The sequence below is a fragment of the Pseudomonas phytophila genome, assembly GCF_025643095.1.
Taxonomy (GTDB): Bacteria; Pseudomonadota; Gammaproteobacteria; order Pseudomonadales; family Pseudomonadaceae; genus Aquipseudomonas; species Aquipseudomonas quasicaspiana.
Genome location: NZ_CP081201.1, coordinates 227,045 through 284,715 on the forward strand (window position 1 = coordinate 227,045; position 57,671 = coordinate 284,715).

At 55.5% G+C, this 57,671-nt stretch carries 52 protein-coding genes, 1 tRNA gene and 1 pseudogene (2 of these 54 running past the window's edge); 30 read left to right on the forward strand and 24 right to left on the reverse strand.

Annotated elements, in window-relative coordinates:
* The 6 genes from tssG to K3169_RS01075 all read left to right on the forward strand — a co-directional run.
* Positions 1-718: the 3' portion of a type VI secretion system baseplate subunit TssG gene (gene tssG / locus K3169_RS01050; protein WP_263269559.1), read on the forward strand. It extends 335 nt beyond the left edge of the window; 718 of the gene's 1,053 nt are visible here — the last part of the coding sequence; its start codon lies off the left edge, out of view; it ends in the stop codon at positions 716-718.
* Positions 711-3,401, forward strand: coding sequence for a type VI secretion system ATPase TssH (tssH, locus tag K3169_RS01055; RefSeq protein WP_263269561.1), 2,691 nt, complete (start codon positions 711-713; stop codon positions 3,399-3,401). The genes tssG and tssH overlap by 8 nt, the downstream gene beginning before the upstream one ends.
* 47 nt (positions 3,402-3,448) lie before the next feature.
* A complete protein-coding gene (gene tssI / locus K3169_RS01060; protein WP_231676966.1) occupies positions 3,449-5,518 on the forward strand; it encodes a type VI secretion system tip protein TssI/VgrG in 2,070 nt (689 codons plus the stop codon).
* A 78-nt stretch (positions 5,519-5,596) separates the two neighbouring features.
* A complete protein-coding gene (locus K3169_RS01065) occupies positions 5,597-9,538 on the forward strand; it encodes an RHS repeat-associated core domain-containing protein (RefSeq protein ID WP_263269563.1) in 3,942 nt (1,313 codons plus the stop codon).
* Positions 9,539-9,789: 251 nt separating this feature from the next.
* Entirely contained in the window at positions 9,790-10,056 is a 267-nt protein-coding gene (locus K3169_RS01070; RefSeq protein ID WP_231676964.1) for a hypothetical protein, read from the forward strand.
* A 132-nt stretch (positions 10,057-10,188) separates the two neighbouring features.
* Positions 10,189-10,521, forward strand: a complete 333-nt coding sequence (locus K3169_RS01075; RefSeq protein ID WP_231676963.1) for a hypothetical protein — start codon at positions 10,189-10,191, stop codon at positions 10,519-10,521.
* A 414-nt stretch (positions 10,522-10,935) separates the two neighbouring features.
* Here K3169_RS01075 and K3169_RS01080 read toward each other — a convergent pair whose 3' ends face one another.
* From K3169_RS01080 to K3169_RS01090, 3 genes are all read right to left on the reverse strand, one after another.
* A complete protein-coding gene (locus K3169_RS01080; RefSeq protein ID WP_263269567.1) occupies positions 10,936-12,195 on the reverse strand; it encodes a metal-dependent hydrolase family protein in 1,260 nt (419 codons plus the stop codon).
* Positions 12,192-13,499, reverse strand: coding sequence for an MFS transporter (locus tag K3169_RS01085; RefSeq protein WP_371856675.1), 1,308 nt, complete (start codon positions 13,497-13,499; stop codon positions 12,192-12,194). Before K3169_RS01085 ends, K3169_RS01080 begins: the two co-directional genes overlap by 4 nt.
* A gap of 288 nt (positions 13,500-13,787) precedes the next feature.
* Entirely contained in the window at positions 13,788-14,684 is an 897-nt protein-coding gene (locus K3169_RS01090; RefSeq protein ID WP_263269570.1) for a LysR substrate-binding domain-containing protein, read from the reverse strand.
* A gap of 126 nt (positions 14,685-14,810) precedes the next feature.
* Between K3169_RS01090 and K3169_RS01095 the strand changes: the two genes are divergently transcribed.
* Together K3169_RS01095 and dmeF are read left to right on the forward strand one after the other, a co-directional pair.
* Complete coding sequence (locus K3169_RS01095) at positions 14,811-15,086, forward strand: metal/formaldehyde-sensitive transcriptional repressor (protein ID WP_027899987.1); 276 nt, start codon at positions 14,811-14,813, stop codon at positions 15,084-15,086.
* A 12-nt stretch (positions 15,087-15,098) separates the two neighbouring features.
* Positions 15,099-16,025, forward strand: coding sequence for a CDF family Co(II)/Ni(II) efflux transporter DmeF (dmeF, locus tag K3169_RS01100; RefSeq protein ID WP_263269572.1), 927 nt, complete (start codon positions 15,099-15,101; stop codon positions 16,023-16,025).
* A gap of 43 nt (positions 16,026-16,068) precedes the next feature.
* On the opposite strand, the gene K3169_RS01105 is transcribed toward dmeF, so the two are convergent.
* The 3 genes from K3169_RS01105 to K3169_RS01115 form a co-directional block, all read right to left on the reverse strand.
* Positions 16,069-16,359, reverse strand: coding sequence for a DUF3077 domain-containing protein (locus tag K3169_RS01105; RefSeq protein WP_263269574.1), 291 nt, complete (start codon positions 16,357-16,359; stop codon positions 16,069-16,071).
* Positions 16,360-16,857: 498 nt separating this feature from the next.
* Positions 16,858-17,649: a hypothetical protein gene (locus K3169_RS01110; protein WP_263269575.1), complete on the reverse strand. Its 792-nt coding sequence runs from the start codon at positions 17,647-17,649 to the stop codon at positions 16,858-16,860.
* Positions 17,650-18,212: 563 nt separating this feature from the next.
* Complete coding sequence (locus K3169_RS01115) at positions 18,213-19,745, reverse strand: hypothetical protein (protein ID WP_122808212.1); 1,533 nt, start codon at positions 19,743-19,745, stop codon at positions 18,213-18,215.
* A gap of 326 nt (positions 19,746-20,071) precedes the next feature.
* On the opposite strand from K3169_RS01115, the pseudogene K3169_RS01120 reads away from it, so the two are divergent.
* A pseudogene (locus K3169_RS01120) lies at positions 20,072-20,494 on the forward strand (hypothetical protein); the annotation flags it as partial.
* A 44-nt stretch (positions 20,495-20,538) separates the two neighbouring features.
* Here K3169_RS01120 and K3169_RS01125 read toward each other — a convergent pair.
* The 6 genes from K3169_RS01125 to K3169_RS01150 form a co-directional block, all read right to left on the reverse strand.
* Positions 20,539-20,826, reverse strand: a complete 288-nt coding sequence (locus K3169_RS01125) for a DUF3077 domain-containing protein (protein ID WP_263269578.1) — start codon at positions 20,824-20,826, stop codon at positions 20,539-20,541.
* Positions 20,827-21,149: 323 nt separating this feature from the next.
* Positions 21,150-21,383 (reverse strand): hypothetical protein, encoded by a 234-nt coding sequence (locus K3169_RS01130; protein WP_231665396.1) that lies wholly within the window; start codon positions 21,381-21,383, stop codon positions 21,150-21,152.
* 24 nt (positions 21,384-21,407) lie between these two features.
* Entirely contained in the window at positions 21,408-21,770 is a 363-nt protein-coding gene (locus K3169_RS01135) for a pyocin S6 family toxin immunity protein (RefSeq protein WP_317633748.1), read from the reverse strand.
* The gene (locus K3169_RS01140) at positions 21,767-22,006 is read right to left on the reverse strand and encodes a pyocin S6 family toxin immunity protein (RefSeq protein WP_263269580.1); all 240 of its coding nucleotides are present in this window, start codon (positions 22,004-22,006) and stop codon (positions 21,767-21,769) included. The genes K3169_RS01135 and K3169_RS01140 overlap by 4 nt, the downstream gene beginning before the upstream one ends.
* Before the next feature lie 8 nt (positions 22,007-22,014).
* Positions 22,015-22,677, reverse strand: a complete 663-nt coding sequence (locus K3169_RS01145; RefSeq protein WP_263269582.1) for a colicin E3/pyocin S6 family cytotoxin — start codon at positions 22,675-22,677, stop codon at positions 22,015-22,017.
* A gap of 9 nt (positions 22,678-22,686) precedes the next feature.
* Positions 22,687-23,109 (reverse strand): hypothetical protein, encoded by a 423-nt coding sequence (locus K3169_RS01150; RefSeq protein WP_263269583.1) that lies wholly within the window; start codon positions 23,107-23,109, stop codon positions 22,687-22,689.
* A gap of 301 nt (positions 23,110-23,410) precedes the next feature.
* Here K3169_RS01150 and K3169_RS01155 point away from each other — a divergent pair, with 301 nt between their 5' ends.
* Positions 23,411-23,893 (forward strand): hypothetical protein, encoded by a 483-nt coding sequence (locus tag K3169_RS01155; protein ID WP_263269585.1) that lies wholly within the window; start codon positions 23,411-23,413, stop codon positions 23,891-23,893.
* A gap of 465 nt (positions 23,894-24,358) precedes the next feature.
* Positions 24,359-26,557: a putative bifunctional diguanylate cyclase/phosphodiesterase gene (locus K3169_RS01160; RefSeq protein ID WP_263269587.1), complete on the forward strand. Its 2,199-nt coding sequence runs from the start codon at positions 24,359-24,361 to the stop codon at positions 26,555-26,557.
* 682 nt (positions 26,558-27,239) lie between these two features.
* On the opposite strand, the gene K3169_RS01165 is transcribed toward K3169_RS01160, so the two are convergent.
* From K3169_RS01165 to K3169_RS01180, 4 genes are all read right to left on the reverse strand, one after another.
* Positions 27,240-27,674 carry a hypothetical protein gene (locus tag K3169_RS01165; protein WP_263269589.1) on the reverse strand — a complete coding sequence of 145 codons (435 nt, stop codon included), beginning with the start codon at positions 27,672-27,674 and terminating at the stop codon, positions 27,240-27,242.
* Between the two features lie 153 nt (positions 27,675-27,827).
* Positions 27,828-28,709: a hypothetical protein gene (locus K3169_RS01170; RefSeq protein ID WP_263269591.1), complete on the reverse strand. Its 882-nt coding sequence runs from the start codon at positions 28,707-28,709 to the stop codon at positions 27,828-27,830.
* Between the two features lie 200 nt (positions 28,710-28,909).
* Positions 28,910-29,338, reverse strand: a complete 429-nt coding sequence (locus tag K3169_RS01175) for a hypothetical protein (protein WP_263269592.1) — start codon at positions 29,336-29,338, stop codon at positions 28,910-28,912.
* Positions 29,335-31,194: a DEAD/DEAH box helicase gene (locus tag K3169_RS01180; RefSeq protein ID WP_263269593.1), complete on the reverse strand. Its 1,860-nt coding sequence runs from the start codon at positions 31,192-31,194 to the stop codon at positions 29,335-29,337. Before K3169_RS01180 ends, K3169_RS01175 begins: the two co-directional genes overlap by 4 nt.
* A 251-nt stretch (positions 31,195-31,445) precedes the next feature.
* Between K3169_RS01180 and K3169_RS01185 the strand changes: the two genes are divergently transcribed.
* Positions 31,446-31,610: a hypothetical protein gene (locus tag K3169_RS01185; RefSeq protein ID WP_263269594.1), complete on the forward strand. Its 165-nt coding sequence runs from the start codon at positions 31,446-31,448 to the stop codon at positions 31,608-31,610.
* Positions 31,597-32,064: a hypothetical protein gene (locus K3169_RS01190; protein WP_263269595.1), complete on the forward strand. Its 468-nt coding sequence runs from the start codon at positions 31,597-31,599 to the stop codon at positions 32,062-32,064. Before K3169_RS01185 ends, K3169_RS01190 begins: the two co-directional genes overlap by 14 nt.
* A gap of 68 nt (positions 32,065-32,132) precedes the next feature.
* Here the strand turns inward: K3169_RS01190 and yidD are convergent, their stop codons facing one another.
* The gene (gene yidD / locus K3169_RS01195; RefSeq protein ID WP_263269597.1) at positions 32,133-32,339 is read right to left on the reverse strand and encodes a membrane protein insertion efficiency factor YidD; all 207 of its coding nucleotides are present in this window, start codon (positions 32,337-32,339) and stop codon (positions 32,133-32,135) included.
* Entirely contained in the window at positions 32,336-32,617 is a 282-nt protein-coding gene (locus K3169_RS01200) for a DUF4177 domain-containing protein (RefSeq protein WP_263269599.1), read from the reverse strand. The genes yidD and K3169_RS01200 overlap by 4 nt, the downstream gene beginning before the upstream one ends.
* A gap of 223 nt (positions 32,618-32,840) precedes the next feature.
* Between K3169_RS01200 and K3169_RS01205 the strand changes: the two genes are divergently transcribed.
* The gene (locus K3169_RS01205) at positions 32,841-33,734 is read left to right on the forward strand and encodes a hypothetical protein (protein WP_263269601.1); all 894 of its coding nucleotides are present in this window, start codon (positions 32,841-32,843) and stop codon (positions 33,732-33,734) included.
* A gap of 123 nt (positions 33,735-33,857) precedes the next feature.
* Here K3169_RS01205 and K3169_RS01210 read toward each other — a convergent pair whose 3' ends face one another.
* The 3 genes from K3169_RS01210 to K3169_RS01220 all read right to left on the reverse strand — a co-directional run bounded on the left by K3169_RS01210 (position 33,858) and on the right by K3169_RS01220 (position 35,121).
* The gene (locus tag K3169_RS01210; protein WP_263269603.1) at positions 33,858-34,535 is read right to left on the reverse strand and encodes a site-specific integrase; all 678 of its coding nucleotides are present in this window, start codon (positions 34,533-34,535) and stop codon (positions 33,858-33,860) included.
* A complete protein-coding gene (locus tag K3169_RS01215) occupies positions 34,532-34,939 on the reverse strand; it encodes a hypothetical protein (protein WP_263269605.1) in 408 nt (135 codons plus the stop codon). Before K3169_RS01215 ends, K3169_RS01210 begins: the two co-directional genes overlap by 4 nt.
* Before the next feature lie 105 nt (positions 34,940-35,044).
* Positions 35,045-35,121, reverse strand: a tRNA-Arg gene (locus K3169_RS01220).
* A 352-nt stretch (positions 35,122-35,473) separates the two neighbouring features.
* Between K3169_RS01220 and gabD the strand changes: the two genes are divergently transcribed.
* From gabD to K3169_RS01235, 3 genes are all read left to right on the forward strand, one after another.
* The gene (gabD, locus tag K3169_RS01225; protein ID WP_263269607.1) at positions 35,474-36,916 is read left to right on the forward strand and encodes an NADP-dependent succinate-semialdehyde dehydrogenase; all 1,443 of its coding nucleotides are present in this window, start codon (positions 35,474-35,476) and stop codon (positions 36,914-36,916) included.
* Positions 36,917-37,090: 174 nt separating this feature from the next.
* Positions 37,091-38,371 carry a 4-aminobutyrate--2-oxoglutarate transaminase gene (gabT, locus tag K3169_RS01230; RefSeq protein WP_027901286.1) on the forward strand — a complete coding sequence of 427 codons (1,281 nt, stop codon included), beginning with the start codon at positions 37,091-37,093 and terminating at the stop codon, positions 38,369-38,371.
* Positions 38,372-38,694: 323 nt separating this feature from the next.
* Entirely contained in the window at positions 38,695-40,038 is a 1,344-nt protein-coding gene (locus tag K3169_RS01235) for a response regulator (RefSeq protein ID WP_263269609.1), read from the forward strand.
* An 869-nt stretch (positions 40,039-40,907) separates the two neighbouring features.
* On the opposite strand, the gene K3169_RS01240 is transcribed toward K3169_RS01235, so the two are convergent.
* Together K3169_RS01240 and desA are read right to left on the reverse strand one after the other, a co-directional pair.
* Positions 40,908-41,894: a GGDEF domain-containing protein gene (locus K3169_RS01240; RefSeq protein ID WP_027901284.1), complete on the reverse strand. Its 987-nt coding sequence runs from the start codon at positions 41,892-41,894 to the stop codon at positions 40,908-40,910.
* 138 nt (positions 41,895-42,032) lie between these two features.
* Complete coding sequence (gene desA, locus K3169_RS01245) at positions 42,033-43,217, reverse strand: delta-9 fatty acid desaturase DesA (RefSeq protein WP_231676544.1); 1,185 nt, start codon at positions 43,215-43,217, stop codon at positions 42,033-42,035.
* A gap of 154 nt (positions 43,218-43,371) precedes the next feature.
* On the opposite strand from desA, the gene dibA reads away from it, so the two are divergent.
* The 7 genes from dibA (at position 43,372) to K3169_RS01280 (ending at position 51,353) form a co-directional block, all read left to right on the forward strand.
* A complete protein-coding gene (gene dibA, locus K3169_RS01250; protein ID WP_231676540.1) occupies positions 43,372-45,288 on the forward strand; it encodes a phosphodiesterase DibA in 1,917 nt (638 codons plus the stop codon).
* Between the two features lie 341 nt (positions 45,289-45,629).
* Entirely contained in the window at positions 45,630-45,812 is a 183-nt protein-coding gene (gene oscA, locus K3169_RS01255; RefSeq protein ID WP_003170956.1) for a sulfur starvation response protein OscA, read from the forward strand.
* A gap of 144 nt (positions 45,813-45,956) precedes the next feature.
* A complete protein-coding gene (locus K3169_RS01260; RefSeq protein WP_263269637.1) occupies positions 45,957-46,964 on the forward strand; it encodes a sulfate ABC transporter substrate-binding protein in 1,008 nt (335 codons plus the stop codon).
* A 172-nt stretch (positions 46,965-47,136) separates the two neighbouring features.
* Complete coding sequence (gene cysT, locus K3169_RS01265; protein WP_027898478.1) at positions 47,137-47,958, forward strand: sulfate ABC transporter permease subunit CysT; 822 nt, start codon at positions 47,137-47,139, stop codon at positions 47,956-47,958.
* 13 nt (positions 47,959-47,971) lie between these two features.
* Positions 47,972-48,844, forward strand: a complete 873-nt coding sequence (gene cysW / locus K3169_RS01270; RefSeq protein ID WP_027898479.1) for a sulfate ABC transporter permease subunit CysW — start codon at positions 47,972-47,974, stop codon at positions 48,842-48,844.
* A 3-nt stretch (positions 48,845-48,847) separates the two neighbouring features.
* Positions 48,848-49,834: a sulfate/molybdate ABC transporter ATP-binding protein gene (locus K3169_RS01275; RefSeq protein WP_099269885.1), complete on the forward strand. Its 987-nt coding sequence runs from the start codon at positions 48,848-48,850 to the stop codon at positions 49,832-49,834.
* A 371-nt stretch (positions 49,835-50,205) separates the two neighbouring features.
* Positions 50,206-51,353 (forward strand): IS3 family transposase gene (locus K3169_RS01280; protein ID WP_263269641.1). Its coding sequence is split into 2 segments (ribosomal slippage): positions 50,206-50,461 and positions 50,461-51,353, totalling 1,149 coding nucleotides; the frame shifts between segments, so codons are not numbered across the junction.
* 520 nt (positions 51,354-51,873) lie between these two features.
* On the opposite strand, the gene K3169_RS01285 is transcribed toward K3169_RS01280, so the two are convergent.
* Positions 51,874-52,398 carry a DUF962 domain-containing protein gene (locus tag K3169_RS01285; protein ID WP_027901112.1) on the reverse strand — a complete coding sequence of 175 codons (525 nt, stop codon included), beginning with the start codon at positions 52,396-52,398 and terminating at the stop codon, positions 51,874-51,876.
* 83 nt (positions 52,399-52,481) lie between these two features.
* Here K3169_RS01285 and K3169_RS01290 point away from each other — a divergent pair, with 83 nt between their 5' ends.
* The 6 genes from K3169_RS01290 to K3169_RS01315 all read left to right on the forward strand — a co-directional run.
* Positions 52,482-53,192: a Crp/Fnr family transcriptional regulator gene (locus K3169_RS01290; RefSeq protein ID WP_263269642.1), complete on the forward strand. Its 711-nt coding sequence runs from the start codon at positions 52,482-52,484 to the stop codon at positions 53,190-53,192.
* Between the two features lie 24 nt (positions 53,193-53,216).
* The gene (locus K3169_RS01295; protein ID WP_231676528.1) at positions 53,217-53,897 is read left to right on the forward strand and encodes a response regulator; all 681 of its coding nucleotides are present in this window, start codon (positions 53,217-53,219) and stop codon (positions 53,895-53,897) included.
* Between the two features lie 469 nt (positions 53,898-54,366).
* A complete protein-coding gene (locus tag K3169_RS01300) occupies positions 54,367-54,948 on the forward strand; it encodes an alpha/beta hydrolase (protein WP_027901115.1) in 582 nt (193 codons plus the stop codon).
* Positions 54,949-55,041: 93 nt separating this feature from the next.
* Positions 55,042-55,992: a sigma 54-interacting transcriptional regulator gene (locus K3169_RS01305; RefSeq protein ID WP_231676526.1), complete on the forward strand. Its 951-nt coding sequence runs from the start codon at positions 55,042-55,044 to the stop codon at positions 55,990-55,992.
* A 376-nt stretch (positions 55,993-56,368) separates the two neighbouring features.
* Positions 56,369-57,310: a hypothetical protein gene (locus K3169_RS01310; protein ID WP_263269646.1), complete on the forward strand. Its 942-nt coding sequence runs from the start codon at positions 56,369-56,371 to the stop codon at positions 57,308-57,310.
* A 267-nt stretch (positions 57,311-57,577) separates the two neighbouring features.
* Positions 57,578-57,671, forward strand: the beginning of a protein-coding gene (locus K3169_RS01315) for a hypothetical protein (protein WP_263269648.1). Its footprint extends 3,245 nt past the window's final position; the window shows 94 of its 3,339 coding nt (coding positions 1-94); its start codon is at positions 57,578-57,580; its stop codon lies off the right edge, out of view.

Genomic DNA, 57,671 nt, shown 5'->3' on the forward strand with positions numbered 1-57,671 from the left:
TAACGGCGACAGTGCCAGCAAACGCTTTCTGGACGTGTTCCACCATCGCTTGCTAAGCCTGTTCTACCGCGCCTGGGCAGAAGCCAGCCCGACTGTCAGCCATGATCGCCCTGACGACGATTACTGGGCCGCACGCCTGGCTGCCTTGAGTGGGCGCGGTATGCCGAGCCTGCTGGAGCAGGGGCTGATTCCCGATACGGCAAAGCTGCATTACAGCGGTCATCTTTCGGCTCAGACCCGTTACCCCGATGGGTTGCGGGCGATCCTCTCCCACTATTTCGGTTTGCCGGTGGAGATCGAGGAGTACGTCGGCCAATGGCTGGAGTTGCCGGAGCGCAGTCGCGTTGGCGTGAGCGGTCATCAACTGGGCGTCGATTTTTGCCTGGGCAGTCACGTCTGGGACCGTCAGCACAAATTCCGCATTCGCCTCGGGCCGCTCAAGCTCGACGATTACATGGGCATGTTGCCCGACGGTGAACCCTTTAAGGAGCTGGTGGTCTGGGTCGCCGAATACCTCGGGCATGAGCTGGACTGGGATCTGAACCTGGTGCTTCAGCAGCCCGAGGTTCCGAAATTTCAACTCAACGGGCGCCAGCGGCTGGGGTTCAACACCTGGCTCGGTCAGCCACAAACAGACGCCAAGGACTTGATTCTGGCCCGGCACTACGCCGAGCAGGCCACGTCAGCACAACTTTCAAGGAGTAATGAACATGGGTGAAATCAGTCGCGCCGCGCTGTTTGGCAAACTCAACAGCGTCGGCTACAAGGCCATCGAAGCCGCCACGGTCTTCTGCAAGCTGCGGGGCAACCCGTATGTGGAGCTTGCCCACTGGTTTCACCAACTGCTGCAACTTCAGGACTCGGACCTGCATCGCATCATTCGCCAGTTCAATGTCGAGCCTGCGCGCCTTGCCCGTGACCTCACCGAAGCGCTGGACCGCCTGCCGCGCGGCTCGACGTCTATCACGGACCTGTCTTCGCAAGTCGAAGAGTCCGTCGAGCGTGGCTGGGTTTACGGCAGCCTGATGTTCGGTGAAAACCAGGTGCGCACCGGCTATTTGCTGCTCGGCATTCTCAAGACTCCCAGCCTGCGTAATGCCTTGCTGGGGTTGTCGTCCGAGTTCAACAAAGTCAAAGCCGAAACCTTGAGTGAGCGCTTTGACGAATACGTCGGCGATTCGCCGGAAAACGCCTTGAGCGCCAGTGACGGTTTCAATGCCGGTGCCGTGCCGGGCGAGGCGAGCGGTGCCATGGCCCCGAGCGCCATGGGTAAGCAGGAAGCGCTCAAGCGTTTTACGGTCGACCTCACCGAGCAAGCCCGCAGCGGCAAACTGGACCCCATCGTGGGGCGCGATGAGGAGATCCGCCAACTGGTCGACATCCTCATGCGCCGTCGCCAGAACAACCCGATCCTCACCGGTGAGGCGGGCGTGGGTAAAACCGCCGTGGTCGAAGGTTTCGCCTTGCGCATCGTCGCCGGGGACGTGCCACCGTCCCTCAAGGACGTCGAATTACGTAGCCTGGACGTCGGCCTGCTGCAGGCCGGGGCGAGCATGAAGGGTGAGTTCGAACAACGTTTGCGTCAGGTGATCGAGGACGTTCAGGCGTCGCCCAAGCCAATCATTCTGTTTATCGACGAGGCCCACACCCTGGTGGGTGCTGGTGGTGCGGCGGGCACTGGCGATGCCGCCAACCTGCTCAAACCGGCGCTTGCCCGTGGCTCCTTGCGAACCGTCGCGGCGACGACGTGGGCCGAGTATAAAAAACACATCGAGAAAGACCCTGCACTGACCCGTCGCTTTCAGGTCGTGCAAGTCGCCGAGCCTTCGGAAGACAAGGCCCTGCTGATGATGCGTGGCGTGGCGTCGACCATGGAAAAACACCATCAGGTGCAGATTCTCGACGAGGCCCTGGAGGCTTCGGTCAAGCTGTCTCACCGGTACATTCCGGCCCGTCAGTTGCCGGACAAGTCAGTCAGCCTGCTGGACACCGCTTGCGCCCGCGTTGCGATCAGCCTGCATGCGGTACCGGCTGAAGTCGATGACAGCCGTCGCCGTATCGAAGCGCTGGAAACCGAATTGCAAATCATCGCCCGCGAGCATGCGATTGGCGTGGATATTGGTGCGCGGCAGAGCAACACTTCTGAGTTGCTGAGCAGCGAGCGCGAACGTTTGCTGGCGCTTGAAGGTCGCTGGGCGGAAGAAAAAGCACTGGTGGATGAGTTGCTCGCGACCCGCGCCCAATTGCGTGAAAGCGCGGGCGTTGTCGACAGCGATGCAGGCCGCGAAGCCCAACCCGAAGCCCACGCCGGATTGCGTGAGCAACTGGTTGATCTGCAAAAGCGCCTGAGCGCATTGCAGGGCGAGACGCCGTTGATTCTGCCCACTGTCGATTATCAGGCGGTGGCTTCAGTGGTTGCCGACTGGACCGGCATTCCAGTCGGTCGTATGGCGCGCAACGAACTTGAGACCGTGCTCAACCTTGATAAGCACCTGAAGAAGCGCATCATTGGTCAGGATCACGCCCTGCAGATGATCGCCCGACGCATTCAGACCTCCCGTGCAGGGCTCGATAACCCCAGCAAGCCGGTAGGCGTGTTCATGCTGGCCGGTACATCGGGCGTCGGTAAAACAGAAACCGCGCTGGCGCTGGCTGAGGCCATGTACGGCGGCGAACAGAACGTCATCACCATCAACATGAGCGAGTTCCAGGAAGCGCACACCGTTTCGACCCTCAAGGGTGCTCCTCCCGGCTATGTCGGTTATGGCGAAGGCGGCGTGTTGACTGAGGCCGTGCGCCGCAAGCCTTACAGCGTGGTGCTGCTTGATGAAGTGGAAAAAGCCCACCCTGACGTCCATGAAATCTTCTTCCAGGTCTTCGACAAGGGCGTGATGGAGGACGGCGAGGGCCGGGTCATCGACTTCAAGAACACCCTGATTCTGCTGACCACCAATGCCGGTACCGAGCTGATTTCACACCTGTGCAAAGACGTGCAGAATCTGCCCGACCCCGAGGATATCGCCAAGGCTCTGCGTCAGCCGTTGCTGGAGATTTTCCCGCCTGCGCTGCTCGGTCGTCTGGTAACGATTCCGTACTATCCGCTTAGCGACACCATGCTCAAGTCGATTACCCGCCTGCAACTCGACCGGGTCAAAAAACGCGTTGAAAGCACCCACAAAGTCGCGTTCGATTACGATGACGCGGTGGTCGACCTGATCGTTTCGCGCTGCACCGAAACCGAAAGCGGCGGCCGGATGATTGACGCGATTCTGACCAACACCCTGCTGCCCGACATGAGCCGAGAATTCCTCACCCGCATGCTCGACGGCAAGCCCATGGCGAGCGTGAGCATCAGGGCGCTGGACGGCGAATTCGATTATCAGTTTGGCGATGCCAACTGAGCGTGCGAGCGCTAGCTAACTACTCTGGCTATTTAACGGAATAAACCATGCTGTTCACCCAACTCACACGTCTGGCACAGATCAACAGCCCGCTCGGGCCGGATGTGCTGCTGCTCAAGAACATGGGCGGCGGCGATGAGCTGGGGCGGATGTTTGATTACACCCTGCAGCTCACGTCCACAGATGGCGCCATCGACCTCAATCAGTTGCTGGGCAAACCCATGAGCCTGTCGCTGCGCCTGGACGACGGCAGCCAGCGCTACTTTCACGGGATTGTCGCGCGTTGCAGTCAGGAGGTTGGCCAAGGCCAGTTCGCCAGCTATCAGGTTACGTTGCGCCCTTGGCTGTGGCTGCTGACGCGGACGTCCGATTGCCGGATATTCCAGAACCAGACCATCCCGCAGATCATCAAGCAGGTCTTTCGCGACCTGGGCTTCTCGGATTTCGAAGACGCGCTGAGCCGCCCCTATCGGGAGTGGGAGTACTGCGTCCAGTACCGCGAAAGCAGCTTCGACTTCGTCAGTCGCCTGATGGAACAGGAAGGTATTTATTACTTCTTCCGCCATGAAAAAGACCGCCACGTGCTGGTGCTTGCCGATGCTTATGGCGCACATCAAAACGCACCGGGTTATGCCTCGGTGCCGTATTTCCCGCCTGATGGTCAGCACCGCGAACGCGACCACATTAACGACTGGCGTCTGGCCCAGGAAGTCCAGCCGGGCTCGCTGGAGCTTAACGACTACGACTTCCAGCGTCCGTCCGCCAGCATTAACGTGCGCTCGGCCATGCCCCGGCCCCACACGGCAGGCGATTACCCGCTGTACGACTACCCCGGTACTTACGTGCAAAGTCAGGACGGCGAGCATTACGCCCGCACGCGCATTGAAGCGCTGCAAAGCTTGCATGAGCGCGTCGAACTGAGCGGCAACGCCCGAGGCCTTGGCACAGGGCACCTGTTCAGCATGACCGGCTTTGGTCGCGACGATCAGAACCGCGAATACCTGATCGTCGGCGCGCGCTATTACGTCGCTCAGGAAAGCCACGAATCCGGCGCAGGCTCCGCCGGTCCACAATTCGAAAGCGCCCTGACCTGCATCGATGCCCAACAAAGCTTTCGGCCGCTGGCCAGCACCTCAAGGCCCATCGTCAAAGGCCCGCAAACCGCCATCGTCGTGGGCCCCAGCGGCGAGGAAATCTGGACTGACCAGTTTGGCCGGGTCAAGGTGCATTTCTACTGGGACCGGCACGACCAGTCCAACGAAAACAGCTCCTGCTGGATCCGCGTATCTCAAGCATGGGCGGGCAAGAACTGGGGCTCGATGCAGATTCCACGGATCGGTCAGGAAGTGATTGTGAGCTTTCTGGAAGGCGATCCGGACCGCCCGATCATCACCGGTCGCGTGTACAACGCGGAACAGACCGTGCCCTACGATTTGCCCGCCAATGCGACCCAAAGCGGCATGAAAAGCCGCTCCAGCAAGGGGGGTACGCCTGCTAACTTCAATGAAATCCGGATGGAGGACAGGAAGGGCGAGGAGCAGCTGTTTATTCACGCGGAAAAGAATCAGGACATCGAGGTCGAGAACGACGAGACCCACTGGGTGGGCCATGACCGAAGTAAAACCATTGATAACGATGAAACTGTTCACGTCAGGCATGACCGCACCGAGACGGTAGATAACAACGAAACAATCACGGTGCATGCCAATCGGAGCAAAACGGTTGATCGCAACGAGACAGTAAAAATAGGCATGAACAAGTCTGAAACCATCCTGATGGCTTCTTTGCAGAACGTCGGCCTGGGGCGCATGGAGAACGTGGGACTGGGCTATAGCCTCAATGTCGGCATGATGATGAATACGTTTGTCGGCCTTAACCAGACGACTCAAGTGGTCAAGAAAAAAACGCTATCGGTGGGTGATAGCTACAAGCTGAGCGTCGGCGGCAGCGATGATGGCTCGACTATTACGATGGATGGCAAGAGCATCAAGCTGGGCAGTAAAACCATCGAGATCACCGCTGACCAGGAAATCCGACTGACATGCGGTCAGAGCACGATCCGCATTACTCCCTCCGAAATAGAGATACTTTCACCGAATGTCGACATCAACTGCTAGCTCAATCACCACCGTGTATTCAGGCAATGCGTCGAGGCTTGACGGTGTCAGCCTGCTTTTCCAGACAAGGACATCGGCATGAGCGGTCTTCCTGTTTCTCACGTGGGCGAAAAGGTATCCGGAAATGTAATCGCTACCGGATCTCCGACGGTTCACGTCGGTAGCTCCGGCGTCGGGATGGCCGACCGGGTCTCTGCATGTGTGCCAAATGTCGGCCAGCCGGTCAACCCGATGCTGGGCTGCAAGCTGCTGCCAGAGGAGGTGGATTTTGCGTTGACCGCCCCCGACACGTTCAGCTTCGGGCGTGGCTACCTGTCCAGCAATCCTCGAGTGAGCAAGCTGGGGCAGGGGTGGTCGCTCCCAGGTGAAAGTGTCACGCTGGAGCTGGATGCCAATACCTGTGTGTTGATCGACGTCCAAGGCCGCCGCATTACTTTCCCTGCGCTGGAGCCCGGCAAAATACACTATTCGGGTAGCGAGCAACTCTGGTTGCGCCGAGGTGGCGTTTCATCGGAGCAGCCATTGTTTTCGCCCTGGAAGGGGCGTTGGTCGCCCGTCCCACCGGCGATACAGGCCAGTGAAGCTGCTGTTCTGCTGCTGGCGGGCAACAGTTATCTCTGTTTTATGCGTCAGCCTGATGGAGTATGGCGTCTGCATTCAGCATTTGGCCGCAGCGGTTACCTCACTGAGTTTGGCTGGAGTCGCAGAGGTTTTCTCGCCAGCATCCGTGACAGCGCTGGACGTAGCTATGGCCTGGTGTATCAGCAGGTATGCGCGCCACAGGCCGGTGACGACGGAGTGCGTCTTTGCGGTGTGATTCTGGCTAATACAGACGGCCCTATTCCGGAAAGCTTCGATCCTCAGGCGCTGGGTAATGATTGGCTGGTGCGCTACGAATTCAATGAAGTGGGCGACCTGATAGCCGTGCGTGACCGTTCGGGCGAACGGGTGAGGGTGTTCGCGTGGAACAACCACATCATGACTGCACATGGCGAGCCGGGCGGTCAGGAAGTGCGTTATGAATGGGACACGCATCTGCCCTCGGGGCGAGTGGTCAAGCAAAGTGAGGCCGAGGGACTGGTTCGCGAATTCCGTTACTACGCGGATGCCACCGATGTTACCGATAGCATGGGGCGTGTTGAACGTTACGAGTTCAGCGGCAGCGATGGTGAAAGGCGCTGGACTGCACTGGTACGCGCCGATGGCAGTCGTACGGAGTTCGAATACGACCTGTTCGGTCGGCTGGTTGTTATCCGTGACCCGCTGGGCCGAGAGTCCCGTCGTCGGCTTGATGGTCAGGGGCGAGTCCTTGAAGAGGAATCGCCCGGCAAAAGTCGATACCGCAAGACGCTGGATGAAGAGACCGGTTTACTCAACGAGCTTGTTAATTCCATGGGGCGCAGCTGGCGTTTTGAACGGGATACGCGCAGTAATCTGACACGCGCGACCGGTCCGGGTGGCACGACTCTCTACCGCTACGATGATTCGTCTCTGCCTGATCGCCCCACGCAAGTGATCGACAGCAAGGGGGGCGTGAAAACCTTTCAGTGGAGTCGCCTTGGCCTGCCTGTCAGTGTCACGGACTGCTCTGGCCAGACATATCGTTATGAGTACGATCTGGAGGGACGTCTCATCGCTGAAATCGATCCGGCAGGTCAGATCTCGCGCCGTAGCTACGACCTTCTCGGCCAGGTCACTGGGCTTTCCTTTCCCGATGGCGCGAGTCTTGTTTACCGCTATGACAAGCAGGGACGGCAAACCCATATGGCCGATGCCCAGGGGCATTGCACGCAATTCTTCTGGGACAGATACGGACGACTGTTGCGCGCTGTGGACTCAGCAGGGCAAGAGCTGAATTACCTTTACGATGCTGCTGGTCGGCTGTGCATGCTCACCAATCAGAATGGTGCCAAAGCGCGTTTTGCCTGGGATGAGCTGGACCGGTTGGTCGAAGAGAACGGTTTCGACGGGCGTCGTCAGCAATATCGCTACAACCTTGCTGATGAGTTGGTGGTGCGCATTGATGGCGAGCAGCGTGAGACCCATTATCAGTACAACCTCGATGGACGTGTGGTCAGCACGAACTTCCCGGCCACTGCAAACGCTGCGGCTTTCAGTGAACACTACAGCTGGTTGGCGGATGGTCGTCTGGCAAGTGTAAGAGGGCCTGACTGCGAAGTGCGTTTTGCCTATGACGATGCTGGCAATCTATGCCTTGAGAGTCAGATCCATGCCGATGGCTGGGTCTACAGCGTTCAACACCAGCACGACGAATTGGGTAAGCGTGAAAGCAGCCAGTATGGCGACGCGCCTCTGGTTAAATGGCTTACCTACGGGTCAGGTCATTTGCATGGCGTGATGGTTGAGCAGGTTGAGCTCAGCTTTGAGCGCGATGCTTTGCACCGCGAAAAACACCGGGACGCCCGACTCAAGGGCAAGCCGCAAACCTTATTTGATCAGCAGCGCGATTACGACGCGTCAGGGCGGCTTGCTCAAAGCAAGCTGACCCGGTCCGGTGCAGATGGCTGGCAGCGCAGCTATCGCTATGACTTGCTCGGACAATTAACGCAGATTGACGACAACGTCAGTTCTGCTTTGAAGTACCAGTACGACCTGAGTGGCAGGCTGGTTTCCAGTCGCCGTGGCAATACCGTAGAGCAGCTTTACCGTTTCGATCCGGCCGGCAACAGGCTAGATACTGCTGGATTGCAGGGTGCCGAAAAGCTCTTGCAGCATGAGCATAACGAGCTCTATCGCTCGGGTTATACCGATTCCCAACGCTCGGCGCTGGCTCAAGGCGTAGATTCGTCCTGCTTGGGGAACCGTGTTGAGGTCTTCCAGGGCAGCACTTATCGTTACGATTCGTCGGGGCATCTGATTGAGCGCAAGGACTCTGACGGTCAGCGACTCCTGCTGGCCTATGATGGTGCCAACCGTTTGATCCATATGCTTCGCCAGCGCCCCGATGGGGAACATGTCGAAGCGCGCTACCGTTACGACGCGCTATCCAGACGTATCGCAAAAACTGTACGCGAAGGTGCTGAACAGCAGCGGGTTCGCTACGGCTGGGACGGCGAGCGGCAGTGTGCAGAAGCCTTCGAAAGGCTGTTGCGCACCACCGTGCATGAACCTGAAAGTTTTGTCCCCATGCTGCGCATTGAACAATCGTGCGAGCCTGACACGCCAGAGCTGCTGGAAATTCGTCGCGCCATGGCGGCAGAAGATCAGCCTTTGCCTGCGCAGTGTCATCCTGTATTGGGTGCGCCCAGCATCAGCTTTTTCCACACCGACCACATTGGTACGCCGCTGCAGCTAAGCGATCAGGATGGTCTGGTGACGTGGCAAGCTCATCCTGATACATGGCGAGGGGTGACGGAGGAAACAGGCTCTACCGACCAACCCATCCGTTTTCAGGGACAGCATCACGACGATGAAAGTGGTCTTTATTACAACCGCCATCGTTATTACTTACCTGAAATAGGACGTTACGCCAGCCAGGATCCCATCGGTTTCAGGGGTGGCCCCAATGCCTATGTCTATGCATTGAATGCTCCCTCCGTCGCCTATGACCCAAGCGGGCTTTTCGTGCCTCTGATAGTAATCGGTGCTTTCCTTGGCCGCGCAGCACTGGGCGCGACCATCGAAGTGGGGATGCAGGCGGGTAAGCAGTTGCTGGGTCAGGTAAAAGATAATTGGGATAATGATCGCGACCTGATGGACTTTAAGTGGGGGTGTATCGATATTAATTGGAAACATGTGGGGGCGGCAGGCGCCTTTGGTGCAGTTGCACCAGGTTTGTTCGGTTCTGCCAAAACGGTCCTCACATCGTCAAAGGCGCTCAAAACTCTGTCCGGCCAAGCTGCAAATACTGCCAATCGTGCTGCAAAACTGGCCGCCCGTAAGGCCGCGCACACCAACACTCTTAAAACCACAGTTGCTACCCAGGCGGCTTGGCAAACCGGCAAAGTGATCGTCAATTGTCCTTTGAAGGATGAAGACGAGGAGTGTCAAAACCAGTGATCAAATACTTTCTGATAATGACGGCAGTCGCCATTCCCGTTGCCTACTTTTATAACCTTCTGGAAAAGTATCTAGGCGACACATGGTTAACGGTTGGGGTGTTTGCCCTGGTACTGATTTCTTTACGAATCGGTCTCTATCTGTACCGTAGGTCCAAAGGCATTAAGGATAATTATCTGGACGAGTGACTTTCCTGGGACTTTTTCTGATGGCGTCTGACTGGAGGCGTCAAACCGGGCTCGCGTAGCTTAATGACCAGGATTTCCATGGTGAGTAACCCCCCTGAATTGCTGGCCGCGCTGGACAAGCTAATCCTGGCATTGAAAAGCACAGGCAAAATGGGGCCTGCGGACTTCTTCTCGAAGAAGTCCGTCGAGCTGCAGGCAGCAGTTACCGCCGATGCTGCGATTCAAGAACTTTCGACCTGTAGTGCAATTGCACAGTATGGTGATTTCACTTTCAGCGAAGAGCGGCTGCTGGAAGAGGTTGTGGATGCAGCGATCAGAAGTCGCAATTAGATTTGCTGAGGCTTCGCTGCTGTAGAACGTTGGCTGAGAAAATTACCGCGGCGGGCCTGAAAGGGAATGGGGCTGCTGTTGAATCACTTGCCCCGCAGATATAGATGGGGTTGCCTAAACGGAGTTTTTTGATTGATCAGCGGAGAATTGAAGGCCTTTGTTGAAAAGGCAGATGGCGATGTCATTCGTGTGAAGGTCAACGACCGCGATCTCTCTGCAGAGCTAGCTGCTGTCGGGTTCTTAGGGGCGCTTGAAGAGGGTGTCTTTGAGCGTTACGTCGCTGATGATGTAGAAAAAGCCAAGGTATTTGACTCACTTCGTTTGCTCCACATCGCTTTCTCCAACGGCAAGGAATGGTGCCCCGCAGAGGTGTTTGAATATCTGCGTGATAAGGCGTTGCTCAGTGGAGAATTTGTCAGGGTTTCGTGGACGCAACCGGGGCAGTATCGGCTTGAGTTTGTTTGATGCACGTCCTGTGAAGAGCCGATTCATCGGGCCGCAAGATCACTGAATTGAAACCCATCCTGTAGGAGCGCACGAGCACCGCGAGGCCGCGATGGCGGAGTGTCAGACCCACCGCTATCGCGGCCTCGCGTTGCTCGTGCGCTCCTACAGGTCCGGGGTTTGCTGCGTTACAGCGAGGCGTCTGGACGAAGGGGGCGCTCTATCAATCAACATGCATTTTTGTGAGTTGACCCCAAATCCTGTAGGAGCTCACCGAGGTTACGAGGCCAGCGATAGCGTTTTGTCAGACCCACCGCCATCGCGGCCTCGCGGTGCTCGTGCGCTGCTACAGGTCTACCGGTTGGCGCGAGACAGCGCGGTGAGCCTGCAAAACAAAAAAGCCCGCACAAGGCGGGCTCTGCAGCACTTCAGCATTTACACCAAGGTGTTCTTCTTGATGCTGCCTTCCTGAATGATCATCGCCAGGTTTTCACCTTGGCCCACCAGACACTCGATGGATTCCAGCGGGTTGCCGTCGACCACCAGCAGGTCGGCGATGGCGCCTTCGGCGATGCAGCCCAACTGGCCTTCGCGTTGCAGGATTTTGGCTGCGACGGTGGTGGCGCTGCGCAGGGCGGCGAGGTTACCCAGTACTTCGGCGCGGATCTGCAGCTCATGGCTTTGGTATTGATGCATGTCGCCCAGCAGGTCTGAGCCGTAGCCCATTTCCACGCCCGCTTCTGCGAACAGCTTCAGTGCGTTACGACCGGCCAAGCGCACGTCTTCAATCTTGGCCACAGAGTCAGGCGGCAAGCCTGCTTCGGCGCCGTGTTTGGCAAGCATCTCGTAGGTGACCTGCGTCGGCACGGCGAACGCGCCTTTTTCGGCCATGAGTTTTGCGGTTTCGGCGTCAACGAGATTGCCGTGCTCAATAGTGCGCACGCCGCATTCGATAGCGCGACGAATCGCCCGCGCGGTGTAAGCGTGAGCCATCACATAGGTGTTAGCGGCTTCTGCTTCATCGACGATGGCGCGGATTTCCGCTTCGCTGTACTGAGTGTTGGCAATCGGGTCTGTCGGGGACGACACGCCGCCCGAGGCCATGATCTTGATCTGGTTGGCGCCTTGTTGAAGTTCTTCACGCACGGCCAGGCGCACGTTATCAACGCCGTCCACGACGCGGGCGATAGCGCCAGCGCGGAAGCAGCACGAACACGGCTCGCTCAGCAGCAGCTCACCGCGAGCGCGCATGTCCCCGTGACCACCGGTTTGCGACAGCGCTTTACCGGCTGCAAAAATACGCGGCCCCGGCACGAGGCCCAGTGCGATAGAGCGAGCCAGCGCCCAGTCGGCACCGCCCGCGTCACGCACGGTAGTGAAACCGCGATTGAGCATCGCCTCAAGAATCGGCAAGGCGCGGTACATGATGATCGCGTTGGGTTGCAGCGCATTCATGCCCAGGTTGGCGTTGGAAGCCAGCACATGTACGTGGCAGTCGATCAGGCCGGGCATCAGCGTGCGGCCGTTCAGATCGATGACTTGGGCGTCGGCCTCGACAGCGTCATTTTGTGGGCGAACAGCGCTGATGCGCCCACCCTCGATCACAACTTCCAGACCGCCCAGCAACTCGCCCTTGTTCAGGTCGAGCAACTGGCCGTTGCGCAGGATCAGGCGTGCAGCGTTTTGAGTACTCATTGCAGAGCGGCTCCCTTGAAGGTGGCATTGGCGGTGGTCTTGCGGTCGCGGTACAGAAACGCGCCGCAACCGCTGACCACGGCCGCGAACATGATGTAGAAGGCCGGCGCGACGTTGCTGCCGGTGTTGGCGATCAGCCAGGTAATGGTGAACGTGGCGAAACCGCCGAAGATCGTGACCGCAAAGTTGTAAGCCACGGACAGGCCGGTGGACAGCACGTGAGTCGGCAGCAGTTCGCTGAACGCGGCCAGAATCGAGCCGATGTAACCGGCGATCAGCAGGCCCATCACCACTTCAAAAATCAGCAGCGAGGCCAGCCCTGGCATCTGGTTGATGAACAGGAACATCGGATAAGCCGCGACGAAAATCGCTGCCGCCGAACCCAGCAGCCAAGGCCTGCGACCGGTTTTGTCAGCCAGCATGCCAACAATTGGCGTCGCCACGATCAACACCGCGCCGCCCATCATCCCGGCGCTGAAACCGATGCCACTTGGCAGCCCCAGAACGCGGGTGGAATAGGACGGGATGTAGAACAGAATCGCGTAGGTGCAGACCGTCCACAGCACAACCAGCGAGAAGCTGATCAGGGTTTCCCGTGGATAGGTGCGGAAGACTTCGCGCAGTGGCGATTCGGTGGTTTTTGACTCTTTGTAGACCGGCGTCTCGTCAATGCGGCTACGGATGTAGAAACCGACCGGACCGATCAGCGTGCCGATGATGAACGGGATCCGCCAGCCCCAGCTTTCCAGCTGCGCCTGAGTCAGGTAGTTCGAGAGGATAGCGCCCAGCGTGGAACCCAGCAGCACGGCGACGCCGATACTGGCCTGAATCCAGCTGGAGTAAAACGCTTTCTTGCCGTCTGGGGCGTGCTCGGTCAGGAAGGCCGTCGCGCTGCCCATTTCACCGCCCGCAGAGAAGCCTTGCAGTAGCCGTGCGAGCACAATCAACACCGGCGCAATCATGCCGATCTGTGCATAACTTGGGGTGATCGCAATGATCAGCGTACCCAGCGCCATCAACAGGATGGTCAGCGAAAGAGCTGCTTTACGCCCGTGCTTGTCCCCATAAACGCCCAGCACAATGCCGCCGACCGGACGCATGAAAAAGCCTACGCCGAAAGTCGCCAATGCCAGTAGATAAGAAGTGAGTTCGCTGTCGGTGGGGAAAAACACCTTGGCGATGATGACCGAGAAGAAGCTGTAGACCGTGAAGTCGAACCATTCAAGACCGTTGCCGATCACTGTCGCGATCACGGCTTTTCGTGCTTTCTGGTTGTGGGTTGGCGTGTTTTTTATAGCGTTCACGTTGAACTCCTGCATGCAAATTACGCAGGGAGTGGTCCCGCGCACGAGTGGGGCAGAGAAGCAATCGGGTGAAACATCGTCAGGGTCTTGTGCCCTTGTAGGCCCGAGAATAACTCGCGAAATTGAATGCGGGAAAACGCTCATTGGGAAGATATGCATGCGCTGGATGCATGCAAGAGGACGTGGATCTGTAGGAGCTGTCGAGCACCGCGAGGCTGCGATATCGGTGCGTCCGACAAATCGCTATCGCAGCCTCGCGGTGCTCGACAGCTCCTACAGAAACGTAATTCAGTCCCCGCTCTGCACCGCCAACCACTGCTCAAACGACCGCGCCGCACGACTCGGAAACTGCCCCGACGGATTGAGCAAATAATAACCACCAATCTCGCCCACATGGACATCACAAGCAGGCACCAATGCCCCGGACTTCACATGCCCATCAATCATCGGTTTCCAGCCCAGCACAATGCCGCGTCCACCGATGGCCAGGTCCACCATCACCGGATAGTTATTAACGGTCAGGCGCTTGGAAATCGCCGAAGCATCGATACCCTGTCGCGCAAACCAGTCTGTCCAGGAAAGCCACTGGCGCTGACCATCCTCAAGCATCAACAACCGATGTTCGAACAACGCGTGCGGCTTGAGCACCCGGCCTTGCAGATAGCTCGGCGCGCAATACGCCCCTACCGACTCTGCAAACAGCAACCGGCTGTCCAGCCCCGGCGGCGAACCCGAGCGCAGGAAATACACCGCCAGATCAAACTCCGCACGCACCAGCGAATCCAGCCCGTCGACCACCCGCAGACGCACGTCCACATTGGGAAACTCATCGGCATACCGCCCCATCAGCGGCCCCAGCCACAACGCCGCGACGCCACTGGAACACGCCAGCGTCAGTTCCTGCTCGCCACTGTGGGTCATGACCTGCGCCGTCGCTTCAGCGCATTGGGCAAGCACCCGATGCACCTGCTCGGCATACACCTGCCCGGCCACCGTGAGATGAATGCGCTTGTGCTCACGCCGAAATAACGCCCGCCCCAGAAACTCCTCAAGCTGCTGCACCTGACGACTGATCGCACTCTGCGTCAAATGCAGCTCAGTGGCCGCGCGAGTGAAACTGCCATGACGCACCGTCGCCTCGAAAGCAATCAGGGTTTGCAGCGGCGGCAGGGGTTCGATGCGCATGGGGAATCCGGAGTGGTCGTGGTTGCCGCCATCAGAACAAAAATGCGCGGGAGTTTCATCTGCTGGTTGCGTTCCGGACCGACATCACAGAGCATGCATAACACGTATAGGTAGGGGGGGTATGGTATGTCGCACATCAAAACGGGCAAAGATGACTTGCTCAAGCGCGTAAAACGCATCGCCGGGCAAATCCAGGCGGTGGAACGGGCGCTTGAGGCCGAAGACGACTGCGCCAAAACCCTGCATCTGGTGGCGGCAACGCGGGGGGCTATCAACGGCCTGATGGACGAAATCATCGAGGCCCACGCCCGCGAGCACGTCGCCAAGCCGGGTTTGAGTGATGAAGAGCGGGCTGAAGGGGTTGAGGAACTGATCGAAGCCATCCGCCGATACACCAAATAGGAGCGCACCGACATGAGCAACCTGCACGCGGACTACTCCCACGATCACGTATTTTTGGGCTCATCCCATGATGAAAACGCCAAGCGCACCCTGTGGGTGGTCGCGCTGACGGTTGTCATGATGGTTGCCGAAATTGCTGCCGGTTACATCACCGGCTCCATGGCCTTGCTGGCGGATGGTTTCCATATGGCGACCCACGCCGGCGCCTTGGGTATCGCCGCCGCTGCCTACAGCTACGCCAAACGCCACGCCGCCAGCGCCCAATACAGTTTTGGTACCGGCAAAGTCGGCGACCTGGGCGGCTTCGCCTCTGCGTTGATACTGGGCCTGGTTGCCATCGGCATCGGTGTCGAGTCAGTGGTGCGTCTTTTCGAGCCTACCCAGGTCGCGTTCGGCACGGCCACGTGGATTGCCGTTGTCGGCCTGATCGTCAATATCGTCAGCGCACTGCTGCTGTCCGGCGGCCACAATCACCACCATGGACACGACCACGGGCATGACCATACCCACCACGCACACGGTCAGGACAACAACCTGCGCTCGGCCTACGTGCATGTGCTCGCCGACGCACTGACCTCCGTCCTCGCCATCGCTGCATTGCTCGCTGGCCGCTACCTGGGATGGGTCTGGCTCGACCCGGTCATGGGCATCGTCGGCGCACTGGTTATCGCCCGTTGGTCCTGGTCCCTGATACGCACCACTTCAGGTGTTCTGCTCGACCGCACAGACGAGCATGTCGCCCAGGAAATCCGCGAAATAATCGAGCAGTCGGGTGATACAAAAATCACCGACCTGCACGTCTGGCAGGTCGGCCCCGAAGCCCGCGCAGCCATTGTCAGCGTGGTCGGCAACGCGTCCGTAACCGCCGATATGATCCGCGCGCTCCTGGCGCCGGTGCACGAAGTGACGCACCTGACCGTGGAGCTTCGCAGCGCGTAATTCATGACCGGCAAAACGGCCCGGGGCATTAGCCAAGGGCCGTTCAGTCCAGCTGATTGTTTGCTGCACCCGCTGACAACGCATCCTCCAGAATCGCCTTCGCCATATCACTCAAATGATGAACCGCCCAGACACTCTGCTTGCCCGCATCACCCAATGCGGCGTCGAGGCTCAATTCATGGATACACGCCAATAAGCTGGAAGCGTGCTCCAGTGCAGATTCGATGGGGATGTCGGGATTGATGCGGAACAGCGGCTGACGGGATGGGCCGCAGGTGGAGAAGGTGGTGGTGCCGAGGGTTTTGTTTGGGTGTAAGTCGTCAAAGGTAGTCATGGTTCGCCTTCCTATATCTTGATGAACCGTCATCTCTGCCGCCAAGCAAAGAAGGGTGACGGATTGCACAAGGTTGGCGGACCGGAGATATAGGAACCCGGCACTCCCGAAAGAGTCCCTGCGCAACCCGTCATAAAGCCTGGCCACACGCGAAAAAACAGCGCCTGCCATCTTAAATCGGGGCGCTGTTTTCGCCTATATCTGTCGGGCCGCCAAGCCCGGTCGCTGCGTTTGCGGCGACGGGGTGGACTTTAGGGTTGTGGGGGTGGAGGGGCAAGGATGTGGAGTGGACTGAGGGTGTAGGGGGATTCCGCTAATTCCGCCGCCAAAGACAACAAGGCCCGCACAATGCGGCTTTGGGGGATTTCAGGCCATCAGTCCGGCTCTGAAATTGAATATCCAGGCGTCGTTTGAACTGGGCAAGAAAAGCACCGTATCTACTGGGGCTTGTTGGGTGTGATTAGGTTAGGAATACGTATACATACAAGGGGCCGTTTTCTAGGCGTGTTTAGAAGCACTCGGATCAGCATCCCCATTAGACTTTTTAGACGGTGTTTTATGTTCAGGCTCTAGCAACGTTTTTCTCACCACGCGGTTTGAGGCATTGTCGATTTTATAGACAGTGTCTTTGATTTGGAGGTAGGTTGATTTTGTATCGGCCACGATCAGCCGACCGGTGAGCGTCTCTTTCTGATCTGTGACAATGGTGTGTTTTCTAGATAGTCCGTAGCTAGCTTGCACCCCGGCTTCTTCTTCGTAATTTTTTCCTGCTCGTTCGATGCCGTTCCGAACTGCTGCCGTCGGAGCGATAAATATCAGCATAAGCACGAACCCTACCAATACGCTTCTCTGGATCAAGCCCCCAAATGATCTGGCGTCGTGCATCGCAAAGAAGAGAAATGTGACAGCCGCACCCATGCTAATAAATACAGCACCTGGAATGTACGCACCGAGTACAGGCACCTTATCTACAGTGCCCATTAGCTCGGAGAACGTGTAGCTGTAGCCGTACACCAGCAGCGTAGGAGTGCCAAGCTCCAGCTCGCTCGTTCCTATACCAAATTGCTCGTAGTACGCCGCAAGCTCTAGGTAACCCCAGACGATCAGAATTGCCTGGGACACCACGATTAGGAGCGTCCCGAATTTAAACACCAGATCGGCATCAACTCTTTTTGCCTGGTTAGGCATGGTGCTGACCTTGTCGAGGGGCGGTGGTCCCGCTAGTGGCTGCACTATGCTGATCGGGGTGGTGAGCTCTACCCGAACTGTTCTATCGCGCTTCCAGAACATGCTTCTCATCCTTGAACCTATAGAGGGCCAAGACAATAACTAAACCGGTGCTGGGATGCTAGAAGTCGCCGGGGACCTTTAGGTTTTAGCTCAGGTAACGGGCATGAAACCTGCGGGGTCGTATTAGTCGGAGGCTCGCCAGCTTACTGGGATTTCAACGTAGAAATTGAAAGGATCTTGAAGAAAAAAGGGCATCGTTACCGTGGTAAAGGTGCCCTTTTGTTTTGCTGATGCCAACCCATGGTGTTCTTAAACCTGCCAACCAACTTCAAAAATCCAGCCGCTAAACCGAATGTTCCACACCCTGTGTGAAGAGGTATCTTGCAAGGGCCCTGTGATGCACCACAAGCCCTAGCGTTATCCAATTCTTCGCAAGTCGTTGGAATCAAGGCGGTGCTCTTTTCGCTGGCGGCGGCTATCATCAATTGGGTGCGGGGCTCAAGGGGCTTTTTTTGCGTGACTAAGTCCCTTAATGCCGATCCCATCGATGCTTTTCGCGTGCCGGTTCCTTGATGTCTTAACCTTACGAAACGTACGTGGCAAGGTAGTATTTAGGTGGTTTATTATTCTTGGTCGGAGAGCAATTCTTGCTCCGCATTTTCAGGTATCAATCGCATTATCGCGGTTAGCTTCGTTTGATCAAGAATCGGAGCAGAACGCATTTTTTCCTTAGCATTCGCATCTGAGACATCAATTTCGTTAAACCTGCCCTCCAGTTTGCGGAAATGGGCGTAGCAGCCTATATCCACAGCAAACGCCTGGTAAGTCCCGTCTGACGATTTATGTGTTAAGGCTGTAGCGCAACTGTGAATGATTCGATAATCCAGCAACCGATATATCAATGTTCGCCAAGGATCATTTTGCTGAAGCAGTTTTTCTTCGATCAAAAAGATATTTGTCTTTTTCTCCATGCAAAAGCTTTTTATAATATAAATGCCCTTGATCAGCTCGCCCTGCTCGTCATCTTTGGAGTCTTGTTTAAGTTCTTCGATCTTCCGCTCAAAGTTGATCCTAGACAAAAGTCGCACCTCGTCTTTGCCGATTTTGCCGCCAGATGATGGATCTGTATCACTCAAGAGTTGTAAGAATAGCGACAGTACATCGCGCGGTACGCCTCCTCCAGCCATTACCAATCGGTCGAAGCCCTCCCCTTTAAATAGGCTCATGATCGCTGGCTCATCTAAACTTGCTTGCTCACCAAACTGTAGCAAAATCGCTCGATTCTGCGTAAGTGTTCGAGGGAAATTACTAAACGTATAGTCTATATCGATTGGCTGATAGTCATGTCGTTCTTGTGCACCAATAGGCTGACCATCCCGGTCGGCGTACAAAGTCGAGGAGTGCCTAAGAGTTGCGATCTTGAAATAAAGTGGAATGTCCTTGCACAGCCTATGCACGTAATCAACCACGAATGCTTGATCTGTCCTCTTAAGGTGGTACAGGTCGTCAATCTGTAGTATTAGCCCTTTAACAGTTTTTGACGAGTCTAAAAGCTCTCTAAGGCTTTCTTTCAGCCTAGGTAACCACCGGTCCAACTCTTGTAGCTTTTCTCTATGAACTTTGAAGGATCGTTCAATTTCTTGATTTTCTTTGTTTGAAAGCTTTGCAGTAGCGTTTATGGCGTCTAGCTTGAATCCCGCATCAAACCCAGTTAAATCCTCCGAGACTGCCTTTGTCTTGATGTCTTCGCTTTGAGCGTCCGCTTCGATGTGAAGCGTGGCTAGTTTTTCAAGAATTTGTCTGATGATTTGCTTTTGCTTAAGACGCTTGCCAAACCAACCTGTAATGTTTTTTTCAAGCTCGCGAAAGATTGAGGACAATATTTCAATTAACACGTTAGGAAAAGAATGTCTTTTGAAGTCTTCGCAGTTTAAATAAACGCTTCTTAGGTCTGACCGAAGTGTCCGAGCTGAATGGTGCAGCAGAAGTGTTTTACCGCAGCCTCGCCGGGCAAAAATAGCGTGGTTTTGCTTAGTCTTCGCGTCCTGCAAGGCGGTACCGACGTTGATATACGTCACGGGGTCATTATCACGTTGTACACGCAGGTTCTCAGAGATGACCTCTCTGAGATTTTCAAGCTCTTCTATAGTAACCATCAAGACTTCCCTATGTGATGATGGCGAAAGAGTAGCACATGGAGTCTCGAAAGCTGTGACAGATTTCACCGCGTAGTGCCTGCCCTTCGGGAGGGATACTTGGTACACGTTAATCGTCTCGTGAGGAAGGTAGCGTAACGCCACTCATAACGGAACATTCGTAAATCATCTCCTAACAGAAAAGCCCACTCCGATGGGCTTTTTTGCGCGTTCTGGGAACCAGTCCCCGTAGGACTGTCGTACCGTTCTGTATCACAGCGGCCTTGGCGTATAAAAATCGGGGCAGACCACATCTAAAATACTGGTGGTGATACCTAATTTCCCTTATCACGGACTCTATGGCTCTGTTGGCGCACGGTTTTCATATGGCAACCCACACGCCGGAGCCTTGGGTATCGGCGCGCCAATTACAGCTACGTCAACCGCCACACGGCCAGTACCCGATAAAGTTTTTGCACCGGCAAGGTAGGCGACCTCGGCGGTTTTGCGTAGGCGCTTATCCTCGGGTTGGTGGCTTCCGGTATTGGTATCGAGTCAGTGGTGCGTTTCGCTCAGAAAATCCGCGAAATAACCGAGCAGGCGGGTGACATAACAATCACCGACCTGCACGTCTGGCAGGTCGCCCCGAAGCCCGTGCGGCCATTGTCAGCGTGGTCGGCAACGCGTCCGTAACCGCCGATATGATTCGCGAGCGCCTGGTGCCGGTGCACGAGGTGACGCACCTGACCGTGGAGCTTCGCAGCGCATAGTTCATGACCGGCCCAAACGGCCCTAGGTACTAGCCAAGGGCCGTTCAGCCCAGCTGATTGTTTGCCGCGCCCGCTGACAACGCATCCTCCAGAATCGCTTTCGCCATATCACTCAAATGATGAACCGCCCAGACACTCTGCTTGCCCGCATCACCCAACGCGGCGTCGAGACTTAATTCATGGATACACGCCAATAAGCTGGACGCGTGCTCCAGTGCGGATTCGATGGGGATGTCGGGATTGATGCGGAACAGCGGCTGACGGGATGGGCCGCAGGTGGAGAAGGTGGTGGTGCCGAGGGTTTTGGTTGAAGAGTTATGCGTTTGCTTCATTGACTGCTCCTGGAGTTGGAAGCTGCCACCGTTTGCGGCCAAGCAAATCGGGGTGGCAACTGTACGCGGGTTGGCCGACCGGAACTCCAGGCACCCGGCACACCCGAAGGTGTCCCACGCACAGCTGCCATAACTCGATATCGCAGACGGAATACATCCCCGAGATCTAATGGTGAGCGCCTGTGCGCCTGGAGTTTAGTCGAGCGGCCAAGCCCGGTCGCCACGTTTGCGGCGACGGGGTGGACTCTAGGTTTGTTGGGTTGGAGCGGCAAGGATGTGATGTGGACGGAGGGTGTAGGGGGATTCTGTAAATGCCGGTCTATTCACGCAATGTTGCAAGTGATCTGAAAAATATGTCTGTCATCGTAAAACGGGCTGCCGATGAGAGCTTCAATAGCTGCCGCCTGTTCGGCACTTATGTCATAGCCTTCATCGCCTCGTTGAGGTTCTGACCACCTCATGATTCGCGCAAGTCGTGCATCGCAATCTTTCGGAACGACGACTTCAAAAGCCAAGAACCTGGTCTCTTTGTCGAACGCTTCGATTTTGTAGTTCACCACACAGATTCCCGGCATTCCTCGCTATGGCCTTACACCGATGAAAAGGTCTAGATCAACCGGTAGCGGCTTTTTGATCACCGCAGCAATCGCTTCGACCTGCGTGGCTGTCAAAGGAAGTTCACCATCGGCTTCTGCTTCCAGGGTTTCCCAGCCCAATACCTTCATGACTCCTTGCTCAAACTCGGGGTCCACATCGAGTGCAAATTTGAGTGAGTCGTCTTCGCTGGCGTCCATTAGAAAGCCTGTCACTTCCAAAGGCATGAGTTTTGCCCCTCCCCCGACGGCCCGTTTACGCGAGGCCCCTACCTCCACCGTCCGATGCTGATAAACCCACTCAAAGATTCGATCCTTGCTTTTCCAACGTTGCGATTCGTGGCTTTTCACGCAACAACGCCGATAACTAGTTTCAAATCAGTCGGAAGTGGCTGGCCGATTATTGAGGCGAGCTGCAGTACTTGGTCGCCTTCTAGCAAAAGATCGCCTTCCGCCATCGCATCAAGGCTTGGCTGGCCGAGGTGCTGCAGAATGATTTCATCGAATGAACTGTCTATCTTTAGCTGGAACTTGAGTGAATCATCTTCGGAGCTATTTCTCAAAAAACCAAATATATGCAAGTGCATAAAGCCTCCTATTTTTCTACTCTGCGGCCTGCTTTGGCTGGTTTCGTTTCACGGCCTGTGTCAGGGTCAAACTCGCCTAAGTGCCTGCCTTGTTTGTCATATATTTCAACTGTTCCGTGTCGGCTATCCCACTCAAAAATACGGCCCTTGGAGTCTTTCCAGCGTCGTCGAAGTTTGCCGCCACCTTGAACTTTTGTTTTTGAGTCGACCAACACCGCATCTGGATAATGCTTCAGCTTCAATGGCGCTGGATGATAGCTATGATCCCCACCCACCGCCCGAGCAAACACCACATACATCGACTTCAACCCAGTATCCGCCGGGAACACTACGATGCAGTCATCGGTGGTGATGTCTTCGCCGGGGAAGCCTTCGATCTGGCTGTCGGTGTTTTCCGGGATCGGGTGGACGAGGATGGTGCCCAGTTGCTCGCCGCTGTTGTCGGGGTAGATCAGGGGCGGCATTTCGCCCAGCGGGCCGCGCTTGGGAGTCGAGAGAATCGTAATGCCGTTGAGCTTGGCTTCCAGTGCAGTCTGGTCGGCGTTCCAGGCTGCTTGCACCGTGCGGACTGAATCATCGCCCGTCGGTCCAGTGTGAATGCCGTAAACCTGCAAAACGCCTTCTGCATCCTGACGAAACTGGAAGCGCACGCGACTGGGCGCGCGAGTCATATTGCGCAGTTATTCGTCGGTGTACAGCGTGCCGTCGCCCATCTTGGTCGGGAGCATGCCGAGGATGAATACACTGGCAGGCAAACTCGCGCCGCGGATTGCCCAGGTCAGACCCTGTTGCATGATCCCGCCGCCAGCCACTCGGCCCAGCGCCAGCTCTGCCCCTACTTTTGTTGCAACAGCGGCATTGGCAACCGGTATGGCCATAGACCCGGCCACCATCACGGCTCCGAAGTTGGACACAGGTTCGGTGCTGGTGCCTGCTTCGGTCTGGCACCAGTTTGCACCGGTACACGACTTGGCGAAGATCAAATCTGTGCGGGGTTTCGGCGCTGGCCAGGAGTCTTTTTCGATGTAAACCGGTTCAGGAGGCTGAGCAGGCCTTACCCGTCCACCCCATGAGCTGCCGCCCCCAAATACTGGGCATACCATGGCTCCTCGAATGGGTCTTTTTTCAGATCGTCCTCTCTCATAACGCGACCGAGACTGTCCTTAACGTCGGGGCGCGCAGGGTGCCGATTAGCCTTATGAGGGTCAATAAACGCTCGGTAACTGGAGGTTTCAGGTGTGCTTGCCCGGTCTGCAATATCCGGCTGGATGCTGACCGAGTTCAGCCAAAGGTCGATTATCGAGTGAAGTATTAGAGAGTCTTTACCAGCGCATGCCATCTACGGATGCCGCAGCGCGCTTTCGTTTCGGTGTTAAATTTACTGTTTTACAGAAGGGATACGTAATGAAGTACGCCGCCATACTGTTGTCGATTCCCGCTATAGCGCTTGCGATCGCGATTCCTGTGGCGGCCGATGAATCATCCCAGCGTATGCAACGCGCCTCAGGCTTGTGGAAAGTGACACCGGCCACCTCGCCGTTTTCCTGGGAAATTTGCGTCGACCAGGCAAAGGACCGTCTGATTGACGACGACTTGTGGGCCAACTTCGAACAGGAATGCAAGATCGAGTCAAAAAGCGGTAACGGCGACGGCTACAGCTTTATATCAAGCTGCCCAGACGCGAAGCTGGCCGCCTCGTTCAAGGGCGATCTGACGAAATCGTACATATTGACGGCCGACACTTCGTTCGAATTGAACGGAAAAACCGAGACGCAGCGCACCATCGTCAATGGCAGCTTTCAAGGCGCATGTCCGGCCGACATGGAGCCGGGCGTCAAGAAAATGCGCGGCGGCATGAAGATGAAAAGCCTGTACATCAACCGCTGAGCGGTCAGAGAGAGTCCATCTGCCGCGGGATACTGACCGGCAGGACGAGTCAAGCCAGCGGTGTCTCCATAGAGATAATGTCCGCCATCTACGACGCGCTACGGCGAATTCGCGCTTCCCACGGATACTCACCGGGAATCCTGATTGTTGCCATGTCGGCATAAGCTCCAGTGCGAAACCCTCTGACCAAAAACAAAGCCCGCACAAGGCGTTTGCGCTTCATGCCTGGCATGCTGATCGCTGAGGGAGTTTTCTACAGATATCCGTTTTTTTGACGATACAGTTTATGAGCTGCTCGACATAGCTGCCAATACGCTGCTGACAGGTGATGAGATGTACAGATTTTCCTTTTTTTCATGATATGAAAATATTTCTGCAGTTTATTTTCATCAATGCTGAAGTGGCAGCGATCCCTGTCAATCGCTTCGCACTCCATGTGCGGTCAGCTTCTAGCGATAACCTCAAATGATTACTTACCCAGTAAGTGATAATGATGAAGAGCGCATTCAGGCTTTGAATGCTTTCGCGCTGATGGATACGCCACCAGAGCACGAATATGATCAAATCGTCCAAATGGCATCTCGGATTTTTGATGTCCCCATTGTTCTGATTTCTTTAGTGCATCGCGACCGACAATTCTTCAAAGCACGTGTTGGCCTCGATGTGTGCGAAACGGGTCGTGACGTTTCATTTTGTAATTTTGCGCTCATGGGCCGTAACGTTTTTTTGGTACTTGATGCGTCGCAGGATGCGAGATTTAGCTCAAACGCCTTGGTTGTTGGCGCTCCTCATATTCGCTTCTACGCGGGGGCGCCATTGATAACAACCAAAGGCCATGTGCTGGGTAGCTTATGCCTGATCGACAATAAGCCCCGAGAGATGTTCTCAGACCGTGACCAGCTTGTTCTTCAGGACCTGGCCGTCATCGTTATTGAAAAAATGGAGTTGCGTCGGCTCGAACTCGAGAATGCGGATAGCCATACCCGTTTCATCAATATGACGTCGACTTCACCCGATGCCATTATTTGCTCAAACAGCAAAAATCAAATCACCTCGTGGAATAACTCAGCCGAGCTTATTTTCGGACATAAGTCTGAAGACGTCATAGGAAAGGCTCTCGACATCATTATTCCGCAAGAGATGCGGTCCAGGCATCATGCCGGTTTCTCAAGGGTCGTCTCAGGCGGCCCAGTCAGTATTATCGGAAAATCCGTAAACCTGACGGCCATACATCGCGACGGCCATAAAATACCCGTTGAGCTCTCGCTCTCACAATGGACTGATTTAGGCGAGCCACAATTTGGGGCGATCATTCGTGACGTCACCCAACGTGTAGCGGCGGACAAACTACTCAAGCACGCGGCTGAATACGATCATCTGACAGGCCTCGCTAATCGCTCAACACTTAAGCATCGGATCAAGGAGGCTTGTGACGCACAGATATCAGCGGCAATTCTTCTGATCGACCTGGATGGTTTCAAGGATGTTAACGACACGCTCGGCCACGCTGCAGGCGATTTTGTCCTAAGAGTGACGTCAAATCGCCTTCGCGAACGCGTACCGATGTGTCATATGGTCGCCCGTCTGGGTGGGGACGAATTTGTAGTCTTCATATCAGACACAGCAGATCAGGCCAAAGCGATTGAGCTTGGTTTGGCGCTCATCGCAGTCATTGAAGAACCTATAGAGTTTGAAGACAATTCTATTTTTATCGGAGCCAGCATCGGTGTGTCCATGAGGTCAGGCTCCGATTACGATGGCGAGCAAATGCTAGGCAACGCGGATTTGGCGCTTTATCAAGCCAAGTCTGACGGGCGATCCCTTGTTCGCGTGTTCACCAGCGAGCATCGACAGACGGCCTCAAAGAGAGGGGCTCTCAGCTCATCAATGCGTCAGGCATGGGCGAACAAAGAGTTTGAGCTGTACTACCAACCTCAGGTACGGCTTGCAGATGGCGCTATTACCGGGGCCGAAGCACTTATCCGATGGAACCATCCCACACTGGGCGTCGTGTCCCCAGCGGTTTTTTTACCTGTGCTAGAAGCAGGTCTTTTAGCGGTACCGGTGGGTGAATGGATATTGCGCTCAGCTTGTGAACAGGCAGCTCATTGGCGAAAGACCGGTAGAGATGGCTTCAGGATCGGCGTTAATTTGTTTGCCGCTCAGTTTCGTACGCGCGACTTTGCTGAAATGGTCGAAAGTGCACTTAACGACTTTTCTTTACCGGCGAGCGCACTCGAACTGGAGATTACAGAAAATATAATTTTGCGAAACGAACAGCGAATTATGGAGCCCCTGCACCACCTTCGCTCATTGGGCGTAGGCATTGCGTTCGATGATTTTGGTACAGGCTATGCGTCTTTGAGCCTTCTGAAAGACTACCCGGTCACACGCCTGAAGATTGACCGATCGTTTGTAAGCGGCGTCGAACGTAGCAAAAAAGACGAAGTAATCATCGAAGCCGTTATCAGGCTGGCGGCCGGCTTTGATCTTCAAGTCACTGCCGAAGGCATAGAGACCCGAGAACAGGAAAATTTGATGCGGCATTATTTATGCGAAGAGGGGCAAGGCTATCTATACGGTCGCCCTATGACGGCTCATGATTTCACTGAGCGTTATATCTCAACGCCTGATCGACCCTCTGACGTGTTAAGTCATAAATAATCCAGCACCCGCCTGAGCAGGCCCTTTTCAACCCAGACAGCCTCGGACTGAAGTTAAACAGTCAGGTGCATCGTCGTCCGACAACGTGCACTCGCTGCGAAACTACTGTCGCAATTCTAGACGACGGGTAAGAAGACTAAGCGCGATTAATCGGTGATCTAGAAGCTGGCGCACGAGATCGCCCAAGTCTACTAGGTGGTGTCCGGTTTGCAGTCACTAAATTGCCCCTTGTAGCCCTTTGTCTGAGCTTTCTCACTTTGATCATAAAATCGTGGTCAGACCACATTCAAAACAATGGTGGTCTGACCACGTTTTCCCCGTTTTCCCTCGGCTCTTACAAACTCTCCAAGCAGTTGCCGTATTGGGGGGCACCGAGCGGGGACGGTAGGCAAAGCAAATATAAAATCGGGGTCAGACCACATTTAAAACGAATTTTATTTTTGCATGGGCGGTTCGTTTGGAGGTAAGCAAGCGGAGGCTGAAAGTATAGGAATGGACACTTAGGTTTTTTGTCTGAGTCTTTTTCTTATATGGTGTATCAGATATAAAATCTGCCTTTGGAGTCCTGAATGCCGAGGCATGTAATCGATTCGTAAGCAGGGGGCACCTGTGAAATGTGTGTCGTGTTAACTGGCTTTCGCCTAAGTCTGGCCGCTTTGTTAATATCTGCTATTAACATTGGCTAGTTTGTTGAGTCCGAAATTTGTACTTCTGGATGACGTGATGGTAGAAACGATATTCCTAATGCATAAGCGACTGCTTTTTTAGCATCTAGTCGAAGTGACTCGCGGAAAAATAGCTGCCGCTCTAGTGTTATTGCAGCTCCCTGAGCTGAGTGCCGATGTACCACTGGATTCCTTTGGTCTCTCAGCCATTCCGCACTAGATTTGAGCTCATATTTATCGAGAAAGTCCGGCGTCCTTAGCCCTTTTTTATCAAAGGCTGCAATGCTCACTTCCACAACAGCTTGAGCTATTACAATTGTCGCTACCCATGCTCCAGCACAGAAGACATGTTCAAGCTCCCGAATAAGGGTTTCAGCTTGGGGGTGGGCGTTCCATTCATGAGGGCCTAGATGGATTGATTCAAATTTTCTGAACTGGCTGTTTCGTACCATCCAGTCCTCCACGCGAGGACACAAGCCCAGTCGATCATAGTCAGATGTGCGATCTAAATCCGTGTACATCCTTCTTCCCCTTGTATTCATCCACGCTGCTCTCGCAAAAAAGTCAGCCGATAGCTTCTTGATTTTCGATTCCACGCCATTAGTTTATTTCGGATTGGTAGATATTTGGGCGCGTTCTTTTATCCATAATTCGGAAATAGGTACAAAAAAAAGCGATATGACTTTCAAGAATCTTGACAGCTTTTTGCCGGATGGCGCGATCGGCTCGCTGGCGAGGTGGATTGTAAGAAGGTAACGATAAACTCGACGGCTATTTAGCGGTAGCAGGCCTATTTGCTCAAGAATCGAAGGACCGATCTCTCGAATCATCCCCGTTGTCATGATCCATAGCAGCACAAGTTCCACTGCCAAAAAAGTGCCAATCACTACATTGACAGCTATGGTTTTCCAGTCCTGTAAGGCTTGGAAAATTGAGTCAATATTTCCACCCAGTGTGATCATAGTGGCGAACATAGCAGCGACCGCGACCAGCAACCCTATAAAGCGCGCGGGGTCCGGCAGCCGAAAAAATGCTGCAAAGCGAGGCCCCATGTTGTCATTGCTGGCAAGTCGTCGAATCTCCAGGCGCTCTTCCCACAATTCTCTCAAGTATCTTGCCTTATCGACTAGATGCCTAGGTTGGCAGTCATACAGCTCGCACAGCCATTGTTGCTGAAGCTGTAAACGCTCTGCGGGAGAGCTAATGGGGCCTGCGCCTAAATGATCAGCCCTAATCTGGGCATAAATCTCGCCCATGTGTATTGCACAGATCATCGTGATCAGCAGTATGGGAAACAAAGCCGGTACGTAGTGCGTTAGCGTTGTCCCAGGTAGCCATATTAAAGCGCTCGTGAGCGCGATTACGCATGCCGCAGTCCATACCAAGCAAGTACGTGAGTCACGCCTTCGCCAAGCGGCTTTGAGAGGAACTCGCTCAAAAAGCTGGAAATATTTTTCTAGATCAATGTGGAGCTGGGTGACGCTCATAAGGTGTTTCACTTTGCAGTCGAAGATTTGAGCTTACAAGACCACCATTACTCAAGCGAACCCGCGTACCTTTCGAGTCTGTACTCGCGACCAGCTTCGACTCATGGTCCAGTGCCTGCCCACAAGACCTGGCCATTGAGTAGGAATATCACAATGGGCTGGTGGGGGCTTCAAGAGAAGCCTCTCGCAGAGGCGCGGATTTAGGCGGCCATTTGAAGCTTGGAGGAAAGCTTCAAGAAGTCCTTCGGCATGGTCGCCATTATCGCAGCAACCTGGCGTTTAGGTAGACTTGCGACCAGCAACGCTTCAAGCTTTTCGACCTTGCTCTGGATGTAGTAGGCGCGATCCCATTGGACACTGAACCGTTTAGTCGCAACTTTTTGCTCGATGAGCACGAGGTAGCGATCTTGGTTGTACGTGTACCGCATCGTCACATTATTCGGGCGCTCGCCATCATCTTTTTCCTGGAACGTGATTTCGAATACCACGCCGTCGGATGTTTTTTTCGACGTCGACTCGAGATAGCAGTCCTCAAACATGTTGTCGACGAGGTCGCTAGGCTGCACGCCAGGGGTGATGTGGAGAGTCGTCAGCTCGTCAACCAGAGATTTGATGATTTCCAGGCTCATTTCAACATTGCCCTCAGCTCCTTCATGATGACTTCAACATGCTCAATCGATTTGGTGAGCGAGCTGTTGTCGCGATCGGCAACCCTGCCGAATTTTTTGGCAAGCTTGGTATTGATAAAGCTCACCAGTATACCGTCGTTCGGAGTGGTTGCATTTATCATAGGCAAGTGTGGTGCGAATATCCGATAAAGAGTTGAGGACTTATCATCTATACCTCGATCACTCAGCAGCGTTGCTACATCGTCCTGTGCTTTTTTGGTGAGAATCTCCCGTAGCTGCTTCCGCGCTATTTCTGGTCGCTTGGCAAGCAGATTGGGGTCGATCACCTCCTGGGCGGCTTTTTTGGTCTCGGCTTGAACCAGTACGCTTCGAAGCTTAGCCAAGGTCTCCTCGTCATAGCCCTCAATCCCCGGCCAAGTTTCGATCGTCTTGCTCGCGATCAAGTCGATTTCTGCACGCTTATCGGAGAAAATTTTGTTGAAATCGAGATCGTTCAGGTACGAGTCTTGATCACTGACAAACGCGCTCGATGACTGGACACCTGCAAGGGACTGCTCTCTTCGAACGTAGTCGAGCTCAGTGATCGCATACTCCTTTGTCCGCTGATGCTGGGCTCTATCTACCTCCTGCTGGAAGTCAGTCCACATTAGGTCCAGTCCGGTTTCTTCGTGATAGATCACTACCGCGTTGTTGTCGATCTCAAACGCTTCGATCTCCTCGGCTGGGATGGCGCGCAGGACCCGACCGACGATCTGAGCGAATGCGTTTAAGCTGCGATAGGGGCGGAAGATAGCGAGAACGGTGAGATAGCGGTGATCATAGCCTTCCATCAGCATGTTCACCGAAATCACCACATCGCATTCGTGGTTGTCCACGACGCGGAACGCTGCCTCAAGGTCTTGGGTCACCATCGAGCTATGGACGATAGCAGTACTCAGGCCCTCTGCTTCGTACCAAAGACGCAGGTCGTTTGCATGGCTGATGCTGCAGCCGACGGCAAGAATCTTATGGGGGACTTTTGGCGACGCCTTTCTTAGCTCGTTCAGGTTATGAATGCTTTGGTTGATCACGTCCAGAGAGCATTCTTTGGAAAGTGCGACACTCCGTGAGACCCATTCCATATCCTTGAATTTTAAGACTTCGTCCTTGGAGTATTTCCGCCCTGGTTCCTCTGCAAGCGTGAAGTACAGCTCGTGGGCGTTGACAGTTTCTTTCCGTAACCATTTGACGTACCTGTCTCTCATCACCTCGGAGAGCGGGGTTGCGTGGATCAGTTTGCCAGGAACTTCCTGCTTGTCGCCTCGAAATGGGGTACCAGTGACAAAGATTTTTTTTGCCGCTGAAAAATGAGCCAGCGTCTTCTGCCAGCTGTCCGCTGGCGCATGGTGCCCCTCATCAATGATGATCAGGTCAAAAAAATCAGACTTCACGCGATTCGTCAGGGCGGACTCGCGCTCGCTATGGACCTGCTGAATATTCGAGTAAACGAAATGGCTTTGCTCCAAACTGCTGAGCAACGTTTGTGAGTTGTATTCGCAGGTTGCGGGGAGATCATCAGCATTGAAGATCACGTCGTAATTGATCCAGAAATTGTCTTCCAGCAGGTCTTGGGTCTTTCGAATGCTCTGCTTTGTCACGAGGTTGGGTGTAATGATGAGCACTCGACCTTTCGCGAGTCCAAACGGGACTATCGAGATCAACCCAGTCTTGCCTGTTCCTGTAGGCAAGACGATCAAAGCGTCTTCGTTAGGGTTATTTGAAAAATGCTCTTGTGCCTTGATGTAAGCCTCGATTTGAGGTGTACGAAGCTTATTATTTCCAAGGATGTTGACGGCTGTATCGAAGAAGTAATTCATAGATGTCTCTAAGATTTTCTGAAAAAACGACTCTGTCGTGCGCCCAGAGGTCGACAGAGCTGTGCCGCTGAGACGAACGGCTTGAAGGTCGGGTAAACAGAGAAGGATGGGGTGTATTGAAACTTCCCTGTTTCTGCAACCGGAGCTAGAGCCTGACGTGTCCATTAGCGGCATTGGCTATAGACGTATTTTTAGCACAGTGGCAGATTGAAACCACGTCAACGGGCAGAAATAAATCAGGGTCGCTCTAGATGACCGATCTCACATGGCAAAAGTGGCTGGATCGCACAACCGATCAAATTCCCGATGCAGATGCCGACCCAGATGAAGCCTTCCAACTTGTTTTTCGTGAACTGAAACGTCATGAGAAAACGGGCCGGAGAAACTTGTTGTCCGAGTCCTGTGGATCTGCTTGAGTACCTGTTCTCAGCCATTTTGCGCAAGTCAGGGATGTCGCGGGTGGCTCTTGAGCGGTTGCTGACAGAGCTGGGGATTTACGGATTCAAAGACGCGGACGGCCGGATTCTCCGACGGTATTTGAGCGGTCACACACGTATGGCTTGGTCGACCTATCAGCGTTTGATGCTATGGGCGTTATCAAGCGGCTGGATCAGCATGTGGGCTTTCTGCGATCTGGCTTTCCGGTCGTATGAGCGAGAAGCTGCTCAGCTTTGCGCACGGAAAATAGTGAACACCCTCAAGCGTCGGACGACGCTGCCTGAGTTGACCAAGGCGCAGGTTGTCGAGTGCTTTTATGAGATTTATCAGCTTAGGCAGCGTGAGCGCGATGAGGCTGCGGCTACTCGATTGCGAACTGATTCAGATACTAGAGAGCTTGTCTTGTCACTTGAGTTTGGCGTCGATTACTAAAGCTCATGCCTGCAGTCGTGCGAGCTCTCCCGCAGTGATGTGGTTTGTTATCCCAGTCATGCGCGAGATCATGGGAGATCCTGCCCGCCATTTGGATACCGGCACCTGCAGATGCGTCCGGCTGCCTTAAGGCAGCCATTTGCAACGCCATGCTTTTCGATGGCCCTGATCGCGTAGTTAGAGCAAGTCGGTTCGAACCGGCATGCGTCTCGCAATCGGGCTGGTGCAACTCGCTGATACCAACGAACTGCAGCGATGGCGAATCCCTTAATCACCGCGGCTTGCGCAACGAAATGACATAGTAGTGGCTCAATACATCTTTCTTACCCAGCAACGCATCGAAGCACCCAGGTTTGACCGAGACACCAATAGTATCGATTCGATAAAACTCCCAACCATCCTCCGCATGAGAGTTTATTACGTTCTGTAGATAGCCCGCTGCTTCATTGCCGCGCTGTTCCTTTGCTCGAACCTCAATGTTCGGCGGTACCTGAACCATTTTGTAGATATACATCCTTGCTAACCCTGCAAATGCCTGCATTCCCTTGAACACAAATCGCCGCTGCTTTATAGCTCGGCTGATGTCGGATGAACAGCGTCGACAGCGCCTTGTTCTTGATCCCGGGTGCACAGCGAAGCAGATCGGATGGCCAGTAGGTTTAAAGCTATCGACAATTCGTCCGATAGTCTCAAGGCACGACCACTGTCTATGTTGACGAGTCGCCCTTGGGCATCAGCGTTTCGTGGGCTTTTCATTTGCGAGTAAAGGATTACGCATGCGTACCCTGTTCAAAATTTGGCTGTCCGTGTTCCTCTTCGGGATGATCTTTTATCTCCCTATGTATATTTTTTCGAACAATGCACTAAGCGCTGTCGAAGAGCTTACCCCTAAAGATCTGATTCCTCTGACTGGCATTCGCGGCCAAGATCCGGAACGTAAGGAAAGACTTTTGGCTAGCATCGGCGTGGACACAGGCATGGAGCTTGAGGATGCGCTTGAGGACAATAAATCGCTTACTCACGTAGATATTCACTATGTAGAGTCCGCGGATGCCAATAGGATTTTTGCCGCTACAGGCATGAAGGTTGTGGAGGCCAGCGCAGAAATGGGAGGTGGAAAGCGCCTAGCTATGCTGTTTTCTGTAATTCCCAAACGTTTCTTACGCGATTGGGCTGCAGTCACAGGAATACTCGGTGTACAGGTGTCGGACGGGAAACACACTATCAACATGGTCGACGACCCGTCTGATGAAACCTATATCTGGGCTCTATTCGAAAAGTCAGGGAAAGGTGGGAGTGAGTCGGTACAGCGTCTGACGAATCGTTTCGACTTGGCCGTAGCAGGTATCAAGGAGCGTGAGCGCAGTAAAAACCTTGAATCGGCGGCTGCCCCACCTCTCTCACCTGCACCATCGACATTAGGGAAATTTGAAAGCAACACTGTCGCGGGTAATCCAAGCAAGGAGAAAATCGTGATTTTTCAATTCGATGGTCAGCCTGCCTACTGTGCTGATGAAGGGGAGGATGGCCCTAACTGTCGTGGTGACGGATCATCATTTATCGGTCAGGGAACTTACAAAGACTATATGGATGAAAACAGCGCGTTATGCATCGCTGGTGAGGTCGGTTGCACGCTACCTCAGTACTTCCCTGCGGACCTGCGCGGCTAATAAATCGGTCTGTTAAGCAGCCAGACCTATAAAAAATCTGGCTGCTTAGGCGGTTGTCGCGCTGTTTGCAGACGCTCCCATCGGGTTGATCGCGCAATCGTGTCACCTTATAACGTCCAATCCTTATGCCAGCTTGGCCGCCAGCTCTTCAGCAGTAATGTTGTAATACCGCTTGAGCATGTTCACCTCCCGATGCCCAGTCACGCTGGCCAGCTCGATCAGATTCGGTAGCTTGGTCGCAAGCCTACAGGTCGCCTCATGCCGCAGATCGTGAAAGCGCAGATTGATCAGGAAGTCTTCCTGTGGCGTTACCTGCGCCACCCCGCAATCTCCTAAGTATTTCAGCCTGGCACGCTCCAGACCTCGCACAAAGGCTTTCTTGAGTGCATCGGCAGTGGTGGGGAAAACTCGACCGCAGAGCGAGCGCGGCAAGTCCTTCAAAAGTTGAATAGCCTTCGGCGAAAGCGGAACAGTTCTGGACAAGCCGTTTTTGGTTGCGGGCAGATGCGCGGTTCTACGATCCAGGTTCACATGCTTCCAGCGCAGCTCAAAAATCTCGCCTCGGCGCATCGCTGTCTCAATCGCCAGTTGGACGATGGGCCGTATCCAGGGATTGTGTGAGGCATCAGCATAGGTACCGTCGGCACGTCGCTCACGAAGCTCTAACGCGCCGAGCATGTATTGCTCTTCAATCGGGTCGAGCCGTCGCGAGCGTTCGTCGTTGTAGCTGGGGCGGCTGACCATCCTGACCGGGTTTTCGGCAAGGTGAATTCCCCACTCGCGGCGGGCGACCTCGATCACGCACTGAACAAAGCCAGCTCACGTTTCACCGTATTGCCCTTGCGCATCTTCAGGCGCTCGTCACGGTAGCGGGCAAAGTCTGAAGAGGTGAGGGTGGCGACGATGCGCGTAGCCAGCGGATGACGCTTGAGCGCTTCCAGACGTTTGATTTCCGAATACGCGCCTTTGTGCTTAGGGGCTATCTCGGAGATGTAGCGATCAATGAGTTGATGAAAGACGGTGCGTTCAGCCTCGACGCGAGAGACAAAGATGCCCCGGTCGATTTCGCTTTCGATCATGCGTGCCCAAGCTTGGGCATCGGATTTGGTTTCGAAGGTTTTTCGCTGGGCTGGATAGCCCTTACGGCGAATTTGCGCTTCCCACTGATACTCGCCGCGATTCCTGATTGTTGCCATTTCGACCATTCCCGCCACACTTGAGTGTGGCAAATTTGTGGCAAAAACGACTTTCAGGACTAGGACAGGTTTCTGGCAGTGGAGCTAACCCCTTGTAATACAAGGGATAGAAGGTGGTGCACCAGGCGGGATTCGAACCCACGACCCCTGCCTTCGGAGGGCAGTACTCTATCCAGCTGAGCTACTGGTGCAATGCGGGCGCCATGATACTCATCTGGTTGGCGGGCGTCCATGCTGGTGAGCGCTGTTGTTGATTTTGCACGTTTCAAGGTGTTTGGACGACGTTGATCAGAAAATCCGCTGGATGTTGGCAGTTGCGTTCTTTTTTTCGAACGGCCTATTGTCCTTTGCCCTAGCAGTCCCTAGGATTCGTTTGAGATTTCAAACGCTCTTGTCCGGTTTTCCTGCACTTTGTGACCCTGCGTTGCGGGGGCCGGCGAATGATTTCCTGATGGCGGCCTTGTTCGAGGCGCCTTTTGAACGATCAAAAACTTGCACCGCCGGTGTGCGGCGCATTTTCGGTATATCAAAGCGGAGGCCGACATGCAGCTCAAAGATTCCACGTTGTTCCGCCAGCAAGCCTATATCAATGGCACCTGGCTGGATGCGGACAATGGCGAGACGATCAAGGTCAACAACCCGGCAACGGATGAAGTCCTGGGCACAGTGCCGAAGATGGGCGCTGCTGAAACCCGTCGTGCGATTGACGCGGCTGACAAGGCGTTGCCCGCCTGGCGTGCACTCACCGCCAAAGACCGTGGCAACAAGCTGCGTCGCTGGTTTGAGCTGATGATCGAGAATCAGGACGACTTGGCTCGCCTGATGACGCTGGAGCAGGGCAAGCCGCTGGCCGAGGCCAAAGGTGAGATCGGTTATGCCGCTTCCTTTATTGAGTGGTTCGCTGAAGAAGCCAAGCGCGTTTACGGCGATGTGATTCCGGGCCATCAGCCGGACAAGCGTCTGATCGTGCTGAAGCAGCCGATTGGTGTGACCGCCGCGATTACGCCGTGGAACTTCCCGGCTGCGATGATCACCCGTAAAGCAGGCCCGGCGCTGGCTGCCGGTTGCACCATGGTGCTCAAGCCTGCTTCGCAAACCCCTTACTCCGCACTGGCGCTGGCTGAACTGGCTGAGCGTGCAGGCATTCCGGCAGGCGTGTTCAGCGTTGTTACTGGCAGCGCTGGCGATATCGGCAGCGAGCTGACCGGCAACCCTATCGTGCGCAAGCTGTCCTTCACTGGTTCGACCGAGATTGGTCGTCAGTTGATGGCTGAATGCTCCAAGGACATCAAGAAGGTTTCGCTGGAACTGGGCGGCAACGCGCCGTTTATCGTGTTCGACGACGCGGACCTGGATAAGGCCGTCGAAGGCGCGATCATTTCCAAGTACCGCAACAACGGTCAGACCTGCGTCTGCGCCAACCGGATCTACGTGCAGGACGCGGTTTATGATGCGTTCGCTGAAAAGCTCAAGGTCGCTGTGGCCAAGCTGAAGATCGGTAACGGTCTGGAAGAGGGCACCACCACTGGCCCGCTGATCGATGGCAAGGCTGTGGCGAAGGTTAAAGAGCACATTGCCGACGCGGTGAGCAAAGGCGCGAAAGTGTTGTTCGGTGGTAACAGCATCGAAGGTAACTTCTTCGAGCCGACTATTCTGGTCAACGTGTCCAAAGATGCAGCCGTAGCCAAAGAAGAAACCTTTGGCCCGCTGGCGCCGCTGTTCCGCTTCAAAGACGAAGCTGAAGTGATCGCCATGTCCAACGACACTGAGTTCGGTCTGGCGTCGTACTTCTATGCCCAGAACATGAGCCGCGTGTTCCGCGTGGCTGAAGCGCTGGAGTACGGCATGGTGGGTATCAACACCGGCCTGATCTCCAACGAAGTCGCGCCGTTCGGTGGCATCAAGGCCTCGGGCCTGGGCCGTGAAGGCTCGAAGTATGGCATCGAAGATTATCTGGAAATCAAATACCTCTGCCTGTCGGTTTAACGCAGGGGTTTGCAGCCGCCGGGGCGCGAGAGCGACGTTTCGGCGGTTTTTAGTGGCACCCAAAACCTTTTTGGTGGCTGGAGGCCGTGACAGTCGATCATCGAATGCTGTCACGTGTTGATCCACCACTTGATCCTTGAACCACGCCGACCGATGAGCGGCGAATGAGGAAACATGTCCCAGACAAACGCAGAATTGATGCAACGCCGCGAAGCCGCTGTTCCACGCGGTGTTGGCCAGATCCACCCGATCTTCGCCGAGTCCGCGAAGAACGCTACGGTTACCGACGTTGAAGGTCGTGAGTTCATCGACTTCGCGGGCGGTATCGCCGTACTGAACACCGGTCACCTGCACCCGAAAATCATTGCCGCCGTGCAAGAGCAACTGACCAAGCTGACTCACACCTGCTTCCAGGTGCTGGCCTACGAGCCGTACGTTGAGCTGTGTGAAAAGATCAACGCCAAGGTGCCAGGTGATTTCGCCAAGAAAACCCTGCTGGTCACCACCGGTTCCGAAGCGGTAGAGAACGCCGTGAAAATCGCTCGCGCAGCTACTGGCCGTGCTGGCGTGATCGCGTTCACTGGCGCTTACCACGGTCGCACCATGATGACCCTGGGCCTGACCGGTAAAGTCGTGCCGTACTCGGCTGGCATGGGCCTGATGCCGGGCGGTATCTTCCGTGCGCTGTACCCGTGTGAACTGCATGGCATCAGCGTTGACGATTCCATCGCCAGCATTGAGCGCATCTTCAAGAACGACGCCGAGCCTAAAGACATCGCGGCCATCATCATCGAGCCGGTTCAGGGCGAAGGTGGTTTCTACGTCGCGCCGAAAGCGTTCATGGCTCGCCTGCGCGAACTTTGTGACAAGCACGGCATCCTGCTGATCGCTGACGAAGTGCAGACGGGCGCGGGTCGTACCGGTACGTTCTTCGCCATGGAGCAGATGGGCGTTACGGCTGACCTGACTACCTTTGCTAAATCCATCGCTGGCGGTTTCCCGTTGGCCGGTGTGTGCGGTAAAGCTGAATACATGGACGCCATTGCCCCAGGCGGTCTGGGCGGCACGTATGCCGGTAGCCCGGTGGCGTGTGCTGCTGCGCTGGCGGTGTTGCAGGTCTTTGAAGAAGAGCATTTGCTGGATCGTTGCAAAGCGGTCGGCGAGCGTCTGGTGACGGGCCTTAAAGCCATTCAAGCCAAGTATCCAGTAATCGGTGAAGTCCGTGCGCTGGGTGCGATGATCGCGGTTGAGCTGTTCGAAAACGGCGACACCCACAAGCCAAACGCTGCTGCTGTTGCGCAGGTGGTGGCCAAGGCTCGCGACAAGGGTCTGATCCTGCTGTCGTGCGGCACCTACGGCAACGTATTGCGCGTGCTGGTACCGCTGACCTCGCCGGACGAGCAACTGGATAAAGGTCTGGCTATCATCGAAGAATGTTTCGCTGAGCTGGCGTGAAAATGCCGAGGTCGCAATTGATTAAAATGTGACCAAACGAACAAAAAAGACCCGCTTCGGCGGGTTTTTTTGCGTTTAAAAGGGGTAAATGAGGGTTTTTATCTATATCCCTTCGTATGCATTGGCTAAGGTGGGTGCATTGCTGTTGAGGATTTAAAAATGCTCCTGACACAGCACGTTCGTGCTGCAAGACGTGAACGTGTAGGAGCTGCCGAAGGCTGCGAATGGCGTAGTGTCTGATACACCGCTTCGCAGCCTTCGGCAGCTCCTACGGAAATACATTTCAGATCATTGGTTATGAGTTGCTCGACGAGAGAGTTCTGATGACAGCTGTAGATTTGCCTGCGGGGCCTCGGGTATTGATTGCTGAGTCCGATCCATGGATTCGTGAAACGCTCAGTGAGTTGATCCTGAGCGTGCGTGACGACGTTGCGCTCGAGATTTGCAGCGATGGCAAGCAGGCCGTCGAGTTCATGAAGAAACACATTCCTGATCTGATCATCGCAGCCAGAGAGTTGCCTGTTATCGATGGTTTAAGCCTGTTGCGTGGCGTACGCGGTTTGCGTCGTCAGCCTCCATTGCCTTTTATCCTGATCAGCAATCGCGGTGACACGGCCAGTGTTCGCGAGGTGGTGCCACTGGCGCCTACGGCTTACCTGACCAAACCGCTGGACACTGGAAAGTTGCGCCAGCGCGTCGAGAGCGTGCTATTGGCTTGTCCTATGCCAGGCTCAGTACCCGCGCTGACGCCTGGCCTGACGCTGAGCAAGTATCTCGAGAAGAATCGGGACACTGCCGACGGCGCGCCGTTGTTTGTGGATGTCGCCACTGCGCTGAAGCTTAGTCAGGTAGGGAGTGGCGTCGATGCGGTGTTGCTTGAGCAGGAGTTGCGCGCTGACCCGCATATCACTGCAGTGCTGATTGCTGCTGCTAATACGGCGGCCAAGCATCTGGTCAAGCCTGTGCAGACACTGGGCGCGGCGCTGGCGCTTCTGGGGGCTCCGCAGAGTGCCAGCATTGTTTCTGCGTTGACCAAGAAGCGCGTGTCGATCCTGACCAACAATGCGTTGCAGATGAAGGCCAGCGAGTTCTGGGAGATGTCGCAACGTACTGCGGAATACGCGCGGGTGCTGGCGGGCATGCTTGAGGTCGACCCCGAACGTTGCTTCTGTGCGGGGCTGCTGCTGTCACTGGGCGATCTGGCGGTGCTGGGTTGTTTGCAGGAGTGGTTGCTGGCTGGTGGCAAGCTGGATGATCAACAGATCGAAAAAGCGCTGGAGCAGTACTCTGCTGCTTACGGTTCGGCGTTGCGTGTCCGCTGGCGTTTGCCGCTTGAGTTGCGGGAGCTGACCTCGTCGGTTTATCAGTACAACACCGGGGTTTATACCCGCGAAGTGCTGGTCATGAACCTGGCCGGGCATATGGCGCGTTTGGGTGACGAGGACAGCGTGACGACGTTGCTCAAAACCAAGCCTGCCCGCTTGTTGAAACTGACTGTCGCCGACTTGCAGCGCTTGCGCAAGAAGCTGACTGGCGTGACTGATCCAAGTCTGCTGGCAGCGCCGGTGGGGCTGGTGGTGGAAACATTGGCTGATGACGAGGATGAAGGTCCGGATCTGCTGGATGGTGCGCCGGAGGCGGAGCCTGAAGCAAACACCGACCTGTAGGAGTGCATGAGCACCGCGAGGCCGCGATAGCGGTGTATCAGTCATACCGCGTTATCGTTCTTCGCGGGCAAGCCTCGCTCCTACAGGGGATCGCCGATATCTGTGGGAGCTGGGCTTGCCCGCGACGCAGGCGCTGCGGTGTGGCAGTTGTGGCGCGTTATCGTTCATCGCGAGCAAGCTCGGCTCCTCCAGGGGATCGCCGATATCTGTTGGAGCCGGGCTTGCCCGCGATATAGGCGCTGCGGTGTGTCAGTTGTGGCGCGTTATCGTTCTTCGCGGGCAAGCTCGGCTCCTCCAGGGGATCGCCGATATCTTTGGGAGCCGGGCTTGCCCGCGATGCAGGCGCTGCGGTGTATCAGTCATGGCGCGTAATCGTTCATCGCGAGCAAGCTCGGCTCCCACAGGGGATCGCCGATATCTGTGGGAGCCGGGCTTGCCCGCGATGCAGGCGCTGCGGTGTATCAGTCATGGCGCGTAATCGTTCATCGCGAGCAAGCTCGGCTCCCACAGGGGATCGCCGATATCTGTTGGAGTTGGGCTTGCCCGCGATGCAGGCGCTGCGGTGTATCAGTTGTGGCGCGTAATCGTTCTTCGCGAGCAAGCTCGGCTCCCACAGGGGATCGCCGATATCTGTTGGAGTTGGGCTTCCCCGCGATATAGGCGCTGCGGTGTTCAGTCATGGCGCGTAATCGTTCTTCGCGAGCAAGCTCGGCTCCCACGATGGCGTCGCAAGTCTGTTGAAGCGAGGCTTGCCCGCGATGCAGGCGCTGCGGTGTGTCAGTTGTGGTGCGTTATCGTTCTTCGCGCGCAAGCTCGGCTCCCACAGAGGCATCGCAAGCCTCGCTTCCACAGGCGCCTGCGCGAATTACCTACACCAACACAATCTGATTCTTGCCCTGACGCTTGGCCTGGTACATCGCCGCGTCGGCACGGGCGTAGAGGATTTCCAGGCTTTGGTCGTCCTCTCCCATGTTGGTCAGGCCCTGGCTGGCGGTGATGCCGAAGCTTTTGTCGCCGCGCTGGAAACTCAGGCGCTGGATTTCCCGCTGCAGGCGTTCGGCGATTTGCTTGGCCATGTCCGGCGCACAGCCCGGGAACACTGCAGCAAACTCTTCACCGCCAATACGTCCGAACAGGTCGCCGCGCCGTAGCGTGGTTCTGCCGCATTCAGCGATCTTCTGCAGCACCAGATCACCTTCCTGGTGACCGTAGGTGTCGTTGACCAGTTTGAAGTCATCGATGTCCAGCAACAGAAACGCCAACGGCGTGCCGTGCAGGCGAGCCAGTTCGAATTCGCGCTGGGCGCACTCGAAGAAGTGCCGGCGGTTGCTGCTTTGCGTCAGTACGTCGGTGGTCGCCAGGCGCTGAAGTTCGCTTTCCAGCTCTTTCTTTTCGGTGATGTCTTCTGCGATGCCCACCACGACGAGACGCTGCTCGGCGTCGGTCTGGTGACTCACGAAACATTTGTCGCTGATCCAGCGGACTTCGCCGTCGGCACGGATGATCCGGTATTCGCGATCTTCCACTGCGCCTTTCTCAATAACTTCGTTGAGGCTGCGCTCAGCGTAGTTGAGGTCATCGGGGTAGATGCTGTCGCGCCATTCGCCATAGTCGGCCAGCAATAAACCCGCAGAGCGGCCAAAGATGCGTTCGTAAGCCGGGCTGACGTAGATCATCCGCTGGGTGGCCCAGTCGAATGCCCAGAGCACGGCGTTGACGCTGACCAGCAGCGAGCTGAACAGCTGCTCACGCTCACTCAGGCGTGCGACCTCAGCCTGGGCGTGCATCAGCGCCAGTAGCGTCTCCGCAGCGGCGGGAGTATCAATATTGGGTGTCAGTAGAGTTTTGTTGTCCATGGCACTGCATCTCAGAATAAGGTGCGGCGCACAGCCACAACATTTCCCGCACGGGGTCGCGGGCAGATGTTCTGAGTGGATTTAGGAGGTGAAGTTCAAATCACGCGCGCCCCAATTGAGGCGCGCTGATCAGTGGCTTCAAGCGTGCGCAGGGCGCAGCGAGTAGGTTTTGAGCTGGTCGGCGAAGTCACGCAGAGACTGGATACCGCTGGCCTCGGCTTCGTGGATCCAGTCTTTCATGGCAGCCAGCATGTCGTGGCCGTTGCTGCTGGTCTTGACCCAGATTTGTTGCAGGGCCAGGCGCTTTTCGTAGATCACTTTCAACGCGTGGCTGTGTTCCAGCATGGTCTGGATGCGCAAGTGGTGCTTGTCATCCAGCAGGCTGGTTTCACGGGACAGCAACCGCTTGGCGCGATGGAATTGATGCCGTACCGAAGCATCGGCTTTGGCCAGTTCCTGGGCGACCAACGGGCCAATCACCAGTTTGCGGTACTGAGCCATGATCTGGAACCGGTTGTTGAGGATCGCCATGGCGGTGTCCATGTCGATACTGCCTTTGCCCTCGACGCGGTGCGCGATGGGTGCGACCCGCTGGACCTTGGCCAGACGCAAGGCGCTGAACACTTTGATCCACGCCCAGCCGATGTCGAATTCCCACTTCTTGACCGACAGCTTGGCCGAATTCGGGTAGGTGTGGTGGTTGTTATGCAGCTCTTCGCCGCCAATGATGATGCCCCACGGCACCAGATTGGTTGCCGCATCACGGCATTCGAAGTTGCGATAACCCACGGCATGCCCCAAGCCATTCACGACACCTGCGGCCCAGAACGGAATCCACATCATCTGGATCGCCCAGACGGTAATGCCCAGCGCGCCGAACAGCAGCAGGTCGATGACCGCCATGATCGCCACGCCCAGCAACGGGTAAGGCGTATAGATTTTGCGTTCGATCCAGTCTTCCGGGCAGTTTTTGCCGTAAATTCGCAAAGTGTCCGGGTTTTCCGCCTCGGCCCGATACAGTTCCGCACCCTTGCGCAGTACAGTAGAAAGCCCTTTGACGACCGGGCTGTGCGGGTCATCGACGGTTTCGCATTTAGCGTGGTGTTTGCGGTGGATGGCCGTCCACTCGCGGGTGTTCTGCGCTGTGGTCAGCCACAGCCAGAAGCGGAAGAAGTGTTTCAGACCTGCATTCAGCTCCAGGGAGCGGTGGGCGGAGTAGCGGTGGAGATAAATTGTGACGGCGACGATCGTCACATGGGTCATCACCAGCGTGACTGCTACTAACTGCCAGACGGAAAGGTCAAGCAAACCGTTGTACCACATAGGCTATAGGGCCCTCGAAAAGACGCTTTGAAAAAAAACCAACAGTGCGCATTATCACTGAGCCGCCAGATAAAACCAGTCGGCCTTGGAGATAAGAGTCGCCAGATGTTTCCTAATCTTTAATCCCGCACCTCATAAGGTTACTAGCTTTCTTATGACTGACTCCTCGCGTGACGCACTGCGAACATCCCTGTTTTACGGGGTTTTATCCATTCTCTGGTTCGTCGTGAGCGATCACTGGCTACCCGCTTTGATCGAAAATCCGGCTCGATTGAAGTTTGCCCAACAGATGAGTGGTTACGTCTGGGTGGCGGTCAGCGCCATTTTTATCTTCGTGGCTCGTAGCCAGTTACTGCGTTTCATGGGCATCGAACTCACGCTGCGCCGACAACGCGAGGACCATGAGCGACTGCGCCTGGCGGCCGCTGTTTTCGACAGCACACTGGAAGGCGTGGTGGTCACCGATGGCGATGGGAAAATCGTCCACGTCAATCGTGCCTTTATGGAGATTACTGGCTACCCGTTAGACGAAGTGCTGGGCGCCAACCCGAGCAAATTCAAATCCGGCCGTCATGGCCCGGAGTTTTATCGGCAGATGTATCGCTCGATCTTCAGCGCTGGTCAGTGGAGCGGCGAAATCTGGAACCGGCGTAAAAGCGGTGAGGTTTATCCGCAATGGCAAAGTATTCGTAGCGTGAAAAGCGACAGCGGCGAGATAAAAAACTTCGTTGCGGTCTTTTCCGACATCACTGCCATCAAGCGTTCCGAGCAGGACTTGTTACAGCTCGCTCATTACGATCCCCTGACGAATTTGCCCAACCGTCTGCTGTTCATTGACCGCACGACCCAGGCGCTGAGCTATGCCCGTTCCAGCAAGCGCGGCTGTGCGCTGTTGTTGATCGACCTGGATCATTTCAAGAACATCAATGACAGCCTCGGGCATAACGTCGGTGATGACGTGCTTAAAGCGGTCGCCGAGCGGCTCAGGTCTTTGTTCGATAACGACATGACGCTGGCAAGGCTGGGCGGCGACGAGTTTGCACTGCTGATCGAGAATTGCCAGCAAGTGGTACAGGTGGCCGGGTATGCCCAGCGGATTCTGGAAGGCTTCAAAACCCCGTTCGTACTGGAAAACCGACAGCTGTTCATCAGCGCAAGCGTCGGTATCAGTTTGTTCCCTGAAGACGCAGCCAGTCCCGCGCAACTGCTGCGCAACGCAGACTCGGCGCTGTTCAAAGCCAAAGGTGATGGTCGCGAGACCTATGCTCTCTATACCGAGGAACTGACCGCCCACGCCCAGCAGCGGGTGCATCTGGCCAGCGAGTTGCGGGGTGCCATTGAGCGAAATGAGCTGCGGGTGTTCTATCAGCCGATTCACAACCTGCACAACAGCCGCATCCTGGGCGTCGAAGCACTGGTGCGATGGGAGCATCCGGAGCGGGGGCTGGTGTCACCCGGGGAGTTCATCCCCATCGCCGAGCAGAGTGGCCTGATTGCCGAGCTGGATGCCTGGGTGTTGAACACGTCCTGCCAGCAGATGTGCGCCTGGCTGGCAGCGGGCGTGGATATTTCCTTTGTGGCCGTCAACATCTCCAGCCGGCTGTTTGCAAGCGGTCATCTGGTTGAGCGGGTGGCAAAGGTGTTGAGTGACACCGGGCTGAACCCCGCGCATCTGGAGCTGGAAGTGACCGAAAGCGCGGTCATGGATGACCCGGATCAGGCCATCGAGCAGATGCACCGACTGCGCGAATTGGGGCTGAGTCTGGCCATCGACGATTTCGGCACGGGTTATTCATCCCTGCTGCGCCTCAAGCGCATGCCGGTGCAGAAGCTGAAAATCGATCAGGGCTTCGTTGCCGGGCTGCCTGGCGATGAAGACGACATTGCTATCGTGCGAGTGATCATTTCCCTCGCGCAAAGCATGGGCATGCGGGTGCTGGCTGAAGGCATCGAGACGGTGGATCAGGCGTCGTTTCTTCTGGCCAACAATTGCCCGATGGGCCAGGGCTACTGGTTCGCACGGCCAATGCCGGCGGAGCAGATTGACTGGGCGCATGCGCCGGGGTTTTAGCCAATCGTAGTGGCAGTTCCTTGCAACTGCCTGCTAACCACAGAAATGAAAACACCCTGTAGGAGCTCACGAGCACCGCGAGGTAGCGATGGCGGTCAGCCTGACACACCGCCATCGCGGCCTCGCGGTGCTCGTGCGCTCCTGCAGCTCCTCCGTTGACTCGATACAGCGCGTTGCGATGTGCTTCGGGGCAGCGCCTGTGGCGTAAATTCACTTTGGTTATATGTAGATTCTTAAATAGTATTTTTAAGAATATCCGCACGTCTCTAAGATTGCCTCCATGCCATTAGCAGATTCACGCGGTCGCGGCTGCAGGCCAATCAATTTCAAGGAGTTCGATCATGAGTGCATCTCTGCGTAGCGTTGACGGTCAGGACGAAGCAGCGATTCTGCGCGAGATTCAGAGTGCGCTTCGCGATCTGCGTTTCGGGGCCGTTGAAATCACCGTGCACAACGCGCAGGTGGTGCAGATCGAACGCAAGGAAAAGTTTCGTTTGCAGAATCCGGGTAACAAACCGAGCTGATTCACCTCGATCCTTGTAGGAGCTGCCGAAGGCTGCGAATGGCCTTCAGATCTGTTCGCAGCCTTCGGCAGCTCCTACAGAAAAGCTTCAAACCAAAAATTAGAAAAAGCCAACAACACCACCAGATTTCCAGGAGCTTGACCCATGTCCATTCGCCGTTATGCGCTGGCCGCACTTGCCAGTGCCATATTTGCCGGTTCTGCAGTTGCAAAGGATTACGAGCTGTTGAACGTCTCGTATGACCCGACTCGCGAGCTGTATCAGGAATACAACGCTGAGTTCGTCAACTTCTGGAAAAAGTCTCATCCGGACGACAAGGTTGATATCAAGCAATCCCACGGTGGTTCAGGCAAGCAAGCGCGTTCAGTCATTGATGGTCTGCGCGCTGACGTCGTGACGCTGGCACTGGCTGGCGACATTGATGAAGTCGCCAAGCTCGGCAAAAGCCTGCCGGAGAACTGGCAGACCCGTCTTCCGGACGCGAGCACGCCTTACACGTCCACCATCGTTTTCCTGGTGCGTAAAGGCAACCCGAAAGGCATCAAGGACTGGGGCGATCTGACCAAGCAAGGCGTTTCTGTCATCACGCCTAACCCGAAGACCTCCGGCGGCGCTCGCTGGAACTTCCTGGCGGCCTACGGCTATGGCCTGAAAACCGGTGGCAGTGAAGCCAAAGCCAACGAGTACGTGAAAGAGCTGTTCAAGCACGTGCCGATTCTTGACACCGGCGCTCGCGGTTCGACCATTACCTTCGTTAACAACGGTCAAGGCGACGTGCTGTTGGCTTGGGAAAACGAAGCGTTCCTGGCGCTGAAAGAAGACGGCGGCGCGGACAAGTTCGACATCGTCGTACCTTCACTGTCGATTCTGGCTGAGCCACCTGTGGCTGTTGTCGACAAGAACGCCGAGAAGAAAGGCAACACCGAAATCGCGACGGCTTACCTGAAGCACCTGTATAGCAAGGAAGGTCAGGAAATCGCAGCGAAGAACTTCTACCGTCCACGTGACGCGGAAGTCGCAGCCAAGTACGAGAAACAGTTCCCGAAACTGGATCTGCTGACTATCGACAAAGACTTCGGCGGCTGGAAAACTGCGCAGCCGAAATTCTTTAATGACGGCGGCATTTTCGATCAGATTTACACGCCTCAGTAACACAGGCTCTGTAGGAGCGCGCTTGCCCGCGATGGGGCCATCCAATCAGACACATTTTTGGTGGTGTCAGATTTTTCGCGGGCAAGGGCGCTCCTGCAGCAGCTATTCGCTGACTGCTGAACTATAGGACCCGCACTCGTTTGCGGGTTCCGTGTGTTAACCAAGGACTTCTATGTCACGTCGCATTTCTCCCGTCATACCCGGCTTCGGGCTGACGCTGGGTTACACCGTGGTGTACCTCAGTCTGATTGTGCTAATTCCGCTGGCGGCCATGTTCATCCATGCCGCGCAGCTGACCTGGGATCAATTCTGGGCAATCATCACCGCACCACGCGTGCTGGCTGCTCTGAAACTGAGCTTCAGCGCAGCGTTCTATGCCGCAGTCATCAATGGCGTGATCGGTGTTCTGCTGGCCTGGGTGTTGGTGCGTTACACCTTCCCGGGCCGCAAGATCATTGATGCAATGATCGACCTGCCATTCGCCTTGCCCACCGCTGTTGCCGGTATCGCCTTGACCGCGCTTTACGCACCTAACGGTCTGGTCGGGCAGTTCGCAGCAGATCTCGGCTTCAAGATCGCCTACACGCCGCTGGGTATAACCCTTGCGCTGACCTTCGTTACGTTGCCCTTTGTGGTGCGTACGGTGCAGCCGGTGCTGGCCGATATTCCCCGTGAAGTCGAAGAGGCTGCCGCCTGTCTTGGCGCGCGTCCGCTGCAAGTGTTCCGTCATATTCTCGTTCCGGCCTTGTTGCCTGCCTGGCTGACCGGTTTCGCGTTGGCGTTTGCCCGGGGCGTCGGCGAGTACGGTTCGGTGATTTTCATTGCGGGCAACATGCCGATGAAAACCGAGATCCTGCCGCTGCTGATCATGGTCAAGCTCGACCAGTACGATTACACCGGCGCGACAGCGATCGGCGTGATGATGCTGGTGGTTTCCTTCGTTCTGTTGCTGCTGATCAACTTGCTGCAGCGGCGTATCGAAACCCCATCCTGAGGAGGCGCAGAACATGTCCCATTCATCTGTTTCAGCCGCCGCCTCCGCCAACGCTGCCCGCCGTGGCAGCGCGGTGTCGCGCCGGATTCTGATCATCCTGTGCTGGTTGGTGTTTCTACTGTTCCTGGGCTTGCCGCTGTTTATCGTGGTATCCCAGGGTTTGAAAAACGGCCTCGGCGCGTTTTTCACGGCGATCCTTGAACCCGACGCGCTGTCGGCCCTCAAGCTGACCGTGATCGCGGTGGTCATATCGGTCCCGCTCAATCTGGTTTTCGGCGTCAGCGCTGCCTGGTGTGTGAGCAAATACTCGTTCCGGGGTAAAAGCATCCTTGTGACGTTGATCGACCTGCCGTTCTCGGTCTCGCCGGTCATCGCCGGTCTGGTCTACGTATTGATGTTCGGTGCTCAAGGTTTCTTCGGCCCGTGGCTGCAGGATCATGACATCCAGATCGTGTTCGCCTTGCCGGGCATTATTCTGGCGACCATCTTCGTCACCGTGCCGTTCGTGGCCCGTGAGCTGATCCCGCTGATGCAGGAGCAGGGCACTCAGGAAGAAGAGGCGGCACGTTTGCTCGGCGCCAATGGCTGGCAAATGTTCTGGTACGTGACCGTGCCGAATATCAAATGGGGCCTGATTTACGGCGTGGTGCTCTGTACCGCCCGGGCCATGGGTGAGTTCGGGGCGGTGTCTGTGGTCTCCGGGCACATTCGCGGCGTCACCAATACCCTGCCGCTTCACGTCGAAATTCTCTACAACGAGTACAACCACGTTGCAGCCTTTGCCGTGGCGAGCCTGTTGCTGATCCTTGCGCTGTTTATCCTGCTGCTCAAGCAGTGGAGCGAAGCGCGCATTAACCGTCTGCGCCAAAGTGCGGCGGAGGAATAATTCATGTCAATCGAAGTCCGTAATGTCAGCAAGAACTTCAACGCCTTCAAAGCCCTGAGCAGCATCAATCTGGATATCCAGAGTGGCGAGCTGGTGGCGTTGCTAGGCCCGTCCGGTTGCGGCAAGACCACCTTGCTGCGGATTATTGCCGGTCTGGAAACACCCGATGACGGCAGTATCGTGTTCCACGGTGAAGACGTGTCCGGCCATGATGTACGTGATCGCAACGTCGGTTTTGTGTTCCAGCACTACGCGCTGTTCCGTCACATGACCGTGTTCGACAACGTTGCATTTGGTCTGCGCATGAAACCCAAGAATCAGCGCCCGAATGAAAGCCAGATCGCGGTCAAGGTTCATGAACTGCTGAATATGGTCCAGCTGGACTGGCTGGCTGATCGCTATCCGGAGCAGTTGTCCGGTGGACAGCGTCAGCGTATCGCCCTGGCCCGCGCACTGGCGGTAGAGCCTAAAGTGCTGCTGCTGGATGAGCCGTTTGGTGCGCTGGATGCCAAGGTGCGTAAAGAGCTGCGTCGATGGTTGGCGCGTCTGCACGAAGACATCAACCTGACCTCGGTTTTCGTGACACACGACCAGGAAGAAGCCATGGAAGTGGCTGATCGCATCGTGGTCATGAATAAAGGGGTGATCGAGCAGATCGGTTCGCCGGGCGAGGTGTACGAAAACCCGGCCAGCGATTTCGTTTACCACTTCCTGGGCGACTCCAACCGCCTGCATGTAGGCGAAGAGCAGGTGCTGTTCCGTCCGCATGAAGTGTCGCTGTCACGTTCGGAGCTTGAGGACCACCATGCGGCTGAAGTGCGCGACATCCGTCCACTGGGCGCGACCACCCGGATCACCCTGAAGGTCGAAGGCCAGAGCGAACTGATCGAAGCCGAAGTGGTGAAAGACCACGACAGCCTGACCGGCCTGGCGCGGGGCGAAACGCTGTTCTTCAAGCCGAAGGTCTGGCAGAAGGTTGCGAATATTTAAAGCCTGCCGAAACATTTATGTGGGAGCGAGGCTTGCCCGCGATAAGGTCGGTACGGTATTTGAGACCGAGTTGATCTTATCGCGGGCAAGCCTCGCTCCCACAGGTTCTATGCAATTCACCGATTGGCGCGATGCCGTCGGATTGGATTTGCCTTCACACCACCGGCTTCAAATCCCGCTTGCGCACCGGCCCTGATCTTTCTGCAATGGCTTGCGCAGCCTCATTAGAAACGCCAATTCAGCGACACCGGCCTGGCGCGGGGCGAAACGCTGTTCTTCAAGCCGAAGGTCTGGCAGAAGGTTGCGAATTGCGCTGGTCTAATGACCCCGGACACCTCAATAGGGGAAACTATATCCATTGAGGAGTCACCATGACCAAGAAATACAGAAAATTCGATGCCGCTTTCAAGCTTGATGTTTGCAAGCTCATCGTCGATCAAGGCCAGAGTGTGAACTCTGTCTGCCTTGATATGAACCTGAGCGATACGGCAGTGCGTCGCTGGGTTGAGCAATACAAGGCCGAGCTGTTAGGTGGCCCGGGAATTGGCAACCCGTTGACCAGCGAGCAACAGCGTATTCGCCAACTGGAGCAGCAGATTCGTGAGCTGAAAATGGATAATGACATCCTAAAAAAAGCTACGGCCTTCTTTGCCCGCGAATTGAAGTGATCCATCAACTGGTTCACCAATTACAACGTAAGGCCTACCCGGTGGCTCGTCTCTGTCGGGTACTGCGGATCAGTCGCTCCGGTCTTTATGAGGCCCAACAGCGTCGTTTGAAACCCAAGCCCGCCTGTCCGGCAGCGGCCAGGATCAAGGCAGCCTTTGAAGCGTCGGAGCGTTGCTATGGTAGTCGTCGTGTGGTGAGCGCATTGCGTAAAGAAGGCCTGTCGATTGGTCGCTTCAAGGTGCGCAGCCTTATGAAACAACAAGGTCTGCGCCCGGTCTGGAAGCGTAAGTTTGTTCACACAACCAACAGCAATCACAACTTGCCGGTGGCTGAAAACCTTCTAAATCGCCAGTTCAACCCTGCGGCGATCAATCAATCCTGGGTTGCAGACATTACTTATATCCGCACACGCGGCGGCTGGGTGTACCTGGCAGTGGTCATGGACCTTTTCTCGCGCAAGATCGTGGGCTGGGCCATGGCCCCTCATATGCGAGCCGAGCTGGTAATCAGCGCCATGCAATTGGCTATCGCTCAACGCCAACCTGAGCCAGGTTTGATCGTCCACTCGGATCGAGGCAGTCAGTACGCAGGAGCGGCTTATCAGGCGCTGCTGACCCGCAATGGAATGCGTTGCAGTATGAGCCGCAAGGGTAACTGCTGGGACAACGCGGTTATGGAGCGCTTCTTTTTGAACCTGAAAATGGAGCGTACCTGGAGGAGGGATTACGCCAACCACGCCGAAGCGATAAAGGACATCACGGACTACATCGTGCGGTTCTACAACGAGGGGCGATTGCACTCGAAACTGGGCTATGTGCCGCCCAATCAATATGAGCGGCAAGCAGCCTGACAATCACCGATTGAGGTGTCCGGAAAAAGTTGACCACTGCAAATATTTAAAGCCTGCCGAAACATTTATGTGGGAGCGAGGCTTGCCCGCGATAAGGTCGGTACAGTATTTGAGACCGAGTTGATCTTATCGCGGGCAAGCCTCGCTCCCACAAGTTCTATGCAATTCCACCGATTGGCGCGATGCCGTCGGATTGGATTTGCCTTCACACCACCGGCTTCAAATCCCGCTTGTGCACAGGCCCTGATCTTTCTGCAATGGCTTGCGCAGCCTCATTAGAAACGCCAATTCAGCGACACCGGCCTGGCGCGGGGCGAAACGCTGTTCTTCAAGCCGAAGGTCTGGCAGAAGGTTGCGAATATTTAAAGCCTGCCGAAACATTTATGTGGGAGCGAGGCTTGCCCGCGATAAGGTCGGTACGGTATTTGAGACCGAGTTGATCTCATCGCGGGCAAGCCTCGCTCCCACAGGTTCTATGCAATTCACCGATTGGCGCGATGTCGTCGGATTGGATTTGCCTTCACACCACCGGCTTCAAATCCCGCTTGCGCACGGGCCCTGATCTTTCTTCAATCGCATGCTGCAATGGCTTGCGCAGCCCCATTAGAAAGGCCAGCTCCGCCACTACAAACAACGGCCCGATAATCAGCCCGCTGATGTCATCGATAAATGCCGGTTTGCGGCCTTCGTAATAATGGCCGACGAACTGAATGATCCAGCCCACCACAAACAAAGCCACTCCGGAGCTGAGCCAGACCATGGTCGCCTGTTGCGCGAGGACGGCGCCTGCCCACAGGCAAAGGCCCAGCAGCACGCCCATCAACACGCCGAACTGCCGGTCAAGGCGTAAATAGAAGATCACCGAGGCTACCGCGACCACGGCTGCCGGGGAGAGCCAAAAACCGCCCATTATCCAGCCCGGGCGAGACAGCAGCACCGTGACGGCAACGACGATCAGTGGAATTCCTACAAAGTGTGTCGCGATATTCCGCGAGTCGCGGTGGTAGGCCGCGTATTGACTGAGGTGGTCGGTGAGGGTTTTCATTATTATTCCTCTTTGAGCGATAAACGATTCTGCTACGGTTTCGTTTTTAACGCGATGTGATCAGCAGTAACAGGGAGCAATACATGACAAATGGAGCTGGATGGCGCTCGCGATTAATGAACGACCCTTGGTTCAGTCATCTGCCTGCCGCCTTGCAGGATAGCTTGTTGGACGCTGCTCGCCAGACCCGCAAGACACCGGGTAAATTCCTGTTCGAAAAAGGGGACGAGCCTTGTGGGCTGTATGCGCTGGTAGAAGGTTCTGTTCGCTTCGGCGGTGCTGCCGATCAACGTCTGGTGCCGCGTCTTGAGCGCATCCGCATGCCTTACTGGTTCGGTGAAGTCTCGTTGTTCGACGGCATGCCTCGTCGATTTGATGTCTACTCCATGGAACAGAGCATCTTTCTTCACGTTTCACAGCCGGTGGTCAACGAACTGCTGGAGAAAAACCCTGCTCACTGGCGCCCTTTCGCCGACCTGCTCAGCCAGAAAATGGGCATCAACCTGCTGCGCCCGGAGCGCATCAAATTGCTGCCCGCCAAGGCTCGCGTGGCTTGGCGTTTGTTGATGCTGGCTGAAGGTTATGGTCACCTCAGTCATGCGCGACGTTTGATGAGCTTTGCCGAAATTGATGCGCAGCGCACCGCGGACCTCTCGCCACAAGAGCTGCTTGAAGTATTGCAGGACCTGCATCAACGCAAGATCCTGCGTCTGGTGGACGAGCAGGTGGAAATCTTCGATGTGGTCAAATTACGTAAAGCGGCCAACGCCCTGCGCGCCAAATCGTTATGCTGAAGGCCTGAACAATCGAGGTGATGCATGCGGCTGCTGTTAGTGGAATACGATGCCAGCACGGCGAACGAGCTGGCCGAAGGCTTTGCCGAGTCGGGTTTTACCCTGGACGTGGCGCTCAACGGCCTGGACGGTCGCCATTTCGTTGAAGAGCAACACTACGACCTGATCATTCTCGACGTCATGCTGCCCGGCCTCAATGGCTGGCAACTGTTGCAACTGATCCGTCAGCGCGGCGAAACGCCGGTGTTGTTCCTGACCGCTCCGGATGCCATCGAAGACCGTCTGCGCGGTCTGGAGCTTGGCGTTGATGACTACCTGCTCAAGCCCTTCAGTTACGAAGACTTGCTGGCCCGCGTGCACAAGTTGCTGCGTCGTGGCCCGACAGGCGACGCGGCGAGCATCAGCATTGCTGATCTGGAAATAGACATGACCTTGCAGCGTGTCAGCCGCGGCGGCCAGCGGATTTCCATGGGGGAGAGGGAGTTTGCCTTGTTGCAGCTACTTGCGAGCCGCCAGGGCGAAGTCCTTACCCGCAAGCAAATCGCGGCAGAGATTTATGATGACGATCCTCGTCCGGTTACCGTCGCCCTCCAGCGCCTGCGCTCCAAAATCGACGAACGCTACCTGCCCAAGCTGATTCACGCGGTGGGCGATGACGGCTATCAACTGGCGTTGCTGGACGATGAGGCCTTTGATTTGCGGTGAGGCACTCCTGATTATCTGACTGGAACGCGGTCCTGTGGCAGATCCTGTGTTTGCACTGCGAGCTGATCCAGGTGGGAGCGAATTCATTCGCGAAGAGGCCGGTACATCCTCAGCTTATGTATCTCTAGAAATACTGCCTTCCCGAATGAATTCGGTCCCACGGATTCATTATCAATTTGAGATAAAGGCCAGCCTGTGGGAGCGCGTCTTTCACGCAAGCATTCATGGGATCGGACTGTTAACGTCGTCTATCTGTAACAAATCTTGAGTACCTTCAACCGTGCCCACTGATGGCGGGCACGCATACAGCAGTTTTTATCGGGGTTGTTCCTTAGGCAGGGGACAATCCCTTTTTTTTGCTTTGCATATTCTTTTTGGTTATTGGTTGATAGCTTCTTATTCCTTAACGAATATATGTCGCCTCCTTATACTGCGCTCAATGAATGCACCCCTGCAGGAGGCTGACCCCATGCATAACGAGTCGATCCGCTATTTGATCGTGCCAGGCTGGCAAGGGTCAGGCGATGAGCATTGGCAAACCCATTGGCAGAACAGCCTGCCAAACAGCACGCGCGTTGAACAAGCCGATTGGCTCAAGCCGCGTCGCGAAGACTGGGTGGGCGAGTTGCAACGCAGTATCGCAGCCGACAGTACGCCCGTGATTCTGATTGCTCACAGCCTAGGGTGCATCACCGTTGCGCATTGGGCGCGACTGGCTCCGCTGGAGTCGCTGCGTCAGGTGCAGGGCGCTTTGCTGGTCGCGCCTGCTGACGTCGAGCGGCCTGCCTGCTCGCCTGCGTTGCGTAACTTCGCGCCAATCCCGAAGGACCTGCTGCCATTCCCGACTCAGATCGTTACATCGGATAACGACGCGGCGGTCAGCACTCAGCGCGCCCTTGAGATGGCGCGCGATTGGGGCGCCGAAACCGGCATTCTCAGCCAGGCCGGGCATATCAATACCAAGTCAGGACATCGCCGCTGGGAACAAGGCTTCGCTTACCTGTACCGCCTGCAGAGCCGAATGGAACAACACGCACGGCGTCGCGCATGAGCTTACGCAGCGCGAGACGTATCGCGCTTGCCTCACCGATCCACTTTGTTTTTTAACGCTTGAGCCGTCGCAAGGCTCGGGCGGGAGTCTGCCATGAGCCTTAACGAAACCTTCGGTCAGCCGTTGTTGACCTTCCCCGATGCCGAAAAAAGCCCGCTTAGCATTCGCGCCAAGGCGTTGGTGTTCATTGATCCGCGTTCGCGCCAACTACGTGAAGAAATGGAGCAACTGGCACCTCGCGCTTTGCCAGTGCTGATTCGTGGCGAGTCCGGCACCGGTAAAGAACTGCTGGCGCGGCACATACATCGCGGCAGCGACCGCACGGGTTTGTTCGTCTCGGTCAACTGCGGCGCGATCAGCCCGACCTATGCCGACGCCGAACTGTTTGGCTATGCCGCCGGTGCCCACAGTGGTTCGGCCAGCAGCCGCGCAGGGTGGTTTGGTTCAGCCAATGGCGGCACGCTCTATCTGGATGAGATAGGTGACCTGCCGTTACCAATCCAGATCAAGCTGCTGGCCGCTCTGGAAAATCACGAAGTCACCCGCGTCGGTGCGCAACAACCCAGCCCGGTAGACGTGCGGCTGGTCGCCGCCACCAGCATCGATCTGGCTCAGGCCGTTGCTGCTGGCAAATTCCACGAGCGGCTTTTTCACTACCTCAGCGAAGGCCACCTGGAACTGCCGCCTTTGCGCGAGCAGCCGGGCAACATTCTGCCACTGGCCGAGTATTTCCTCGGCATCTATAGCCAGCGCCTGAATCTGGCCGTGCCGCTGATCAGCGACGCAGCGCAGCAAGTACTGGAAGCCCATCACTGGTCAGGTAACACCCGTGAGCTGGAGAACGTCATCCACTTTGCGCTGCTGGTCAGCAGTGGCGACGAAATCTTGCCGGAGCACCTGAACCTGCCTGCCAGCGTCGACCCGCTTGTGCAAGTGGAGCAGCTTGTAGGAAAGCTTCTCCTTGACGCAAAGGTTGAGCAACTCTTTGCACTGCGACGGGTGCTCGAAACGGTTGATTCCCGGTTGAACGAACTCACTCGCTAACCCACAACCCCCGTTTTTTCAGCGCTGCACCCTTGGCAAGGGTGCGGCGTTTTTTTTGTGGGCGAAAAATCGATTATGAGTTGTCTGTCACTAGTAATGGATGGGTCCTACATTGTGTGGCGCTTTATTCCCGGTCCAGGGTTGTTATATAGCCATTGAAGTTGCAGTAATTGCCGCTTTGGAGGTGCTGTTTATTACTTTCTATTTCGTACGCTAGACACTAAAAATTATTTAAATCAGTCTGGTGTTGAAGAGCTGTCTAGTTGCTCTTTTCTCGTGCCGGACTCCAGTTGATGTTGTTAGCTTTAACGCTGGAGTCGTTGGTGTTGATTATAAATTCAAGAAGTTCCCTTTATAGGGTCTACAAGGAGTTCTCATGACTGAAAGATGGGTTTCATTGGAAACATTTAAGGTCGTCAGCGCAGCTGGTGGAGGGCGTTTGTTTTGGAACGGTCTCCAGGCTGTAAAGTTACGAGTCGCTATCAAAGCCCTTGACGTAAATCTGAAACCGGTTGCTTTGACTCAGACAGAGTTAGACTCCATCAAGTTAGTCAATCATCATGGCGGGGCGGCGATACATTATCAAATTCCATTACCAGGCCTGCCCAGGCCGGTTAGCTCGCAACACGGCTGGGATTGGTCTCATGTCAATCCCTACGGTTACGACTATGTTCCTACCTCCTCGCAACAGCTGGCGAATGAAGAGGCCTCGGTAAAGGATAGATATACATATTATGTAGATCTGTTCGTTCGTACTGTTCGCCAAGAACCGTTAACCGTGAGCCTTACCGTTAATCGCGACGATGGTGAGCAGTTTGATTCGCGGGGGCTTATCGAGGGCGATATGACTATCACGCCGCTTCGTCCAACGACTTACACCGTGGATAAGTACAGGTTCGAGGTTGTTCATACGATGGAGTTGGGGCAGTGGGGGAAGCTGGATTATATCCCTCTCGTGCTTAATGATAATGGTGTGAACATCGAATTTAGAAGCATCAGTGTCTCACCCGTTGGCGTTGGATATCATGCAGGTAGCAGCACCGTAACCCGCGTGGGCATGGTCTCGGGCTACATGGGGCCTGGGATCAACTCGATTATATATCCCTCTCCGCGTCCGCCGGGTGCACCGGCATCTGTTACCGGTATAACACCCGTCAGAGGCCAGCCTGCATTGATTACATTTAGGGATCGCTGGCTTTCTCCTGGAAAAGTAAAGAATGCGACGATCACCGCCATCGATATGTATGGTAACTCTCATGTTCTTCGGTTTCGTATTGTAAACCCAGAGCGTGTGGATGGTCGTTTAGAACTGTATTGAGTTTTAGGCGCGCCCCGTGAACTGGGCGCGCCGCATGTTTTGTTAATCGATAGGCAATAATTATAAGGTAGGCCTCACGTGTATTCTAATGCGTATAATTTTCTAAGCTTTATCAGTGCTGGAGTTGACCCCAGAACAGGCACGTACAGTTGCAATTTGTCGTTGTCTAACTTACTGGCCAATTCATTAAGCGGTCCCTCACTTCCGGTGTCCATTTCTTTCAATGGGCTCAGCAACGCTAACCTGGGCTTTGGTACAGGATGGTCGATGCCCTTTACCCGATATAGCCGTACCACACGGCAACTGAATGTGTTTAACGGCGCAACCTATCTTGCCAATACAGCACCAGGCCAATTCGTCA

Excerpts from the sequence above, each read along its gene's own strand:
- tssH (WP_263269561.1), top strand. The coding sequence starts at position 711 with ATGGGTGAAATCAGTCGCGCCGCGCTGTTTGGCAAACTCAACAGCGTC.
- tssI (WP_231676966.1), top strand. The coding sequence starts at position 3,449 with ATGCTGTTCACCCAACTCACACGTCTGGCACAGATCAACAGCCCGCTC.
- K3169_RS01065 (WP_263269563.1), top strand. The coding sequence starts at position 5,597 with ATGAGCGGTCTTCCTGTTTCTCACGTGGGCGAAAAGGTATCCGGAAAT.
- K3169_RS01070 (WP_231676964.1), top strand. The coding sequence starts at position 9,790 with ATGACCAGGATTTCCATGGTGAGTAACCCCCCTGAATTGCTGGCCGCG.
- K3169_RS01080 (WP_263269567.1), bottom strand. The coding sequence starts at position 12,195 with ATGAGTACTCAAAACGCTGCACGCCTGATCCTGCGCAACGGCCAGTTG.
- K3169_RS01090 (WP_263269570.1), bottom strand. The coding sequence starts at position 14,684 with ATGCGCATCGAACCCCTGCCGCCGCTGCAAACCCTGATTGCTTTCGAG.
- K3169_RS01095 (WP_027899987.1), top strand. The coding sequence starts at position 14,811 with ATGTCGCACATCAAAACGGGCAAAGATGACTTGCTCAAGCGCGTAAAA.
- dmeF (WP_263269572.1), top strand. The coding sequence starts at position 15,099 with ATGAGCAACCTGCACGCGGACTACTCCCACGATCACGTATTTTTGGGC.
- K3169_RS01105 (WP_263269574.1), bottom strand. The coding sequence starts at position 16,359 with ATGACTACCTTTGACGACTTACACCCAAACAAAACCCTCGGCACCACC.
- K3169_RS01110 (WP_263269575.1), bottom strand. The coding sequence starts at position 17,649 with ATGTTCTGGAAGCGCGATAGAACAGTTCGGGTAGAGCTCACCACCCCG.
- K3169_RS01115 (WP_122808212.1), bottom strand. The coding sequence starts at position 19,745 with ATGGTTACTATAGAAGAGCTTGAAAATCTCAGAGAGGTCATCTCTGAG.
- K3169_RS01125 (WP_263269578.1), bottom strand. The coding sequence starts at position 20,826 with ATGAAGCAAACGCATAACTCTTCAACCAAAACCCTCGGCACCACCACC.
- K3169_RS01140 (WP_263269580.1), bottom strand. The coding sequence starts at position 22,006 with ATGCACTTGCATATATTTGGTTTTTTGAGAAATAGCTCCGAAGATGAT.
- K3169_RS01145 (WP_263269582.1), bottom strand. The coding sequence starts at position 22,677 with ATGACTCGCGCGCCCAGTCGCGTGCGCTTCCAGTTTCGTCAGGATGCA.
- K3169_RS01150 (WP_263269583.1), bottom strand. The coding sequence starts at position 23,109 with ATGGTATGCCCAGTATTTGGGGGCGGCAGCTCATGGGGTGGACGGGTA.
- K3169_RS01155 (WP_263269585.1), top strand. The coding sequence starts at position 23,411 with ATGAAGTACGCCGCCATACTGTTGTCGATTCCCGCTATAGCGCTTGCG.
- K3169_RS01160 (WP_263269587.1), top strand. The coding sequence starts at position 24,359 with ATGATTACTTACCCAGTAAGTGATAATGATGAAGAGCGCATTCAGGCT.
- K3169_RS01165 (WP_263269589.1), bottom strand. The coding sequence starts at position 27,674 with ATGGTACGAAACAGCCAGTTCAGAAAATTTGAATCAATCCATCTAGGC.
- K3169_RS01170 (WP_263269591.1), bottom strand. The coding sequence starts at position 28,709 with ATGAGCGTCACCCAGCTCCACATTGATCTAGAAAAATATTTCCAGCTT.
- K3169_RS01175 (WP_263269592.1), bottom strand. The coding sequence starts at position 29,338 with ATGAGCCTGGAAATCATCAAATCTCTGGTTGACGAGCTGACGACTCTC.
- K3169_RS01180 (WP_263269593.1), bottom strand. The coding sequence starts at position 31,194 with ATGAATTACTTCTTCGATACAGCCGTCAACATCCTTGGAAATAATAAG.
- K3169_RS01185 (WP_263269594.1), top strand. The coding sequence starts at position 31,446 with ATGACCGATCTCACATGGCAAAAGTGGCTGGATCGCACAACCGATCAA.
- K3169_RS01205 (WP_263269601.1), top strand. The coding sequence starts at position 32,841 with ATGCGTACCCTGTTCAAAATTTGGCTGTCCGTGTTCCTCTTCGGGATG.
- K3169_RS01215 (WP_263269605.1), bottom strand. The coding sequence starts at position 34,939 with ATGGTCGAAATGGCAACAATCAGGAATCGCGGCGAGTATCAGTGGGAA.
- gabD (WP_263269607.1), top strand. The coding sequence starts at position 35,474 with ATGCAGCTCAAAGATTCCACGTTGTTCCGCCAGCAAGCCTATATCAAT.
- gabT (WP_027901286.1), top strand. The coding sequence starts at position 37,091 with ATGTCCCAGACAAACGCAGAATTGATGCAACGCCGCGAAGCCGCTGTT.
- K3169_RS01235 (WP_263269609.1), top strand. The coding sequence starts at position 38,695 with ATGACAGCTGTAGATTTGCCTGCGGGGCCTCGGGTATTGATTGCTGAG.
- K3169_RS01240 (WP_027901284.1), bottom strand. The coding sequence starts at position 41,894 with ATGGACAACAAAACTCTACTGACACCCAATATTGATACTCCCGCCGCT.
- desA (WP_231676544.1), bottom strand. The coding sequence starts at position 43,217 with ATGTGGTACAACGGTTTGCTTGACCTTTCCGTCTGGCAGTTAGTAGCA.
- dibA (WP_231676540.1), top strand. The coding sequence starts at position 43,372 with ATGACTGACTCCTCGCGTGACGCACTGCGAACATCCCTGTTTTACGGG.
- oscA (WP_003170956.1), top strand. The coding sequence starts at position 45,630 with ATGAGTGCATCTCTGCGTAGCGTTGACGGTCAGGACGAAGCAGCGATT.
- K3169_RS01260 (WP_263269637.1), top strand. The coding sequence starts at position 45,957 with ATGTCCATTCGCCGTTATGCGCTGGCCGCACTTGCCAGTGCCATATTT.
- cysT (WP_027898478.1), top strand. The coding sequence starts at position 47,137 with ATGTCACGTCGCATTTCTCCCGTCATACCCGGCTTCGGGCTGACGCTG.
- cysW (WP_027898479.1), top strand. The coding sequence starts at position 47,972 with ATGTCCCATTCATCTGTTTCAGCCGCCGCCTCCGCCAACGCTGCCCGC.
- K3169_RS01275 (WP_099269885.1), top strand. The coding sequence starts at position 48,848 with ATGTCAATCGAAGTCCGTAATGTCAGCAAGAACTTCAACGCCTTCAAA.
- K3169_RS01285 (WP_027901112.1), bottom strand. The coding sequence starts at position 52,398 with ATGAAAACCCTCACCGACCACCTCAGTCAATACGCGGCCTACCACCGC.
- K3169_RS01290 (WP_263269642.1), top strand. The coding sequence starts at position 52,482 with ATGACAAATGGAGCTGGATGGCGCTCGCGATTAATGAACGACCCTTGG.
- K3169_RS01295 (WP_231676528.1), top strand. The coding sequence starts at position 53,217 with ATGCGGCTGCTGTTAGTGGAATACGATGCCAGCACGGCGAACGAGCTG.
- K3169_RS01300 (WP_027901115.1), top strand. The coding sequence starts at position 54,367 with ATGCATAACGAGTCGATCCGCTATTTGATCGTGCCAGGCTGGCAAGGG.
- K3169_RS01305 (WP_231676526.1), top strand. The coding sequence starts at position 55,042 with ATGAGCCTTAACGAAACCTTCGGTCAGCCGTTGTTGACCTTCCCCGAT.
- K3169_RS01310 (WP_263269646.1), top strand. The coding sequence starts at position 56,369 with ATGACTGAAAGATGGGTTTCATTGGAAACATTTAAGGTCGTCAGCGCA.